The following is a 48802-nucleotide window of genomic DNA, read 5'->3' as shown; positions in this document are numbered from 1 at the left end:
CCGACTGGCTGGATTTCAGTCGATTCGAGCCGGAATGCAGGCCGTAACTCACGACATCACGGCGCTACTGGCGATGGCGACGAGGAAGCCAGAACCAAGCTCGAGTTAAGACTTTGAATCAGCCCTGCCTGAGGCCCTGCGCAGGAAGGGCCAGGTGCCCACCAACGCCAGCGTGTTCCTCACCATCTTCCAGACATTCATGAGCGGCCCGCCGGTGGACGGCAAGCCCTCCCCCTGGTTTGGCCAGTACCCCCCTGATTTCTTTGATTTCATCGTGATCGATGAATGCCACCGCGGCGGTGCCAACAACGAATCCACCTGGCGCGGCATCCTCGATTACTTCGCCCCCGCCGTGCAGCTCGGCCTCACCGCCACCCCCCGCCGCGAGGGCAACACCGACACCTACGCCTACTTCGGTGAGCCGGTGTTCACCTACTCCCTCAAGGAGGGCATCAACGACGGCTTCCTCACCCCCTTTCGGCTCAAGCAGATCACCACCACCCTCGATGAGTACGTTTACACCCCCGATGACACGGTGGTGGAAGGGGAGATCGAAGCCGGCAAGCTCTACAGGGAAGCCGACTTCAACAGGATCATCGAGATCAAGCAGCGCGAGCAGCAGCGGGTGGAGATCGTGATGGCTCAGATCGATCAGCGCGAGAAATCCCTGGTGTTCTGCGCCACCCAGGAGCATGCCCTGGCGATTCGTGACCTGATCAACCAGCTCAAGAGCAGCACCGATCCCAACTACTGCCATCGGGTCACCGCCGATGACGGCGAACTGGGCAACACCTGGCTGCGGGCCTTTCAGGACAACGAGAAGACGATCCCCACCATTCTCACCACCTCCCAGAAACTCTCCACAGGCGTGGATGCTCGCAACGTACGCAACATCGTGCTGCTGCGGCCGGTGAACTCGATGATCGAGTTCAAGCAGATCATCGGCCGCGGCAACCGTCTCTACGACGGCAAGGACTACTTCACCATCTATGACTTCGTGAAGGCGCACCACCATTTCAGTGATCCGCAGTGGGACGGTGAACCCCAGGAGCCCGAGCCCGTGGCGCCCAGGGCTTTGGTTCCTGATGGCGAACCCGAGCCGGCCAAAGTCTCAGACGAGGAGGCAGAAGGGCCCAAGCCCCGCCGCAGCAAAGTGCGGATCAAGCTGGGCGACGGCAAGGAACGCTCCATCCAGCACATGCTGGTGACCAGCTTCTGGCACCCCGATGGCACACCCATGAGTTCACAGCAGTTCCTGGAGCTGCTCTATGGAAAGCTGCCGGAATTCGTCAAGGATGAAGCCGAGCTGCGGGCGCTCTGGAGTGCACCGGACACCCGTCGCAAGTTGCTTCAGGGCCTTGAGGAGAAGGGTTTCGGTGCTGCCCAGCTCGCCGAGATGCAGCGGATCATCGATGCCGAGAACAGCGATCTATTCGATGTGCTCGCCCATGTCGCCTATGCCTTGCAGCCCGTCCCCCGCGAGGAGCGGGCCGAACAGGCACGTCTTTACATCCACTCCAGATTCACCAGCAAGCAGCAGCTCTTCCTGGATTTTGTTCTCCAGCACTACGTGACGATGGGCGTGCAGGAGCTGGCCACCGAGAAGCTCACGCCGTTGCTGCGCCTCCGCTACCAGAACAGCATCGCCGATGCTGTGGCCGATCTGGGCAGGCCAGAGGACATCGGCCAGCTCTTTTCAGGCTTCCAGAAGTCTCCGTATGAGGCCACGGCATGATGCTTATTGCTCTTCGAGGTGATGTCACTGTGGCGGCAACGATCGATGGCCCAGATACAAGATTGCCTCCTGAAGGTGGAGCGAAGGAATCATAAGTACTCCCTGCTCAGCTCCGCTGTCGTTGATGACATCGGCGAGGAGTACATTCCAGACAACCCCGGCGATGCGCTGAATTGCCATCCTGCAGCTGCGGATTCTCTGCGGATTGGCCTGGCCATGGCCAATCTCAATAGCTTCTCCCAGGAGATTGCCGGAGAGAAGGAATCGTTCGCCTATTCCCGCTACAAGGATCAGTTCGTCTGCCTGCTGCGTTGCGTGATTCCTCACGGCGAGCTGTCAGGCAGTTCTGGGGATGAGGTTGAGAAGACCATTCAGCTCTCCGAGCTGGAGCCACGTCGCAAGGGACGGCAGGTGGTGTGGCGTCCGATGCTCAACACCTGTTCCTGGTCGATCCTGAGGTTGATGGCCTTGTCTTCAGGAGCCTTTCCCTTTGCGTTCCGCGCCCGTCGCATCGTCCGCACCGGCGGATCTTCCGCCAGTCTGATGCGCAGCAGAGACAGCAGTCGCAAGGCCACCGCCGGAGATCAGCTCTACGGCGGCAACTATCTGTATACCGATGGCGGTGTCTTTGAGAACGAGCCGGTTGGCATGGCGGCCAGTCTGGCCAAAGAGATTGATGAGAAAGAGGGCTCTTCGCAGTCAATGTCCTGCGGCCGGATTCCTAGCGCATTCTCGCCAGGCCCTCTGCTCCATGTGTGGTGCAGTTGTTCGACGCCGACACGTTTCTGAGGGTTGTGCTGCCGAAGCTGCTGCGCATGACGATCGGCAGCTTCGTGGTGGGCAGCGTCGTGGGAGCGGTGGACGCCGCGATCCCCTACCGGCTCATTTCCAGCATCCGCTGGATCGGCGCGAGGGCCCTGACCCGCAGATTCTCATCCAGTTCGATCGACGGGCTCATCGTGTCCAGGCACTGCCAGAGCTTTTCCAACGTGTTCAGACGCATGTAGGGGCAGGCGTTGCAGCTGCAGCCGTCCTGACCTGGCACCTCAACAAAGGTTTTGTGGGGCAGCTGACGGCGCATCTGGTGCAGGATGCCGGGCTCGGTGAGCACGATGAAGCTGGTGGCGTCACTGCTGGCGGCGCGGGCCAGCAGTTTGCTGGTGGAGCCGATGAAGTCGGCCAGATCCAGCAGGTTGGGCAGACACTCCGGGTGGGCAATCACCTCGGCCTCTGGATGCACCAGCTTCAGCCGCAGCAGGGCCTGCTCGCTGAAGGTTTCATGAACAATGCAGCCTCCTGGCCAGAGGGTCAGTTCCCTTCCGCTCTGACGGGCCACCCAGCGGCCCAGGTTCTGATCCGGCGCGAACAGGATCGGCCGCTCAGCCGGCAGCTGCTGCACCAGACGCACGGCGTTGCTGCTGGTGCAGATCAGGTCGCTCTGGGCCTTCACGGCCGCCGAGCAATTGATGTAACTCACCACCAGATGGTCCGGATGCTCGGCGCGGAAGGCGGCGAAGGCATCGGCAGGGCAGGCATCGGCCAGGGAGCAGCCGGCGTCGAGATCAGGCAGCAGCACCGTTTTGGAGGGGCTGAGAATCTTGGCGGTTTCGGCCATGAAGTGAACGCCGCAGAAGACGATTACCTCGGCGTCGGTGGCGGCGGCCTTGCGGGAGAGCTCGAGCGAGTCGCCGATGAAATCGGCCACATCCTGGATTTCAGGACTCTGGTAGTAGTGAGCCAGGATCACGGCCTTCCGCGCCCGGCGCAGGCTGTCGATCGCGGCCGGGAGGTCGTGGGGAACGGTGGGGGCTTCAAGGGCGGCAAAAACCAACCTTGACCTCAACTGGGGCAGGATGAGCCCAGCCTAGGGAAGGGAGTAGTCGTCACGGCCCACATGCGCCTTGCCATTGCCGGGGATCTGCACGGGCAATGGGACCGGCGTGACGTGACCCTGCTCACCCAGCTCGCTCCCGATGCGCTGCTGGTGGTGGGCGATCTCAGCGATGGACAGCAGCGCATCGCCGCCAGCCTCGCTGACCTGACCCTGCCGGTGGCCTGCATCCTCGGCAACCACGACACCGGCAAGGATCACAGCGGTCGCAAGCTGCAGCGCCAGATCGATCGGCTCGGGGAGCGGCACTGTGGCTGGGCCCTGCGCCGGCTTGATCCCCCCGGCCTCTCCGTGGTGGGTGGACGGCCGGGCAGCGCCGGTGGCGGCCACCACCTCTCCAAAGCGGTACAGGCGCTCTGGGGCCCTGTCGAACTGGCCGAGTCGGCTGGGCGCATCGCTGCAGCGGCCCTCTCGGCAGACCCGCGTCTGCCTCTGGTGCTGCTCTCGCACTGCGGTCCGAGTGGTCTCGGCAGCGAGGCCAGCGATCCCTGCGGGCGCGACTGGAAATCGCCCGCCTGCGACTGGGGCGACCAGGACCTGGCCCAGGCGATCGAGCAGATCCGCAGCGAGCGCCCCGTGCCTCTGGTGGTCTTCGGGCACATGCACCATGCCCTCAAGCGCGGGCGGGGGGAGCGCCGCAGCTTCCTGATCGATCGCCGCGGCACCGCCTATCTCAATGCCGCCTTCGTGCCGCGCCATGCCGTCGACGGCGAGGGGCGGCAGCTGTGCCACCTGTCGTGGGTGGAGCTGGAGGAAGGCCGGCTGATCCATGCCAGCCATCGCTGGTACGACCCTGAAACCGGGAGGCTGCTCTATGAACAGCGCCTGCACCAGCAGCCCGTGGCTCTGCCGTGCTGATCTACGCCGCCATCAGCGGCCATGGCTACGGCCACGGCTCCCGCAGCGGCGCCATCCTGCTGGCCCTGGCCCAGCGGCAGCCAGGCTGGCGGCTAGTGCTCTCCACTTCGCTGCCCTCAGCGTTCCTGCGCACGGTCCTGGGAGCGGTGCCCTTTGAGCAGCGCCCCTGCTCCTGGGATGTGGGTGTGGTGCAGGCCGATGCCCTCGGCGCCGACCCCGCCGCCACCCTTGCAGCCCTCAACGATCTGGAGAGGCGCCTGCCTGATCAGATCGCCGAAGAGGCGCGATGGCTCAACGCCCAGGCCGGCCCGGTGCTGCTGCTCGGAGATGTGCCACCGGCACTGGCGCGACTGGCCCAGGCCGGTGGCTGGCCCCTGATCTGGGTGGGCAATTTCGGCTGGGATGCCATCTATGACCCGATGGGCGGCTCCTTTCTGGTCTGGGCGGAGCGCTGCCGTGCGCTCTACCGAATGGGCCAGGGCCTGATCCACTGCCCATTCTCGATGGCGATGGACTGGGGGCTGCCGGAGATCCGGGTGGGTCTCACTGTGGCGCCGCCTCGTGAGCGGACGGAAGCCCTCAGGCAAAAGCTGGAGCTGCCTGAGCGCAGTAGCTGCGTGCTGGTGAGCTTCGGTGGGCTGGGGTTTGAGCTGGGGGAGAAGCCCTTCCACCGCTGGCCCGAGCTCACGTTCGTCGGCACCGACCCTTCGGCCGCAGGGGCCCCCAATGTGCGGCTGTTGCCCCAGGGAGTGCGGCTGCTGGAGTTCATGCCGTTGGTGGAGCGGCTGATCACCAAGCCTGGCTACAGCAGCTTCTGTGAAGCCCTGGCCCACGACGTGGGCATCCACCTAGTGCACCGGGAAGGCTTTGCCGAGGCGCCGGTGCTGGAGGAGGCGCTGCGCCGCCATGGCCGCCACCGGTTGCTCAGCCAGGAGCAGCTGCGCTCCGGTGAGTGGCAGCTGGATCAGCCCCTGCATCCGGCTTCGGTGGGTCCCCTGGCGCTGGACGGGGCCCAGCAGGCCGCCGCCTGGCTGGAGCAACAGGCGCTCGCCTACAGCTGAGATCGCCGGGGAGCATTGCAGCGCAGGCGTCCTGGTGTCCGTCGCTACCACGCCCAGGACCACAATCAGCAGAACTGATGATCAACATGTCGAATGATTTCGCATCAGCAAACCCTGTGCTGAACAGTGATGTGAACCTCTCGGCCAATTCTGATAGCGAGTGGACGGTTGTGCGACTGTCACTAACGCAATCCCTGCCCTACGGTTCGTTCGACACATTGGCGTGCAACCCAAGCCCGCCGAGATGTATTCTTCCATCGCTTCGACGGTTTCTTCCGAGTTGTGCTCTGATCACTAACCCTGACTGCACTCATCAGCGTTCCTGATCACTATTAATCATTCATCAGTTTTCAGCAGTTCTTTTTCTGTTCAGAAGTCACGAACGGATTCAAGCTGAATTCCACCCTGTTCTTCACCACAGCAAAGTTCCTTCAGGTCGATTCCTCTTGGGTCAACCGGAAATAACGATGCATCAATCATCCTTTCTCCCCGCAACTCTTTTGTTCGCCTTCGCCTCCCGTTTCAGCCGCCTCTGCCTGCCGGCTCTGGTCGTCGCCATGGGCGCACCCGCCCATGCCACTGCCTGGCAGGAGATCCGGCTGCCCGGAGCGGCCCCGTCCAGCCAGCCCCAGTCGCTGACGATCGCAACTCCCCAGGATCTTCCTGGCATGCGCGCCATCTTCGAGATCACCCCTGAGAGGCGGGCGCTCCTCAACACGATTCGCTATGCCGAGGGCACCTGGGCAAACGGCGAGGACCTGGGCTATCGGATCATGTTCGGCGGCAGCCTGATGGCGTCCCTGGATCGGCATCCCGATCGGGTAAACCTCACCGTGGGCTATGCCAGCGCAGCTGCTGGTGCCTACCAGTTCATGCCCTTCACCTGGTCAATGGCCACTCGTGCCCTGGGCATCACCGGCTTCGGACCCCAGGTCCAGGATCAGGCCGCCATCTTCCTGATCCAGCGCCGTGGCGCCCTGGCCCTGGCTGATCGCGGCACCCTCACCCCTGAACTGGCCGCCAAGCTGGCGCCGGAGTGGGCCTCGTTCCCAACCCTGGCCGGTCGCAGTTTCTACGGTCAACCCGTGAAGCGCTACGCCCAACTGCGGGCCTTCTATGAGGCCAACCTTGCCACCCTGCGGGCCATCGAAAATGTCCGGCCGGATATTGCCCAGGCAGCTCCTCCAGTGCAGCCCGCCTGCACTGGAGACAGCCTCAGCTGCGCTCTGCAGGAAACCAGCGCCGGACGCTGACCCCCGGCTGAGCAGCGTCAGTTATCAATCGTCAGCCGCCGCTGCCTGAATCTTCCCTGACAGCGGGCGGTCCCATGGTTTTCTGGGCGATTAGATAAGCAGCCACGGCACCCCCCAGGAAGCCCAGTGCATTGCGCAGCACCGGCAGCAGGTCAGAGGTGCGGGTCACCACAGGGCCCAGACCAAACACCACGAACAACATCACCCACAGCGGTGAGAGCAACAGCACCCAGCTCCAGGCCACCAGATCACCCTGTTTACGTGGGTAGCCGGCAAAGCCGACGATCAGGCCACCCAGCAGTGAGGTGCAGAAGGTGAGCAGCCACTGTTCCTGGGGCAGCCCCGGCACCACCTGGCAGCCGCCCCGCTCCAGGCAGGTCTCCACCGCGCTGAGCGCATCCACGATTGCGCCGTCCTCACCGTGGTCGCGCACGTAGTACTGGTTGCCGAAGCGGGTCTGCAGCTCCACCCAGAAGGTGCGAGGCATCAGGGCGAAGAGCGCGTCGCCCACATTGAAATTGAGCAGGTTGCCGCCGCGGGGATCAGCCACCAGCAGCAGGCTGCGCTCATCCAGCCCCCAGAACTCCTTCACCGCCAGACCGGGCGTGCGCTCGTATTGGGTGAGAACCCGCAGTTTCCAGCCGCTGCTCTCCTCGAAGGCCTCCAGCTGCTCCTCCAGGCTGGCCCGCTGGCCATCGGTCAGCGCCCGGGCCAGATCGATCACGGGAGTTGGGTGATCCGGCAGGAGCGATGGATTGTCGGCGGCCTGAACCATCCCGCCCGGCGCTCCCCCCAGCGGCGCCAGCAACAGCACCAGGGCTGCCAGACAACCAAAGATGGAGCGGAGAAGAGATCTGGCGCCAGGGGCCATGCGGCTGCTTCAGTGGCCTTCCATTCTCTCCGAGGCGTACCCCGCCCGTGCCCCTGCCCGCCTGGCTGGACAAGCGCCTGCATCAGGCCGGAGGCAGCGTGCCCTTCCGCACCTATATGGAGTGGGTGCTCCATGACCCCGAGCACGGCGCCTACGGCGCCGGCCGCCTCAGCATCGGCCCACGCGGAGATTTCGTCACAGCCCCGTCGCTGGGCCCGGAGTTCGCGGCCCTGCTGGCCCCCCAGATCGCCCGTTGGCTGGAGGATCTCCCCAGCGGACGCCTGAGCCTGGTGGAAACCGGCCCCGGTGAAGGCAGCCTGGCGGCCCAGCTGGCCGAAGTGCTGGCAGCCGGCTGGCCCCAGCTGGCCAAGCGGCTGGAGCTGGTGCTGGTGGAGCCCAACGAGGGCATGGCGGCACGGCAGCGCCAGCGCCTGGAGGGCTGCCCGCTGCCTTTGCGCTGGAGCAGCTTTGCCGAGATGGCAGCCGCTCGGCTCACCGGTGTGGTGCTGGCCCACGAGGTGCTCGATGCCCTGGCGGTGGAGCGGATCGAGCGCAGTGGGGACCACTGGCGCCGGCAGCAGGTGACGCTCCAGGAGGGGACGTTACGGCTTGTGCCCGGCGAACCCCTGGAGCCGGAAGATCAGGCGCGGCTGGAGCCCCTCGGGCTGCTGCCCCTTGATCCACGGCGTCCGCCGGGCTGGTGCAGCGAGCTCCATCCCGGGCTGGCTCCCTGGCTGGCGGCCTGTGCCGCCGCTCTGGCCCATGGCCGCCTGCTGGTGATCGACTACGCCCTCGAGGCCTGGCGCTACTACGCCCCCCAACGCAGCAACGGCACTCTGATGGCCTATCGCGCCCAGCGAGCCAGCTCCGATCCCCTGCTGGAACCTTGCCAGTGGGACCTCACCGCCCACCTCTGCATCGAGAGCCTGCTTGAGGCAGCCGACGCTGCCGGCTGGAGTTTTCTGGGCCAGCGGCGGCAGGGCGAAGCCCTGCTGGCCTTGGGGCTGGCCCAGCGCCTGCATGGGCTGCAACAGCCGCAGGCAGCGGCGGCCCAGGCCACCAGCCCAGGGCGGAGTGAGGGGTTGGCTGAGCTGCTGGCCCGGCGCGAGGCCCTGCTGCGTCTGGTGGATCCCACCGCCCTCGGCGACTTCCGCTGGCTGGCCTTCAGCCGCGGCGAGGTCTCCCCGGCGGCTGGCTCGAGCGCCGAGCTCTTCCTGCAGGAGCCTGGCGAGGGCACGTAGCTTGCCCTGATGGACCCTGCCATCCTCGATGTCGACCTGCTGGCCTTCGAGCGCGGAGATGACAGAAGCCGGCAGGCGGTGATCGATGGGGTGAGACGCAGCCTGGCCACCGGCTTCGTGTACACCAGCAGCGATCTCTCCGCCGATCTGCTCGACACCGCTTACGGCATGCTGGCCCGCTTCTTCGCCCTCGATGGGGCCAGCAAGGGTCGCTTCACAGCAGCCGGGGCCTCCGGTCAGACGGGCTACACCGGCCTGCTGGTGGAAACCGCTGCCGGCAGCGAGCGGGCCGACTGGAAGGAGATGCTCAACTGGTCGGCGCCGATCCCGGCCGCCCACCCCCTGCGCCGCCGCTATCCGCTGCTCTACCCAGAGCCTTTGCTGCCCGAAGCGGTGGTGCCCGGCATCACTGAGGTGCTGTTGCGCTTCCACGGGGCGCTCGCCGATCTGCAGCGGCGCGTCCTGCGGGTGATCGCCCTGGGCCTGGGCGCGGCCGAGTGCTTGTTCGAGGAGATGGTCAGCGAGGCACCAACCCTCAGCCGTGCCATTCGCTACCCGCCCATGGCGGCCGCCCCCGGTCCAGGTCACCTCTGGGCCGCTGCCCACGGCGACATCAACCTGATCACCGCCCTGCCCCGGGCCAGCGGTGCAGGCCTGGAAGTGGAGGTGGCCGGCAGCTGGGTGCCGGCCCTGCCGCCCGAGGGGCAGGTGATCATCAACAGTGGCCTGATGCTGGAGCGGCTCAGCAATGGCCTCATCCCCGCCGGCCTGCACCGGGTGGTGGCGCCGCCCGATCCGAATCAGGAGCGGCTCAGCGTTGTGCAGTTCTGCCACGCCCGGCCCTCCACCCTGCTGGCGCCCCTGGCCAGTTGCTGCACCCCCGACAATCCCCAGCGCCAGGCTGGAGTGCTTGCCGCCGATGCACTCGAAGAGGTGCTGTACCGCATCAACCTCCTGTAGAGGTGGAGCGCCGCATCTGGGTGCGCCCGCGGCTGTCGCTCAGGCGTGGCGGCAACTGCCCTGGATCCAGCAGCTGCCGCGTGCGCATGTTGACGGTGCTGTCCCGGCGCAGGCCATTGCTCCAGTCGTAATCGAGCACGGTCAGGGTCTGGAACGGCGCCCCGCTCTGACCCAGCAGCCTGCGGGGACCGCTGCCGAGGGCACCGAGCTGGATCAGGTCGAGCTGGCCAAGCCTGCCGGGGTAGTAGGCGTGCTGATGACCGCTGATGTAGGCCTCCACATCGGCGCGCTCCAGCAGCTGGCGCAGCTCCAGGCTCTGGGCCAGCACGTTGCCGGCTGTGTCCCGTCCCTGGGAAACCCCCAGCAGGGGCAGGTGCCCCATCACCAGACGCCTCCTGGCCCTACGGGCCCCTGCGCTCTTCAGGCTCCGCTCCGCCCAGCGCAGTTGCTCGGCATGTATCTGGGCGGAGGAGGCGTCGAGCACCAGCAGGAACAGCCCGCCCTGGAGAACTGAATAGAAGAAAGGAAAGCCTGAGGCGTCGGCAAAGGTCAGGCCGAGGTCACCCTGCTGGCGGCGCCAGTAGCGGCTGGCCTCCTGCCGCTCCCGCTCGAAGGCATAGCGGCCGCCCACCAGGCTGCTGGAAGCATCGTGGTTGCCCATCGCCGGCACGAAGGGCAGGCCTGCCCGGCGCAGGGGCCTGAGCACCTGGCGATCGAAACCGGCCCACATCGCCTGCAGCTGGGTGGTGCCGAGACTCGCCTTCTGGCCGGCCACCATGTCGCCGGCGCACATCACCAGATCCGGGCGCAGGGAGGGGATCAGGGTGATGCCCTGGCCCACCTCGGGGATGTAGCTGGTGGAGCCATAGCTGGCATTGAGATCACTGATCAGCACCAGCCGCCTGTCGCCACGGGGGGGCAAGCCAAGGCCAGCGGCGCCCGCCGCCGCCAATGGGGCTGCCTGCGCCTGCCGCCAGGTGCTGAAGGCAGCACCCCCCAGGGCCAGCCCCCCCAGGCCGAGAACCTGACGTCGGGTAAGGGATGGGGCCATGGTTGTCATTGCCACTGTCAGACCATGCTGCCGGGGCCGGCGCTTTCTGAGCCAGACCCCATAGGCTGCCCCGGACCGCAACCCTGGCGTGAACTCCCACCTTCAGGAAGCAACCGATGAGGCCCCAACGATGAGCAGCAACGACTTCCGCTACGAGCCGGTGGAGAAATTCGGCGAAGGCCTCACCACCAGCCGGCCCTGGAACACCACAGCCCTGGCAGGGGTGGAGCTCCTCAATGGCCGGGTGGCAATGCTGGGCTTCAGTGCCGCCATCATCGGCGAATTGCTTACCGGCAAGGGCATCGTCGGCCAACTGGGTGCAGTGCTGGCCTGGTACCTCGGCTGAGTGAAGGCTGCGGCAACTTGAGGGTCTTCAGCTGGAGGGCGTGCGGGGAACTGGCGATCAGATCGATGGCCAGTGCGCGGTCCTGTTCTTTTATGGCTGGCGCTCAAGAAACCTGGCCATGGCTGGATCCCGGCCAATGAGTGCCTGGGCCTGAGCGCAGTCGGGTTGCAGAAGCTGAAAATCAGTGAATTCGAAGCCGGGAGCCACCGTGCAGCCCACAAGGACAGTCTCGCTGATCGGTTCAGCGGCCTGCCACATACCGGCCGGAATCACCTGACACCAGGAGTTGGCCTCAGCTGAGAGCGTCAGGCAGCTGGGGGAATCACTCGTGCCATCCCAGCTGTAGAGCCGGAGGCCTTGGCCCTGATAGAGATTCCATACCTCATCGGAGCCCACCCGGTGAAACAGGCTGCACTCACCTGGCCTCAACTGGAAATAGATGTGGGTGAGTGCGCAGCGGTTCTCACTGGTTGTTGTGATCACACGGCGCTTTGAACGGAACACCTCTAGGAAACGGCCGCCTTCAGGGTGATCCATCAGCTGCAGAGGTTGCATGGGCAGAACTGCCATCGGGTTACTCCAGGAGATCGATCACAGCAGAAGACTGGCAAACGTCAGCGCTCGTCGTCCGGCTCTCACTGTTCTGCGCTGGCCGTGGTCATGGCCCTAGGGTTCAGGCCCCAGATCCCTTTCTTGATGCAGAGCTCGATGCGGCCGGCCGGTGGCGATGGACCAGGAACCGGTTTTCAGCTGATCGCGGCCGCGGCGGTGGCGCTGCTGATCCTGCTCACTCAGACCATCTTCATCGTCCCAGCCGGCAACGTGGCTGTCGTGACCACCCTGGGACGCGTCACGGGGGGACAGCGCAGCCCAGGACCCAACGTCAAGGTGCCGCTGATTCAGGCCACATCCTTTTTCGATGTGCGCACTCAGGTGCGTCCGGAGCAGTTCTCCACCCTCACCAAGGATCTGCAGGTGATCGAGGCCACCGCCACGGTGAAGTACGCGATCAAACCGAAGGAAGCAGGACGGATCTACGAAACGATCGCCACCGACAACCAGCAGATTTATCCGCGCATCATTCAGCCATCATTGCTGAAGGCACTCAAGTCAGTGTTCTCCCAATATGAACTGGTGACAATCGCCACCGAGTGGAACAGTATTTCGGAGCTGGTGCAAGACAAGGTGGCTCAGGAACTGATCAAGTTCGACTATGTGCAGGTTCAGGGACTTGATCTCACCGGACTGCAGATCGCCGAAGAATACCGTGCCGCGATCGAGCAGAAGCAGATCGCCGATCAACGGCTGCTGCGTGCCCAGACGGAAGTGAAGATCGCCGAGCAGGAGGCCAAGCGCTACGAGATCCTCAACTCGAGCCTCGATGACCAAGTGCTCTACAAGCTGTTCCTCGACAAGTGGGACGGGCAGACCTCGGTTGTCCCGGCCCTGCCCGGCACAGCGGGCGGTGGCACTCCGGTGATCGTGAACGGCCGCCGTTGATGCTCAGTCGTAGCGGCAGTCTGGGGTGAGGCCGGGCAAGGTGAACTCCTGGAACCAGAGAAAGTCTCTACTTCTCCAGCCCAGATCGAAGGGGGCTGTGGAGGTCCATTCCCCCTCGTCTAACTGGAACCGTGATTTGAGGTAGTCGGGGACCAAAGCTGCCACTTCCTGCTGCCCTTCGCTCTCTTCATCGGCAAAGAGCCGATCGAGGTAGAGCACTGCGAAGATCGCCGCTTCCTCATCCACCACCACCACCTCGAACGGTCCGTCCTCTGCAGGCAGGGGGGTGACCTCGAAGAACTCATCACGCTCCAGAGGATCGGCCGGTGCCTTCTCCATCAGGGCCGCGAGGGCCTGCTTGAAGCGATCGAGAGTCATAGCGATGGCTGCGGCTGTTCCTGCATCCTCGCCCTGCCCCCCAGGCCCCAGAGCCAAAGCGTTACAGCCAGCCCATGCAGCAGCACCGGCGGCCAGAGGGAACCCGTTACCCCATAGATCAGCACGCAGGCGCCCCCCAGCAGGGCGCACTGCGCCAGGAAGCGCCCGTCGCGGAACACGCCTCGCCCCGGCGGATACCACCAGCGCGCCGCCACAGGGTGATACAGCACGAACAGACCCAGGCTCAGAGCTCCCCAGGCTGCAGCACTGGCAAGTGATTCACCTTCAAGCGGATGGGGCAGCAGGGCCACGCGGAAGATCAACTCCTCCCCCAGGGCCGGCATCAGCAGCAGAGCCGGAATGGCCCGCAGCGCCGGACCGATCGCCTCCAGCCTCCAGGGGCTCAGAAAACCTGACCGCCAGCCAAGAGGCAGGGCAAGCGCCGCATAGGCCACCAGGATCGTCAGAGCACGGCCAAGGGCGGCTGGGCCCAGGGGCGCGAACAGGGCATCGCTGAAACGCCGCAGCAGGGTGGAGAGAATCGGGATCTGACCCAGCAGCAGGGTCGGTGCCAGCGGCTCGATTGAGGTGTCGCCTCCCGCCAGCTGGTTGCTGCGCAGGAACCAGAGGCTGGCGCCATGCTGCAGGAATACCCGGGCCATGTCGTCGTGGGCGCGGCGGGGAAGCATCGAGCGCCAGCTCATCAGAGCGTCGAGCCCCGTTTCGCCTCGCGCGAACGCATCACCGGCCGCCACTGACGCGTTGTGGCGCCAGTCGGACCGTGCCGTGCCGAAGGGGGTCAGAAGCTCGTCGAGGGAGGAGGTGAGTCTCGCCAGTTGACGGAAGGCCTGGCTGGATTTTTCCTGAGGGTGGTCCCTGAGCCAACCTCGCAGCCTCGGTTCGTCCCCTGCCCGGCGGCGCAGGCGATCGATGGCGATGAAAAGCGCCTGGCTCGAATCCTGCACGCAGGATGTGGACGGGGTCACCGTGGAGACGCCGCTGCCATCGCCACTGCGGTAGCGGGCCATCAGCACCTCCGCCTGGATCTCCAGCTCCCGCAGCAGCGAGAGCCGTTGCCCATCCACTGTCAGGTCGTCGAAGGGCTGCAGTTTGATCAGCACATCAGAGATGGGCCTGGAGCCCAGCCAGCCCCGTTGCAGATCTCCGCTGAAGGCGGTCCAGTCCTGGGTTCCCGAGACGATGCCATTGGGGTTGTTGGCATAGATCTGGTGGTAGCGCAGATCGAAGCGCGGCTCGCCGGTGATGGCATCGCTCACCACACGCGCTTCCCCGAAGGCGAAATGGCCAGTCACGGTGGCGCCGCTGACCTGCTCACCCCCCGGCCCGCCGATGCCACCGAAGCTGTGGATCAGCAGGGCTCGATCTCCCTCCCGCCACCGCTCGCCCACCGGCCCCACAGGGCTGTTGCCATTAGCCCCTGAGTGCTCGAGCAGCACACGCTTGATCCGGCCCCGTTGCCGGGGGGTATCGGCCCAGTTGCCGCGCAGGATGTAGGGGATCCCCTGGTGAGCCGCGGGCAGCACGGCATCGGGTTGGAGCAGATGCAGGGCCCTCGGCTTGATCGCCTGCACGGTGAACAGCCCCTCGGCGTCGGGAGCGCCATAGAGGTACCACCCCTTGTCACCCACGGGATTGGAGCTGAGTCCCCGGGGAGTGGAGATCCAGCGGCCATAGCGGTCCCGCGGCTGCTGGGGCACACGCACCACCTCCTGGGGTCCGCTGAAGTCGTTCCGGCCTGGGTTCCAGTGGCGCACCCGCAAGCGCTCAGGATCCCCGGCGACAGGGCCGAGGATTCGCACCAGGCCCACATAGCGGCCGCTGATCTGCAGCGGTGGCCGTCCGATGGTCAGCCGGGTGGATCCTTCTGCTCCCGGCTCCAGTTCCACCTCCTCCAGCTGCACGATCAGATCGTCGTTGGGGCGTGCTCCTGCCAACGACTGCAAAGGCCCCACCCGCCGGCGCCCATCCAGGCGCCGCGGCAGCAGATTGCCCTGGGACTCGATCTCCTGCGCCGCCGGAGCGAAGCGCACATCGGTGCTCACACGCTCCACCAGCTCCCGCAAGGCCGGACGCTCCGCCCAGCCCAGGCGCAGCACCTGTCCCACCAGCCCGGCCGAGGCCGGCGGAGCATGCTCGATTTCGACCCAGACCCAGTCGCCGGGCTCCTGGCTGTTCTCTGCCGCGCCGGGCAGGATCAGGCGCCCGATCCAGTCGGCATGGGGACGGTACAGCTGCGGATCAGGGCGCTGGCTGAGCGGGTAGTGGCTGGGCCGGTTGAAGGGCGCGGCCTGGGCCAGGACATAGCTGCTGGTGGGGGCCGGCTCGCTCGCCTGCACCGGAGCCAGCAGGAGCGACACGGCCAGGGCCAGCAGGAGCAGGAGAGCCCGCAGTGGCCGGGGCCATGCACCAGACCGCCGTTGTGGCGACAGGCGGGCGGCGATTGGAATTCCTGGCGGCATCGGCACTGCTCTAGGGCCAGAGGCGCAGGGTCGCAGGCACCGCGTCCAGCCGCCAGAGCTGGGCCCGGTGGCGCAACAGCTCCTGGCCCACGATCGCCTCCACCCGCAGGCTCTCGAAGATCGGGTTGGCGGTGACGATGGCATCGACCGCCTGGCCTGGATCGCCCCCGGGCAGCGCCAGGCCGGAGACGACCTGGCGGCGGGCGCTCTGCTCGCCGCAGAACCCAGTGAGTCGCAGAGCGCTGGCCGGCGCCAGCGGCCGCAGCCGCGCCGCCAGGCCCGCCGTGATGAACAGCCCTTCCGCGCCGGTGTCGGCCAGGGCGAGGGCCAGGCCCGCCGGTGAACTGATAAGCAGCAGCGGCACCCCTTCCCTCCAGACCAGATTCAGGCTGGTGGAGGCCCCTGCCTGGTCTCCCCGGCGAAAACGATCGGCGTCAGCGAGGGCCAGCGGTCCGAGGCTCAAGCGCTGGCCGTGGGGATCAATCCAGAGCGGCTGCTGCCGCAGCTGCGGGGCCCCAAGGACACCGTCCACCCCCGGGGGCAGTCCCGCCACCGGCAGCACCAGCGCCTCCATGCCGCTGAGCTGGAGCCGTTCGCCAGCAGCAGCGAGTACCAGTTCGGGCAGCTTCACCCGCCGGGGCTTCAGGTCTGGGCAGGCCTCTCCGGCTCCGGCGAGCGCGAAGGTCTTCGGATCCACGACGCGGCTCTCAAGGCCCAGCCGGCGCACCAGCTCGGGGGTCACAAGAGTTGTGGAGGCGCCGGTATCGAGCAGCAACCGCACCGGGCCACCGCGGCTCTGCAGGCTGAGCACGGGGGTGTCCCCGCCAGTGGCCCGCTCCAAGGGGATGCTCACCTGGCCCCTGCTCTGGCCAGGGGCCAAGGGCGGACCCCCCAGCTGGATCAAAGCCGCCGTCGTGGTGGCCGGAGTTGTGGCTGGCGTGCTGGCCGCCGTGGAGCTGAGGGCGGGACCGGCGAGCTGCAGGCCCGCCACCGCCAACCCATGAGCCAGGGCAAGCACGGCCGCTTGTCTGCTCATCTGCCGTCGGCGCGGCGCAGGGTGACTGCCATGGCGCCATCTGGTCGCCGCAGCTCCAGCCGGTTCGCTTCGATCTGCCATTGGCTGGCGGATTCAAGGGCGCTCAGAAACTGGATTTCCTGCTCCATCACTCCCGCGGGCCGTACGCAGATCCTGCGGGTCGCCGCCGGCGGCCCCACCTTGATCGTTCCTTGGCCGAGCACGGCCGTTGCGGTGTAGCGGTTGCATCCAGCCGTTCCCACCAGGCGGCCCCTGGGGCGAAGTTCCAGGCTGAGCGTGGTGCCGGCAAGGGTGCTGACGACTGCCTCCTTGCCGTTGTTGAGCCCGGTGACGATCCAGAGGGCGCCGGCGATCTCCTGGGGCTGGGGCCGGAAGCGGGCCAACGCCTTGCCATTGGAGGCCATCAGCTCCAGCTGGCCGTTGCGAAGGCTGTAGCCCCTCGTCGCCGAAAGTGCCGCCCTGAATGACTGAGCCTGACGCATCTGGTCTTCGGGACAAGCCATCTGGGTGGAGGGGCCCTGGTCGGTCACGCGGAACATGGAGTCCCTGACCAGCACGGCAGCGGAATAGCGGTTGCAACCGTCGCTGCCGCTGATGCGGCCTTTCTCCAGGCGCAGGGTCGGAGCTGGGGGCACCAACGCTTTTTGCCCCGGAATCGACTCCAGCAGCCAGGCACTTCCCTCCAGGCCCTGGGTCTGCGCCAGCAGCGGACTGACGGTGATCGCCATCAGGGCGCCGATGGCCAGGCTGAGCGAAGCCCTTGCACCGGCTCTGCTTGTGATCACGTTGAGCTCCACCAACGGTGTCACCCATCCTGGTACCCAGCAGCACCAGGGCCGTGAGTCAACCCAGGAGCTCACTCTGAGGGTGAGAAACGGCCGATGACTTCCAGATAGCGGTCCTCCACGGCTCCCACCAGCAGCTGCTCAAGGCCGGCCTGACGCAGCTGGTCCTCCACCTCCTGAACCGTGAAGGCTGCCCGGAGAGAGTGGCGGTAGTCGTGCTGGAGCACGGGTGGGGCCCCGGCTGCATGGGTGGCCACCAGCCGATCAAGAGCGGCCTGATCGGCGGGCCGCCGTAGGTCCTTGATGTAGACCGCGGCCCCAGGGGCCGCCAGCTGCCGCAACGTGCTCCAGAGAACCTGGGGATCGTGCAGGTGATGCAGAAGGCTGTTGCTCACCACGGCGTCGTAGCCCCCCTTCAACTGAAGTGAGGGGAGCAGGGCCTGCTCGAAGCTCACGACTCCGGAGAGAAGGGAACCCAACTGAGGCTGTTGCTGCTTTTGCTGATCCTGGCGGGCGATGGCGATGGCCAGCATTGCGCCGGAGCCATCAACGCCCACCACCTGGCTGGAGGGGTAGCGGCTCGCCAGTCGGAAGGTGATGTTGCCGGGGCCACAGCCCAGATCGATGATTCGCTCCCCCAGCTGGGAGCCGAAACAGACGGCGATGCGTTCGACCATGGCCTCGTCGGAGGCACTGAAATCGGCCTCGGCGTAGGCCTGGGCCTGCTCGGCCCCATCCATCAATTCGGGCTCGCAGACGCGTTCGATCGGGCTGCTCCTGGAGCTATGTCAATTCTCCCATTGGTGGATCTAACCCCGCGGCTGTTTCAGGGGCTGGAGCGGCTCTTGGAGGTCTGACGTTCACCGCTACTGGTGAACTGATGCCAGCTGATCTGCTCGATCGTGCCCAGGGTCTGGGACTGTCCTGAGGCTGTGGTCACGGTGATCAGATCCGGGCGGCCCGCCAGCACCTCCAGCCCTGCCCCCAGGGAAAAGGTTCCGGTGCCGGTGAACAGGCCGCGGAACAGCTCCTTGCCTTCACCGTTGCGCACCTCAAGCCAGCTGGGTTCTCGGCTGCTGAGCAGAAGGCTCCCCTGGCTGGGCTTGGCGGGGTCGACAGGCTTGGCAGAGTCGGCGGGCTTGGCAGAACTGGCGGGCTTGACAGACTCGCTTGTTGTGCTTGCTGGCTTGGCGAGGTTGCTGGAGGAGGGTTGGATCTGCTTCGTGCCGATGGCCAGGCCCGCCACCAGGGCCAGCACGCCGGCACCGCCTGCCAGCAGCCAGGTCAGCCTGCCCCGTCGTCCGGGCTTCTGGATTGAAGGAAGCTGGGCGGCACTGCTGGGATCCCGGGGTGCCATGGCGGGGGCTGCCAGGCTCACCCTGGCCACGGTGCCCGAAGGCTGGCCCGCACTGGTTGGTGCTGGAGAGGGTGCGGAACGTCGGCTGACCCCAGGCAGGTGGATGTCCAGCAGAGACTCGGTCAGCTGATCGGCGTCGAGGCCAAGGCTGGTGGCCACCCGCCTGGCCTGGGCGATCAGGTAGATCCGCTCCGGCAGCCGTGTGTGATCACCCGACTCAAGGGCGCTGAGCCTGTCAGCCGAGAGGTAGTTCTGCTCCGCCAGCACCGCCAGGGGGATGCCCTGAGCTTCACGGGCCTCGGCAAGTGTCTTGCCCAGACTCACCAGGGCGGGTAATCGCTCGCAGTAGGCGGACTCGGTTGTGGCAACCGGTTCGCCGGGCTCCGCGGGGTGGGACGCGCGCTCCCTCACGCTGGGATTGCTTTCAAAAGATCCTTCCATCATGAAGGGAAGCTCCGATGCCATCAGACGCCACCGATGCAAGGCGCTTCTCGGCTGCCAGTGCAGACATTGCTTAAAGAACAGGGCTGCGTGATACGGCGAGGCCCAAGCCGCTGCCAGCAGACTGCAGGTCGTTGCATCGTCGTTGATGAGGAGTTCCAGGCCCCAGCTGCGCCTCTCCCGTTCTGGTCAACGCTCCCAGGCCACGCCCTGGATAGGGGGATTGGCCCGTGTACTCCTCGCCCTTGTGTTCGTTAACGCCCTGGTGGGCAAGCTGACGAATTTCACAGCGGTTGCCGAGAAAATTTCTGCCAAGGGGCTACCCCTGGCCCCGCTGCTGCTGGTGCTGGCCATGGCCCTGTTGGCTGTGGGATCAGCCCTGCTGATCCTTGGCTGGCGTCAGCGCCTGGGCGCGGTGCTGCTGCTGATTTTCCTCGTGCCTACCAGCCTGATCTTCCACAGCGACCTGGGCGACAGTTCGGAGCGCATCCAGCTGCTGAAGAACCTGGCGATCGTGGCTGGTCTGCTGCTGGTGGCTAATCAGCCCGGCGAGCGGCGACCGAGACTTCGCCGTCAGTAGAGACGGCTGAGCACAAACTCGGGCAGGCAGAGCAGGGCCGTGCGCGAATCGGAAGGGCTGAGCCACTGCAGGGCATCACCGGCTTCCCGCGCAAACCCTTCGGCCAGGGCCCTTGAGCGGGGGATCGCCTCGCAGCCCCGTACCAGGGCCAGGGCCTGGGCGAGATCATCGGGCTCACAGAGTTCCCGCTCGATCAGCCCCGCCAGGGCCGGTCGTTCTTCGAGCGCATAGAGAACCGGGGCCGTGAGATAGCCGGTGGCCAGGTCACTGGCGGCAGGCTTGCCCAGCTGCTGATCGCTGCCGGTGAAATCGAGGATGTCATCGACCACCTGGAAAGCGAGACCGAGCTGACGTCCGAAGCGGTAGAGGTCTTCGAGGCGGTCGTTGCCGAGGCCGCTCAGCACGCCGGAGGCCTTGGCACTGTTGGCGATCAGGGAGGCCGTCTTGCAGTAGCTCTTATCGAGGTATGTCTCGAAGCTCTGGCCCGTGTCGTAGCGGTAGAGGCCCTGCCGCACCTCACCATCGGCCAGGTCCATGATCACGCGGGAGAGCAGCTTGACCACCGCGAGGTCGTCGAGATTGGCCAGATGCCAGCTGGCCTGGGCAAACAGGAAATCGCCCGCCAGGACCGCCAGTCGGTTGTTGAAGCGGCTGTGCACCGTGTCCACCCCGCGCCGGGTGGACGCCTCATCCACCACATCGTCATGAACAAGCGAAGCGGTGTGGATCATCTCGGTGATCTCCGCCAGTCGCCTGTGGCGACTGGACAGTTCGCCGTCGGCAGAGAGGGCGCGCGAGAGGAGCAGCACGATGCCGGGGCGAATCCGCTTGCCTCCAGCGCTGAACAGGTGCTCGGCAGCGGCCTGAAGAATGGGGTGCCCCGCTCCGATCAGACTGCGCAGATCGCTCAGCAGGGTTTCCAGGTCGTTCTCGACCGGCTGGAGCAGCTCTGCAACGGTGGCCATGTCTCCCGCCAGGTGAGCTGATCCTAGAAGGCTCCCACCGATGACCGGAGGCAGACCCGCTCCACCTGGGGATGCCAGCCCAGCCAGGGGGCTGCAGCCAGGGCAAAGGCCTCGGCATCGCCCGTGACGCAGAACCGCCCCCGCTCCACCGGCACTTCACGGGGGTGAAGGCCGCAGGCGCGGGCTTGAAGCAGGGGTGTCTTGCCCAACAGTTGGCCCAGCTGAGCCACCGCCGCCTGGGCCGGGTCAACCAGCACCACCTCGGGAGGAAGCAGCTCACGCAGCAGTTCCTCCAGCAGGGGATAATGGGTACAGCCCAGCACGATCGCTTCCACCCTCTCCTCCAGCAGTGGCTTGAGGTAGGCGATCGCCGCAGCGCGCAGGCGTGGATCAGCGAAATTTCCGTCCTCGATCAGAGGCACGAATGCGGGACAGCCGATCTCAACCACATGGCAGGAGGGATCGGCCTGACGCAGGGCCCGTCCGTAGGCACCGCTGGATGCCGTGGCCGGGGTGGCGAGCACCCCAACCCGCCTGCAGTTCAGCTGGCTGGCCACGCAGTCGATCAGTCCGAGCACCGGCAGATCGCAGCCGGCCTCAGCCTCGGCGATGTCGAAGGCCAGGGCATTGGTGGTGTTGCAGGCCATCAGCACCGCATCCACCTGTTGCCGCCGCAGCCAGCCCACCACTTCCGCGGCGATATGGCGGATTTCATTGGCGGAGCGCTGGCCGTAAGGAACCCGGGCGGTGTCGCCGATGTACACGAAGGGAAGATCGGGATGATGCTCAAGCATCCGCCGCAAGACCGTCAACCCGCCCAGGCCGCTGTCCAGGAGGCCGATCCGCTGATCCATCAGCCCCCTGCCAGAAAAGCGAGAATACCTCGTGTGATCGCCTGGGCCAGCCGCTGCCGGTGCGAGGCGGTGGCCAGACGGGGCGAGTCGATGTCGCCGGTGACGAACCCGGTTTCCACTAGGGCGGCGGGCATCACCGTGCGGCGGATCACGAAGAACCGCCCAGTGCGTACACCCCGATCCGGGCTGCCGGGTGACACCGCGAGCACTTCCGACTGGATGGCGGCCGCCAGAGCTCTGGAGAGTGAACTCTGGAAATAGAAGGTTTCGATGCCGTTGACATCCGGCCGGGCCATGCTGAGGGCATTTGCGTGGATGCTCACGAAGGCATTGGCACCACTGCTGTTGGCCAGGGACACCCGCGGCGGCAGGTCCACGTCGATTTCCGAGGTGCGGGTGAGCACCACCTGAACCCCCTTGGCCTGGAGAAGCCGCGCCACCTGGAGACTGATGTCGAGCACCACATCGGTTTCACGCAGCCCGCCGATTCCCACTGCCCCTGGGTCGGGGCCTCCGTGGCCCGGATCGATCACCACCCGGTAGCGTCCGCGGGGCACATCGGGAAGTCCGGCGGAGGAGATGGGGACCCGGCTGTAGCCGGGTGTGAAACCCGGATTGGAGCGCCAGGGCACGGAAGCGGCGTTCACATCCCCTTCCCCAAACGTGCGCAGGCTGCCTCTGGGTAGACCCTCGAATTCGAGCTTCCAGCGGTCCCGGGAGGTGCCCACCAGCCTCAGCCGTCTGGGATCGAGCTGGGTGCCGGGCTGGAACTCGATCACCAGCCTGGTGGTCTCGGGATCGGGCTTGCCGATGCGCACCTCCCGCAGGACGCCGTTGCCGCGGATGCTGCGGGTACGGATGGGGGCTCCCGGTAGATCCACCCAGACCCTGGGCCCGATGTTGCCCCGCCCCGCTTCAAAGAAAGCCTGCAGGGAGATCGACGGGGAGGTGCGCAGCTCCAGCACCCCATTGCTGTCGATGCGCCAGGCCGCCAAGGCACTGGCTGCCCTGGCCGGCAAAGCTGCCAGCAGCAGGGCGGCCTGAAGAACTCCGCCGAGGAGAACACCTCGCATTGAGACGAAACGGAGTGGGCGTGGCTTCCTCAGGATCAGAACAGCGAAGGACGACGGTGGTTGAGGCTCGGCATCTGGGCACGGACCCGCTGGCCATGGTCAGGGTCGATGGGGGCCACGGCAAGCCCCACTCCGACGCCCGCATCGGCGAGCACCGTTCCCCAGGGATCGATGACCAGGGCATGGCCGTGGCTCTGGCGTCGCCCGTAGTGCAGACCGGTCTGGGCCGGTGCCAGCACGTAAGCCGTGTTCTCGATCGCGCGGGCCTGCAGCAGCACTTGCCAGTGATCCTTGCCGGTGAAGGCGGTGAAGGCCGCCGGAATCATGATCAGCTCAGCTCCGGCTCCGGCCAGGTGGCGGTAGAGCTCGGGGAAGCGCACGTCGTAGCAGATGGAGAGTCCGATCCTGCACAGGCCCGGGGCATCGACAACGGGCGGCAGGGCGGTGCCGGATCGGACGGTTTCCGATTCCCGATAGGTGTTGCCATCGGGCAGATCCACATCGAAAAGGTGGATTTTGTCGTAGCGGGCCAACAGCTGGCCGTCGCGACCCACCAGTTCCGCCCGGTTGTAGGTGGCTCGCTCGCCTGCAGGAACGGGAAAGCCACCACCGAGCAGGGTCACCTGGTAGCGCCGCGCCATCGTGACCAGGAAGCGGCTGCACCGGTCCGCCAGGCTGGGGGCCAGCTCCAGCCGCCGCTCGTCATCGCCCATGAAGGCGAAGTTCTCAGGCAGGCCCACGAGCTCGGCGCCACGACGGGCGGCCAGGTCAATCTGCTCTTCAGCGGCGGCAAAGTTGGCGTCCGGATCGGGCGTGCTGGTGAGTTGCACAACGGCAGCCAGAAAGCTCGTCACCAGGTGGAAGTGTCAGATCGGCCGAACTTTAGGGGGAGGTCCGTCAGAGCTCCGGTATGTGCGGCCCACCCGTGGGCTGGCCTCAACTGGCCTTGAGCACGCCTGGTTCCGCCTGCATCGGCACGATTGTGAGGGTATCGAGCGCGGCACAGCACTGGAAGTCGGCGTCGTGATTGCCCAGCCGGATCAAGCGCTGGCCGTGGCTGGCGGTGCGCAGGCAGCCCTCGGGGTTGTGTCGCCACTGCTGCCAGAGGGCCAGGGCCGCCACCATCTCATCGTTGCCGGCTGCCACGCTGATCCCCGCGGCAGGGGCCAGCTCGAGCAAAGCGGCGCCCACGGCGCCCGCCGCCAGGCTGTCCTCCAGCGAATAGGCACCCTCCCAGCCGCTGCCTACGATCCAGACGTTCTCAACACCTCGCTCGATCAGCCGTTGGGCCACAGCTGTGCGGTTTGGCAGGCAGGCGGTGAGGAGCAGGGGCAGATCCCTCACCCGGTCGAGGGAGCGGGTGCCGTTGGTGGTGCTCATGAAGATGCGCTTGCCCGCGACCAGCTCGGGGGTCACCCCAAGGGGCGAGTTGCCCATGTCGAAGCCCTCCACCCGGGCACCACCGCGCTCACCGGCTGTGAGACGGAGCTCGGCGGGCCAGGCGGCGGCACTGGTCTTGAGGTCTTCGAGATTGGCGAAGGCCTGGATCGCCTCGGCGCCGTTTTCCAGGGCCCAGGCCATCGTGGTGGTCGCCCGCAGCACATCGATCACCACTGCCGCGTCAGGGCTGCCGCCTTCGGCCGATCCAACAGCCGGTACGCACTCTGAGGTGTGGAAGGTATGGATCAGCACGGCGCGGCGAGTGGTGAGGGTGCGTCACAGTAAGCAGCAACGGAACTGAACCGATGCAGGCAGTGTTGCCGCGAAGCACCACCCGAGACCTGCGGGGTTTTCTGGCGCTGCTGGAACAGCGCGGACAGTTGCGGCGGATCACCGCGCCGGTCGATCCCGATCTGGAGCTCGCCGCCATCGCCGACCGGGTGCTGGCCCGTGGCGGACCAGGGCTGTTGTTCGAAAACGTGATCGGCAGCCCGATGCCGGTGGCGGTCAACCTGCTCGGCACGGTGGAGCGCGTGGTCTGGAGCATGGGCCTGGAGCGAGCCGAGCAACTCGAAGACCTGGGAGAACGGCTGGCCTTGCTGCAGCAGCCCCGCCCCCCCAAGGGCCTGCGCGAAGCGGCTCGTTTCGGCGGCGTGCTCTGGGATGTGGTCAAGGCCCGCCCCGACCTGGATCTGCTTCCCCCCTGCCACCAGCAGGTGTTCAAGGGGGATCAGGTGAATCTCGATGCCCTGCCGCTGCTGCGCCCCTGGCCAGGTGATGCCGGCGGTGTGGTCACCCTCGGTCTGGTGATCACAAAGGATCCGGAAACCGGCGTGCCCAACGTGGGCGTATACCGTCTCCAGCGCCAGTCGATGAACACCATGACCGTGCACTGGCTGAGCGTGCGCGGCGGCGCCCGTCACCTGCGCAAGGCCATGGCCCTGGGAAAGCCCCTGGAAGTGGCGGTTGCGATCGGCGTGCACCCACTGCTGGTGATGGCCGCCGCCACCCCGATTCCGGTGCAGCTCTCTGAGTGGCTGTTCGCCGGCATCTACGCCGGGGAAGGGGTGCGACTGGCGAAGTGCAAGACCCTCAATCTGGAGGTGCCGAGCCACAGCGAGGTGGTGCTGGAGGGCACGATCGCACCGGGTGAGGTGTTGCCGGATGGTCCGTTCGGCGATCACATGGGCTTTTACGGCGGCCTGGAGGATTCCCCCCTGGTGCGCTTCCACTGCGTCACCCAGCGGCGCGATCCGGTCTTTCTCACCACCTTCAGCGGCCGTCCTCCCAAAGAGGAAGCGATGCTGGCGATCGCACTCAACCGGATGTACACGCCGATTCTTCGCCAGCAGGTGCCGGAGATCGTCGATTTCTTCCTGCCGATGGAAGGCCTCAGTTACAAACTTGCGGTGATCGCGATCGACAAGGCCTACCCAGGCCAGGCCAAGCGGGCGGCGATGGCGTTCTGGAGCGCTCTGCCCCAGTTCACTTACACCAAGTTCGTGGTGGTGGTCGACAAGACGATCAGCATCCGTGATCCGCGCCAGGTGATCTGGGCAATCAGCGCCCAGGTGGATCCCCAGCGGGATCTGTTCGTGCTTGAGGACACCCCCTTTGACAGCCTGGATTTCGCCAGCGAGCGGCTCGGGCTCGGCGGTCGTCTGGCAATCGATGCCACCACCAAGATCGGCCCGGAGAAACGCCACGACTGGGGCGAACCGCTGCGTCGCACAGCTGAGCAGGAGGCCCGTGTGGATCAGCGCTGGGCCGAGCTGGGCCTGGCCGACATCGATGCCAGCGATCCCGATCCGGTGCTCTTCGGCTACACCCTCGAGCACGTGCTCGAGCGGCTCTCCGCTCGCGGCGGCTAGGCCAATGCCCTCTCCCAGGCGGTGATGCTCAAGCGCCGGGGCCTCCAAGCGATCCAGGCCTTGCTGGAGCTGGCACTGGAGCCCGAGCGCTGGCGCTCTGGGCCCGATCTGGCTGCCAGCCAGGCGATCCCCGAACCGATGTTGGAGCAGGTGCTGCAGCAGCTGCGCCGCGCTGAGCTGGTGGAGGCCCGACGAGGTCGCCATGGCGGTTACAGGCTTCAGCGCGCTGCCGCCGCCATTCCTCTGCTGGAGGTGCTGCGGGCGGTGGAAGCGGACCCGTCGCAGGAGCCGGCCACCGCTGCGGCCGCACAGCAGGCGGGGGAGCAGGTGGCCCTTGCCCTGGAGCGGCGGTTACAACTGGCACTGGAGCGGGAGCTGGCCCGGCTCAGCCTCGAGGAGCTGCTTTACGACCTGCGCAGTACCCAGGAGTGCCTGCGTCAGGAGGGAGGGCTGATGCTGGGCTGACCCAGCCGCCCATGAATCAGATCAGCCATCACCGGGCTGCTCAGCTCCCAGATAGGTGGTCCTGAGATCCTCGTGGGCCAGCAGCTCGGTGGCGCTGCCGCTGAGGCTGACACTGCCGGACTGGAGCACCACCCCCCGGTCGGCGATGGCCAGGGCCGCCTGGGCGTTCTGCTCGACCAGCAGGATCGTGAGCCCTTCGCGATGAAGCTGCCGAAGAATCGCCATCACCTCGGCCACCAGTTTCGGCGCCAGCCCCAGACTGGGCTCATCCAGCAGCAGCAGCCGCGGATGCCCCATCAGCGAGCGGGCGATCGCCAGCATCTGCTGCTCCCCGCCCGAGAGACTGCCGGCCAGCTGCGAGCGGCGTTCGCGCAGGCGGGGGAAGCGCTCGTAGCAGCGCTGAAGATCCCGCTCGATTCCGCGCCGATCCCGGCGCAGATAGGCCCCGAGCTCCAGATTCACAGCCACGGTCTGGCGAGCCAGCACCCGCCGCCCTTCCGGGCAGTGACCGATCCCGAGCCTCACCGTTCCCTCGGTGGGGGTCCTGGCCAGGCAGCGGCCCTGCCATTCGATCCTGCCCGCCTCCGGCTTCACAAGCCGCGAAATCGCTCGCAGGGTGGTGCTCTTGCCGGCGCCATTGGAGCCCAGCAAGGCCACCAGTTCCCCCTCGTGGATGTGCAGGTCGACCTCGCTCAGTGCGTTGATCGCCCCGTAGCGCACCGAGAGACCCCGGATGGCCAGCAAAGGCGGGCCTGCGGCAGTGACGCTCATGCACTCACCCCCAGGTAGGCCTCGATCACTGCTGGGTCATGGCGCACGCTCTCAGGCGTGCCCAGAGCGATCCGCCGGCCGAAATTCAGCACCGCCAGGCGGTCGCAGAGGCTCATCATCAGCGGCACATGGTGCTCAATCACGAGCACGGTGAGATCGAAGCGTGAGCGCAGGCGCCGGATCAGGGCCGAGAGCTCCTCCTTTTCGATCGGGTTCATGCCGGCGGCCGGTTCATCCAGCAGCAACAGGCGCGGGGCGGTGGCCAGGGCGCGGGCGATCTCCAGCCGCCGTTGTGAGCCGTAGGGCAGGCTGCCCGCCGGCTGCCGGGCTGTGTCGGCCAGGTCCACCAGCTCCAGCAGCTCCAATGCCCGTTGTCGCAACTCCCCCTGGCTCTGGCGAAACGATCGTCGACCCAGCAGGGCAGGGAGCAGGGGAGCGCGCGCACTGTGGTGCAGGCCGATCAGAACGTTCTCCAGGCAGCTCAACCGCTGGAACAGGTGCAGGTTCTGAAAAGTGCGGCCGATACCCAGGCGGTTGATCCGATCCGGGGGCAGGCCGTTGATCGCTCCATCACTCCAGCGGATCGACCCCGCCGTGGGGCGGCCCACGCCGGAAATCAGGTTGAACAGAGTGGTCTTGCCGGCTCCATTAGGGCCGATCAACCCGAAGATTTCCCCCGGCTGCACCTGCAGGGAAACGCGATCGAGAGCGAGCAGGCCACCGAAGCGGCAGCTCACCTCCTCCAGGGCCAACAGGGAGGATGCAGCTGTTGCCTGGGCTGAGGGAACCTGCATCAGGGGCGTCACAGGGTTTGCTGAAGCCTGGCCAGGCGCTCCGGGGTGATCAGGCCCTGGGGAAAGAGGATCGGCCCCAACAGGATCACCAGGCCGAAGAGAATCAGGCGCAGATCCCCCACCGGCCGCAGCAGTTCGGGCAGGGCCGTGATCACCAGCCCACCCAGCACAGGCCCCAGCCAGATCCGGGAGCCGCCGAAGACCACGAAGGCCAGGGTGGTGATGCTGGCGTCGAAGCCGCCCTGACGGGCATTCCAGGTGTTGAGGAAGTGAGCAGCCAGCACTCCGGTGAGCGCGGCAATCACGGCGCTGATCACGAAAGCGGTCAGCTTCACGTCGGCGCTGGGAATGCCCATGCAACGGGCGGCCAGCTCGTCATCGCGGATGGCGGCCATCGCACGCCCCAGCCTCATGTCCTCCAGACGGGCACACAACCAGCAGACCAGGGCCAGCAGCACCCAAGTGGCCAGGGCATAGCCCCCAGGGCCGGCAAAAGGCTGGGGAATGCCGAATATCCCCACTGCGCCACCGCTCCAGGCCAGGTTCAGGTTCAGCACTCTCAGGATCTCCACCAGGGCGATGGTGGCGATGGCCAGATAGATGCCGCGCAACTGCAGCACGGGTCTGCCGAGTACCAGCGCCACTGCTGCTGCCACCAGGGCCGCAACCACCAGCTCCAGGGCCAGGGAGGTAAGGGGGTAGCCGGCCCCATCGCCCGAAAGGGCAGACCAGCTGGTGGAGAGCAAGGCGGCCACATAGCCGCCGATCACATAAAAGCCCGGAGTGGCAAGCGAGAGCTGACCGCAGCGCAGGGGCAGGTAGACCGAGAGGGCCAGCAGGGCTCCGAAGCCCATCTGCACCAGCAGCGAAAGATCGCTCACACCTTGCTCGCCACGGGTTTGCCCAGCAATCCCTGGGGACGCAACAGGAGGACCAGAAACAGGATCGCGAAGGCCACCCCGTCCTTGTAGCCGGAGAGCTCCGAAGGCACCAGCGCTTCGGCCAGTCCCACGATCAGGCCGCCGAGCACCGCTCCCGGCACGCTGCCCAGACCGCCCAGCACCAGCACCCCCAGCCCCTTGAGCCCGTAGCCGATGCCGAAGTAGGGCCCGGCAATGCTCACGCTCAGGCCCACCAGCCCGCCAGCCACCCCAGCAAGGAACCCGCTCAGCGCGAAGGCCAGGCGGATCATGGCGCCGGAGTCGATTCCGAGCAGACGGGCGGTGACCGGATCCTCTGCCACAGCCTGCAGGGCTTTGCCGCCCCGACTGCCCTCCAGCCAGAGCGTGAGCAGCGCCACCAGCAGGGTTGCCACCAGCAGCAGGAGCACCTGCACGGTGCGGATCTGGGCGCCGCCCAGGGCCAGTGCCGACGGCAGTGCCGCCAGGGTGGAGGTGGGGATCGAGTAGCTCTCGGCTCCCATCAGCAGCTGCACCAGGTTCACCAGCACCACCCCTGCTCCCAGGCTGGAGATCAGGTAAAGCAAAGGCTCGGCGTTGCGTTGGCGCAGGGGGCGGAACGCCATAGCCTCCACCCCCAGGCCCACCAGGGCGGAGCCAGCTCCAGCCAGGGCCAGGGCCAGCCAGAACGGCAGGGAAACAGGCAGTTGCCAACCAGCAAGCAAGCCATTGGCACCCACCGCACCACCGATCAGCAGGTAAGTGAGGTAACCCCCAATCGTGAACATCGCTCCTTGGGCGAAGTTGATGACCCCCAGTACCGAAAACACCAGGGTGTAGCCGAGTGCGAAGAGGGCATAGACCGCACCGGAGGCCAGTCCGTTGATCAGAATCTGCAGGAGATGAACCACGCCAGGCTCAGGGAAGCAGCAGGAAACGGCCGCTGCGACCGTCTGGCTGCATCCGCACCTGGGCAACGTGGAAGCGTTGCTGCAACACCTCACCATCGGGGCTGAAGCTGATCTCGCCAAGGGGAGTGTCGTATTGGCCGCCGAGGAGTTCGGCCATCAGCGCCTTGCGTGCCTCCCCCAGGGACAACTGGGCCAGCGGCTGGCGTTGGTTCAGCCGCTGCAACGCTTCAGCCACCACCTGGTAGGACGTGAAGGCCTGGGCCGTGAGCTGGGGGGGAATCGCTCCACCTTTGGCCTTTTGATACAGAGCCACGAACTCGCGGTTCACGGGCGTTTCTAGCTCGGGGCTGTAAGCCTGGGCAATCAGGATGCCGTCGCAATAGCGCTGGCAGATCGGATAGATGTTCGGCGTGTTCATCCCATTTCCCACCACGATCGCGCCCCTGTAGCCCAGCTCCCGCAACTGACGGATCAGGTTGCCCCCGTCAACCGCCTGAGCCGAGATCACAATCAGATCGGGTGACTCCCGCAGGGCGGAAGTGATCTGATTCTGAAAATCCTGGTCATTGAGCTGGGTGCGCTGCACCGTCACGGGTTTGAGCCCTTTGTCGGTTAGGGCCTTCTGGAAGATGACGGTCTCGGAGGTGCTGTAGGCGTCGTCCTGGGCGTAAAACACCGCCGCCCGACGGATCGAGGGTGTCAGCTGCAGGGCCTTGGCGATCGAAAGGGGTGCAATCTCGGTGCTGGGGGCCGACACCCGACTGATGAAGCTGCCGATCTGGGGAATGCCGGTGGCGGTGTTGGAGGGCGCCACCACCGGCACACCACGGCGCTGGGCAATCGGGTCGGCCGCGAAGGCCTGCTGGGAGAGGGTGGGACCGATCAGGGCCACCACCCCGGCATCGATCAGCAGGTTGAAGGCCTGGCTGGCGGTGGCCTCATCGCCGCCGCCGTCCTCCAGCCGCAGGTTCAGTTCCAGCGCATCCTGAGAGTTGGCATTCCGGCGTTGCTGGAACCAGTCCTGAGCCAGCTTGAGGCCGATCTGCTGGTCCTGTCCGTAGGCATTGGCATTACTGGTGAGTGAGAGCACCGCCCCGACGGGAACGCCGCCCTTGAGCTGCAGCGGCTGGTCATCGGCGCGGGGGCCGCACGCCGCGAGTCCGGCCGCCATGGCAAGTGCAGCCCCCAGGGCGACCGCGATCCGTGAGCGCTGGCCCACCTGCATCAGGCGATGGCGGCGAAGCAGTCGCGGAACGCCTCCAGGGTGGCATCGATGTCTTCGTCCGTGTGGGCCAGCGAGGTGAAGCCGGCCTCGAAAGCGCTCGGCGCCAGGTAGACGCCGCGCTCGAGCATGGCCCGGTGCAGCTTGCCGAACCGCTTGGTGTCGGCTGCTTTGGCTTGCTCGAAGTTGCGCACCGGCCCGTCGCAGAGGAAGAAGCCGAACATGGCACTGATGCTGCCGCCGCAGATAGGCAGGCCGGCATCCCTGCCGGCGGCCAGGATGCCGGCGAGCAGCCGCGAAGTGGTGGCCTCGAGTTTCTCATAGGTGCCGCTCTGGCGCAGCAGCTCCAGGGTGTGGATGCCGGCGGTCATCGCCAGGGGATTGCCGCTGAGGGTTCCCGCCTGGTACATCGGACCGGCCGGCGCCACCATCGCCATGATCTCGGCGCGGCCGCCGTAGGCACCCACGGGCAGGCCGCCGCCGATCACCTTGCCAAGGGTGGTGAGATCAGGGGTGATGCCGAACTTGGCCTGGGCGCCGCCGTAGCTGATCCGGAAGCCGGTCATCACTTCATCGAAGGTGAGCAGGGCGCCGTTTTCGGTTGTGATCTCACGCAGGCCCTCCAGGAAGCCCGGTTCAGGGGGCAGGAAGCCGGCATTGCCCACCACCGGCTCCAGGATCACACCGGCGATTTCACCGGGGTTTTCGGCGAACAGCCGCTTGACCGCTTCCAGATCGTTGTAAGGAGCAGTGAGCGTGCTGGCAGTGGTGCTGCGGGGCACGCCGGGGGAATCGGGCAGGCCGAGCGTTGCCACGCCCGAGCCGGCCTTCACCAGAAACATGTCGGCGTGGCCGTGATAACAGCCCTCGAACTTGATCAGCTTTTCGCGCCCGGTGAACGCCCGCATCAGCCGCAGTACCGACATGCAGGCTTCGGTGCCGGAGTTCACGAAGCGCACCATCTCCACGGAAGGGACGGCGTCGATCACCATCTGGGCCAGCTGGTTCTCCAGGGCGCAGGGGGCGCCGAAGCTGGTGCCTTTGCCGAGCGCGTTACGCAGGGCGCCGATCACCTTCGGGTGGGCATGGCCGCAGATCGCCGGACCCCAGCTGCCGATGTAATCGATGTAGCGGTTGCCGTCCACGTCCCAGGCGTATGCCCCCTTGACCCGGTCGAAGACGATCGGGTCACCGTCAACCGAGCGGAACGCCCGCACTGGCGAACTGACCCCACCGGGCATCAGGGTCTGGGCGGCACTGAAGAGTTCCTGGGAACGGGAAGTGTTCAGGGCAGGAACCGAAACAGGGGCCGAAGTCAAGGCTTGATCCGCGAACGTTGAAAGGGGTGAAGAGCTTGAGCCGACGCTGAGGACTGCTTCCGCACTTCCAGACCATGTTGCATTCTCGCCCAACGCCCTGCCGATCGTTTCAACGGGGCACCAGCGGGCGGATCACCCCTCCAGACTCCAGCCGATCCCGCTTGCTCATGACTTCGCGACGAGTCTTGCCAGCCCGGGGCTCTGGGGGATTGACCACTCGCCATGCTCGCTATGGTCACGGAGCTGCACCCTGTTGTTGGCTGACCCCTTGGCCGAGCCGCATGCCCTGACCCTGCCCTGGAGGCGGATCGAGCGGCGCCTGCGCCAGCTGCTGCCCACCAGGGCGGTGGTGGCCCGTCGCGCGGAGCTGCTCACTTACGACAGTGATGGTCTGACCCTGCATCGACATGAACCACCCCTGGTGGTGTTGCCCGAAACCACCGAGCAGGTGGCCGCGGTGCTGCGCCTCTGCCAGGAGGAGGGCGTGCCATTTGTGGCCCGGGGCAGCGGCACCGGTCTCTCCGGTGGAGCCGTGGCCGAGCAGGAGTCGTTGCTGGTGGTGACCAGCCGCATGCGCTCGGTGCTTGCCCAGGATCTGGAGAACCAGCGCATAACAGTTCAGCCGGGGGTGATCAACAGCTGGGTGACCCGCGCCGTGGCCGGCGATGGCTTCTACTACGCCCCCGACCCCTCCAGCCAGGTGGTCTGCAGCATCGGCGGCAACGTGGCCGAGAACGCCGGGGGGGTGCACTGCCTCAAGTACGGCGTCACCAGCAACCACGTCCTGGAATTGGAGGTCGTGCTCCCCGATGGCAGCATCACCCGTCTGGGGGGAAGCCTGGCGGAAATGCCGGGTCTGGATCTGCGTGGGGTCTTCATCGGCAGCGAGGGCACCCTCGGCATTGCCACCGCCATAACCCTGCGGCTGCTGCCTCAGCCCCAGACGGTGCAGGTGCTGCTGGCGGATTTCCCATCGATGGAAGCGGCTGGTGAGGCCGTGCGCCTCGTCACCGAAGCGGGGGTGCTGCCGGCGGGGATGGAGATCATGGACAACTTCACGATCAACGCCGTCGACGACCTCTTCGGCTGCGATGAATACCCCCGTGACGCCGCGGCGGTGCTGCTGATCGAGCTCGATGGCCGACTCGAGGAGGTGAGCGCCGCGGCTGAGCGGGCGATGGAGCTCTGCCGCCAGGCCGGAGCCCGCTCCCTGCGCCGGGCTGAATCAGAGACCGATCGGGCCCTGCTCTGGAAGGGCCGCAAATCAGCCTTCGCGGCCGTCGGACGAATCACCCCCACCTATTACGTGCAGGACGGGGTCGTTCCCCGCAGCGCCCTGCCTCGAGTGCTGGCGGCGATCGAGGAACTCAGCCGCCGCTACTCCCTGCCAGTGGCCAACGTTTTTCATGCCGGAGACGGCAATCTGCACCCGCTGATCCTCTACGACGCCAACCAGCACGACGTGCAGGAACGGGTTCAGTCTCTCGGCGCCGACATCCTGCGACTCTGCATAGACGCCGGCGGCAGCATCACCGGCGAACACGGGGTGGGAGCCGACAAGCGCTGCTACATGGATTGGATGTTCTCACCCGAGGACCTGGGCACGATGCAACTGGTGCGCAACGCCTTCGATCCCGAGGGTCGAGCCAACCCCGGCAAGCTCTTCCCCACCCCCCGCAGTTGCGGCGAATCGGCTCGTCGTGCCCGCAGCGTGCGCGTTCAGGTGGACGCTGCCCAGCAGGCCGATCAGCCCCTGGCTGCCCCGATCGAGGTGTTCTGACGGCGCACCTTTGGCGGCCCAATCTGGTTGCTGCCCAATCTGCTTCAGGCGGCCACAGGCACCTGGTAACAAGCAATGCGCGCAAAGCCGGTGGGATCCAGCGAGGCTCCGCCCACCAGCACACCATCGATGTCAGGTTGGGCCATCAGCAGGTCGATGTTCTCCGCCTTGACCGAGCCGCCGTACTGGATCACCACATCGTCGTAGCCCACCCAGCCACGGATGAGAGCGCAGAGGCGGTTGGCTTCTTCGGCACCGCAGGTCTTGCCGGTGCCGATCGCCCAGATCGGCTCGTAAGCCACCACCAGGCGAGTTGGGTCAAGGCCTTCGAGGCCTTGGTCCACTTGTCGGCGGATCACACGCTCGGCTTCGCCCGCCTCCCGCTGGGAATCGCTCTCGCCCACGCACAGAATCGGGATCATTCCGGACTTCTGGGCCGTGCGGGCCCGCAGATTGATCTGCTCGTCAGTTTCGCTGTAGTACTTGCGAGGCTCGCTATGGCCGACGATCGCGTGGCTGACTCCATGCTCCAGCAGCATCGGGGCCGAGATCATGCCTGTGTAGGCACCAACGTCGTCCCAGTGCACATTCTGGGAGGCGATCTTCACAGGGCTGCCCTCGAGAGCTTCACTCAGGGCGGCGATGGCAGTGAAGGGAGGGGCAAGCACCACCTCCCGATCACTGGGCAGGTCTCCCAGCAAAGGCAGGAAAGCGGCGGCATAGGCCCGCGCCTCGGCGCAGGTCATGTGCATCTTCCAGTTCCCTGCAATCACAGCCTTGCGCACAGGATTGTCCTCGCCCAGAAGTGCCCCACAACCTAGGTCTCGGCGGGGACCACCAGTTTCGTGCGCGCGAATTCCACCGTGTCCCCTGGCCGCAGCTGAAGGCCGCGTCGACGCTCCACCGCTCCGTTGACCCTGACCTCTCCGCCCTGCACCCGCAGCTTGGCTTCGCCACCGGTTGCCACCAGGGCCTGAAACTTGAGGAATTGATCAAGCCGCAAAAGAATGGGGGCCGGATCGGCGCTGATAAGGTTCGCCGATGCTCGCACCCCCACCGGCCGGCTTTCGAGGGCTGCTGCCGCTGCTGAAGCCCCACCGCCGCAGGCTGGTGACCGGTGGCCTTTGCATGCTCGTGTTCGTGGCCTGCTGGCCCTTGCTCGCCGCCCTGGCAGGCCAGCTGATTCCGGCTATCGGCGCGGGCGATTTCCCTCGGGTTCTGCGGGCGATCGCCCTGGCCCTGGCGGTGTTCCTTGTGCAGAAGCTGGCCCAGTTCGGCCAGGACACCCTGCTGGCCTCCCCGGCGCTGCAGGTGAGTCAGGCACTGCGCAGCCAGTTGTTCGCCCGACTGCAACGGCTGGAGTTCTCGGCGTTAGAGAAACTCTCGGCCGGTGATCTCACCTACCGCCTCACCGAAGACGCCGACCGGGTCGGAGAGGTGATCTACAAAACGATCCAGGACACCACCCCAAGCCTGCTCCAGTTGGTGGTGGTCTTCGGCTACATGGTGTTTCTCGACTGGAAGCTGTCCCTGGCAACGCTGGTGCTGGCACCGCTTGTGGCGCTCATGGTCAGCGGGTTTGGCGCTCGGGTGATGGGAGCAGCTGAGCGCAGTCAGAAACAGGTGAGCGAGCTGGCGGGCCTGCTGGCCGAGGCCATCGGTGGCCTGCCGCTGGTGCGTGCATTCGCGGCCGAGGCCTGGCTGCAGAACCGCTTCGAGCAGGAAATCGATCTGCATCGGCGCGCTCGCTATCGCACCCTGCGCCTGCTGGCCCTGCAACATCCGGTGGTGGGCTTCATCGAAGCGGCAGGCATTCTCTCGGTGCTGCTTATCGGTGCGGCCCGTATCCAGGCCGGCGGGCTCGACAGCCAGGGGTTCAGCTCCTACGTGGCTGCGCTGCTGATGCTGATCGATCCGATCTCACACCTCACCACCAACTACAACGAGTTTCAGCAGGGGAAGGCATCCCTCAGCCGTCTGCGCGAGATCGAGCGCGAGCCGATGGAGATCCCTGACCGCCCCGGCGCCAAGCCCCTGGGCCCGGTGCGCGGTGGCCTCAGGCTGGAGAACGTCTGGTTTGGCTACGACCCCGAGCAGCCGGTGCTGCGGGATCTTGATCTGTGCGCCGAGCCCGGCCAGCTGGTGGCCCTCGTGGGTCCCTCAGGTGCTGGCAAGAGCACCCTGTTTTCGCTGCTGCTGCGTTTCAACACCGCCCAGCGCGGCCGGGTGCTGCTCGACGGCCAGGACCTGGCGGGCCTGCGGGCCGCCGACCTACGACGGGCCGTTGCCCTGGTGCCCCAGCAGAGCCGGGTGTTCTCCGGCAGCGTGGCAGAGGCGATCCGCTTCGGGCGAGCTGCCAGCGACGAGCAGGTACAGCAGGCGGCCCAGCTGGCCAACGCAGCGGGCTTCATCGAGGCCCTTCCCGAGGGGTACAACTCCCGCATCGAAGAGCGGGGCAGCAATTTCTCCGGCGGCCAGCTCCAGCGCATCGCCATCGCCAGGGCAGTGCTCGGTGATCCCGCTGTGCTGTTGCTGGATGAGGCCACCAGCGCACTCGACGCCGAGGCGGAGGAGGCGGTGCAGCAGGGTCTGAAGCAGGCGATGGCCGGTCGCACCGTTCTGGTGATCGCTCACCGCCTCTCCACAGTTCAGGGGGCCGACCAGATCCTGGTGCTCGAAGGAGGCGGCATCATCGAGCGCGGCAGCCATGATCAGCTCATGGCACGTCCCGGCCGCTACCGCGAGCTGTGCGACCGTCAGTTGATCCGGGTGGCGGCCTGAACCGCCACCATCGGTGATGCAGTCCAGTTCCACGCTCGAGCGACCATGGCTGAGATGCCCCAGTGGGAGTACCGGGTGATCCACATCAACGTGGAGAACAGCTCCCCACCCGCACCCCCCGACCCCCAGGCCGCCAGCCAGAAGTTGCAGGGAATCCTCAGCCCCGAATTCATCGCCCGGGAGTTTCCCGAGTTCTATGGCGCCGCCCAGACGCCCCGCCACCCGGCCGAGCAACTGCAGTTCTTCATGAACCTGCTCGGCAAGGAGGGTTGGGAGATGGTGGAGGCGGCCCAGGTGGGCCCCCTGCTGATGTTCTTCTTCAAACGGATTCGCCGGCCCACCCCGGCCAAGCTGCCGCCGGCTGGCACCTCGCTTGCTGCCCCAGCCTTGGAAGGCCCGCCGGGAGCGGCTTAACCTGCCTCCGCGACGACACAGTGGTGACCTTGACGGCCTCTTCCAACCAGCCCCCAGTGCTCACCTTCGAGGGCAAGCGCTACGAACTCAATGTCCTTCCCGACGACGTCAAGGAACTGGTGCGGGGCATGCAGGTGGCCGATGCCCAGCTTCGTCTCTACGAGGACACCCTGAAGGTGCTGGCAGTGGGCCGCCAGTCGATGGCCTTCCAGCTGAACGAACGGCTCAAGAGCATCCCCGCCCTTCCGGACGGGGTCTGAGCGAGACGACGATCAGGCTGGGGCATTCTCCGCGCCGGCCTGTGGCAGCGGCTCAAGGGCCTCGAAGCGGAAGGTCTGCCGGGCAGCGGGCTGACCCTCGGAGGCATCGGTATCGATCACCCGCTCGGCCAGCACCCAGGATCCGCTGCCGCCCAGGGGAACGAAGGTGTCGGTGAAGCGGCTCTTGCCACTCTTGGCGGCACCGGTGGCGGGGTCGGCGTACTGGCTGGTGTAGCTGCGGCTGAGGTAGCCGGCGCCGGTGTCAGTGGTGGATTCGGTGAAGATCGTCACCACCGTGCCGTGGATGTGGCGGTGCACCATCGTCACCACATCGCCCTTGATGCGGTAGCGATCGCCTGTGTTCTTGCCGCCCACGATCACCTCGGTGCCCACCGCATCGGTGTCTCCGGCAGTGAAGGTGTTCCCAGCGTGGGTCTGCTCGAAGCTGCGGCGCACCCGGTGGATCGCCACCTCCCACAGCTGCGAGGCCACGGCCTTGTGGATCTCGGCATCGTCGATGCCTTCCACGGTGGCCTTGAGATCAGCCCCCACCTGGAAGCTGCCCTCCACCCGGCGGTCGGGTTCGTCGCCAGCGCCCACCTGCTCCCACACGGCCCGGCCCTGGTAGCCGCCGAAGCCCGGATCCCAGGTGTAGCGGTTCTCGTAGGCGGCGCGGAAGGCGGGGGTGCAGTCGCTGCCAGGAGCGACGGGGGCTGAAAGGAGGGTGGCGCTCACGGAATCGCGGAGACAGGAATTCTTCGCTGACCCTAGGAACACCCGGGCCAGGCCAGGGGTCTGCCCGAGGTCAGGTTTCTACCGCCGCCTTCGTGGATGCCTGTTCGGGGATCCTTGATCGGGGGCCGGAGGCGCCGTGTTCATCGGGGCGCCGGTGACGGGCTGGTGATGAGGCCGATGAGCGCGACGATGGGCGACACCGCACGGGTGCCCATGGATCCCCCAGCGAGCGCAGAAGACCGCATGCCGCAGCTGATCAGTGGTTTTTTCATCCTGATTGGCTGCCTGTTCCTTGCCTGGGGCGTGGCCTGGTTCCTGCAGACCGCCCTCTTCCTCGGGCAGGCCCGCCCCGGTACGGGTGTCGTGGTGGGCGAGCGACGGTCCACCAGCGTCCGGATCAAGGGGCATTCTTCCTACCGTGAGGTCAGAACCACGCGGGCACCGGTCGTGGAGTTTCGCGATGGGGCCGGTGTCCGGCATCGCTTCGTGCCGTTGGCGTCCTCCCAGCAGGTCTATGAAACCGGAGAACAGGTGCCTGTTCTCTACGACCCGCTCCAGCCGGGGCGTGCCAACATCCGGTCCTTCGATGCGCTGTGGATGCGTCCGATTCTGTTGGTGAGCTTCGGAGGATCCATTGCAGGGTTCAGTGCCTGGATGCTGGTCATGTTTCAGCGCCAGCTGCACCCCGAGACCTCCAGAGCCAGCCGCCGGCGCTGAGAGGGCTCCGCTCAGCTCCAGGGTTGGTGCAGATCCTGCAGGGCATTCACCGGCAAGGCCTCACCCTGCAGCGACGCGATCGCCTCCACCGCCGCGCGGGCACCGGCCAGGGTGGTCACCGTGGGCACGGCGTAGTCGAGGGCTGCGCGGCGCAGGTACTGGTCGTCGTGGGTGGCCTGGCGGCCGATCGGGGTGTTCACAATCAACTGGATGCGGCCGGAGCGGATCGCGTCCTCAATGTTGGGGCGGCCTTCATGCACCTTCAGGATCGACTCCACCTCCAGGCCCGCATCCCGCAGCACCGCTGCGGTGCCGGTGGTGGCGATCAGAGCGAGCCCTAACTCCGAGAGGCGCTGGGCGACGGGCACCAGCGAGGGTTTGTCCCGGTCGTGGGTTGAGAGGAAGACAGTGCCGCCGAGGGGCAGGGCTTCACCGGCGGCAATCTCGGCCTTGGCGTAGGCCATGCCGAAGCTGGCGCCGCTGCCCATCACTTCACCGGTGGAGCGCATTTCCGGTCCGAGCAGGGTGTCGGAGCCGGGGAAGCGCTTGAAGGGCAACACCGCTTCCTTCACGTTCTGCAGGGGTGGTCTGGGCTCGCTGCTGAGGCCCAGCTCGCTGAGGCTGTGGCCGGCCATCAGCAGGCTGGCGATCTTTGCCAGGGGCACACCGGTGGACTTGGCCACGAACGGCACCGTGCGCGAGGCGCGGGGATTGGCCTCGATGATGAACACCCGCTCGGCCTGCACGGCGAACTGGAGATTGATCAGGCCACTCACATCGAGGGCCAGGGCCAGAGCCTCAGTCCACTGGTGGATCGTGGCCAGGGCCTGCTCCGAAAGCGACACCGCCGGCAGGGCGCAGGCCGAATCGCCCGAGTGGATGCCGGCCGGCTCAATGTGCTCCATCAAGCCGCCGATCACCACGGACCCCTGCCGGTCGGCGAGGGCATCCACGTCCACCTCTATGGCGTTCTCGAGGTACTTGTCGATCAGGATCGGGTGATCGGGTTCCACCTGCACCGCCTCCACCATGTAGCGGTTGAGTTCGGCTTCATCGAAGACCACCTCCATGGCGCGTCCCCCGAGCACATAGCTGGGGCGCACCACCACCGGATAGCCCACCCGATCGGCCACGGCGCGGGCCTCGGCCGCGCTGCGGGCCAATCCGTTACTGGGTTGGCGGATGTTCAGGCGGCGCAGAATCGCTTCGAACTGCTCCCGGTCTTCGGCCTGATCGATCGACTCCGGTGAGGTGCCCCAGAGGCGGGTGCCGGTGGCCTGGCCCTCCGGCCCGGCCAGCCAGCGCAACAGTGGGAGCGCGAGTTTGAGCGGGGTCTGGCCACCGAACTGAACGATCACTCCCTCGGGTTTCTCCGCCTCGATCACGTTGAGCACATCTTCGAGGGTGAGTGGCTCGAAGTAGAGACGGTCGCTGGTGTCGTAGTCGGTCGAGACCGTCTCCGGGTTGCTGTTCACCATCACGGTGGCGAAGCCATCGGCCCGCAGTGCGAAGGAGGCGTGGCAGCAGCAGTAGTCGAATTCGATGCCCTGGCCAATGCGGTTGGGACCGCCGCCGAGGATCATCACCTTGCGGCGTGACTCCGGTTGCACCTCATCCTGGGGTGCAAGGCGGATTGGAATGCCGGCGTCGTCGAGGTGCTCGATGGGGCGCTCGTAGGTGGAGTAGTGATACGGGGTGGTGGAGGCGAATTCCGCCGCGCAGGTGTCCACCGTCTTGAACAGGGCGTTCACACCGAGCCCCTGGCGGGTGCGGCGCACACTCAGCTCATCGCTGCCGCTGGCCCAGGCGATCTGGCGGTCGGAGAAGCCCAGCTGCTTCAGCTCCAGCAGATCCGCCGCCGAGAGCTGCTCGAGAGACCGTCCCCGCAGCAGGCGGTCTTCGGCCTCGATCAGGCGCCGCAGCTTGGCGATGAACCAGGGATCGATGGCGCTGAGCTGATGGATCTCGGCGTCGCTGCGGCCCGCCACCATCGCGGCGCGCACCGCGAAGATGCGATCCGGCGAAGGGGTGCGCAGCATCCGCTCCAGGTCGCTGGATTCCAGCGGCTGATCGGGGCGATCGCAGCCCCAGCCGGCATGGCCGGTTTCGAGCGAGCGCAGGGCCTTCTGGAACGATTCCTCGAAGCAGCGGCCGATCGCCATCGCCTCCCCCACCGATTTCATCGAGGTGGTGAGCACGGCCGGGCTGCCGCGAAACTTCTCGAAGGCGAAGCGGGGGATCTTGGTGACCACGTAGTCGATCGTGGGCTCAAAGCAGGCCGGTGTGGCGCCGGTGATGTCGTTGAGGATCTCGTCGAGGGTGTAGCCCACCGCCAGGCGGGCGGCGATCTTGGCGATCGGGAAGCCCGTGGCCTTGCTGGCCAGGGCCGAGGAGCGGCTCACCCGCGGATTCATCTCGATCACCACCACATCGCCGTTGGCGGGGTTGATGGCGAACTGGATGTTGCTGCCGCCGGTCTCCACGCCGATTTCACGGATGATCGCGATCGACTGGTCGCGCAGTCGCTGGTATTCGCGGTCAGTGAGGGTCTGGGCCGGCGCCACGGTGATCGAATCGCCCGTGTGCACCCCCATCGGGTCGAGGTTCTCGATGCTGCAGATGATCACCACGTTGTCGGCCAGATCGCGCATCACCTCCAGCTCGAATTCCTTCCAGCCGATCAGCGAGCGCTCGATCAGGATCTGGGACACCGGGCTGGCCACCAGTCCGCTCTTGCAGAAGGCCTGGAACTCCTCAGGGTTGTAGGCGATGCCGCCGCCGGAGCCGCCCAGGGTGAAAGCCGGCCGGATGATGAGTGGATAGGTGCCGATCTCTTCACCCACGCGCTCGGCTTCCTCCAGGGAGGAGGCGATGCCGGAGGGGCACACCGCCACCCCGATCCGCTCCATGGCTTCCTTGAACAGGCGCCTGTCCTCGGCCTTCTGGATCGCTTCGAGGTTGGCCCCGATCAGCTCCACTCCGAACTGCTCGAGGGTGCCGTCCTCCGCCAGGGAGACGGCCAGGTTGAGAGCTGTCTGGCCGCCCATGGTGGGCAGCAGGGCATCGGGACGCTCCAGCTCGATCACCTGCCGCACCACGGCGGGGGTGAGCGGCTCGATGTACGTCCGATCCGCCATCTCCGGGTCGGTCATGATCGAGGCGGGGTTGGAGTTCACCAACACCACTTCGTAACCCTCATCACGCAGTGCCTTGCAGGCCTGGGTGCCCGAGTAGTCGAATTCGCAGGCCTGGCCGATCACGATCGGTCCCGAGCCCAGCAGAAGGATGCGACGCAGATCCGACCGGCGGGGCATGGGCGGCGCTTGAACTGCCAAACGACGCCAGCCTCTCACGGCCCCACCACCAAGCCTGGCGGTGTGGCGCTGTGTCCTCGCTAACGTGAGCATCTTGTGATCAGCGAACGTGGCTCCATGAGCGAACTCCAGCGCCTGAAGGGGCTCCTCCCTCCGGAGATGCAGAGCTGGGTGTTCGTGGAAGCGGCCGCTTCCGCCGATCCCCCTCTGATCACGATTGAGGAGATCGGTCGCGACGAGGTGGAGGTTCAGGTGGATCTGCTCAAGTGGGAGCCTTTCGCCCTCGATCACCGCAACCTGCTCTTCTGGCATGAGGTGGGGCGCATCCAGAACGACGCCGTCCCTCGCGACGGCTGGGAGATGGCGGCCCTGGCAATCGGCCTGGGCGGCGCCATCGGCGAACTCTGGGTGCAGGACGGACTGCTGCTGATGATGGCTCTGGGGCTCTCCGGCTTCGCCGGCTACCGCCTCTACCTAAAAAACAACAACGAGAAGCGTCTGCAGGACGCCATCGCCGCCGACGAGCGAGCCATTTCCCTGGCCTGCCGTTTCGGCTACACCCTCCCCAACGCCTACAAGAGCCTGGGGGGAGCTCTAAAGGAACTGCTTGAGCAGACCCGCAAGAAACGTCGTCGCTCCTTTTACGAAGACCGCCTCGAGGCCCTGCGCAAGAGTGCTGGACGAGCCCGCGCTGAAATGGCTCAACAGCAGGGAAGCCGCCAGTCCGTGACAAGTGAGAACGTTTATGGCTGAATCAGCTCCCAGCCCCACTGTGCTGGCGTCCAGAGACAGCCGGGCGCTTGCCCTGCTTGCAGCCGAGGCCTGTGACGACCGCAAGGCCGTTGACATCTGTCTGATCCGGGTGGAGGAGGTCTCCTCCCTGGCCGACTGGTTCGTGATCTGCTCCGGCCTTTCCGAAGTGCAGGTGAGGGCCATTGCCCGCTCGGTGGAGGACCGGCTTGAGCTTGAGGCAGGTCGCCTGCCCCTGCGCAAGGAAGGTCAGAGCGAAGGCCGCTGGGTGCTGCTCGACTACGGCGAGCTGATCGTGCATGTGCTCACCCCAGCGGAGCGCCGCTACTACGACCTGGAATCCTTCTGGGGGCACGGAGAGCACGAGCCATTCCTAAGCTCGACTCAGCCCCTGTCCCAATGAATGGTCCCACTGGGCAGTTCGACAGCAGCCCATAGACCTTCCGGTGACTTCCCTGTGACTGCAATGGATCAGGCCTGCTCGGAGAGTCCCTGCCCGGTACCGCCCGAGCAGCGTCCCCTCGAGGAATACCGCCAGCTTTGCGCCTCCTGGTTTTTCGCCTGGCCGTCTCTCACCAACGCAGGTCTGAGGCGGCCCATGCTGATCAGCTGGCTTCTGGCTCTGCCGCTAACCGCCTTGATCAGCTCAGGCAGCTGGCCCCTGCGCCATGCCCCCCTGCGGCTGGCGGCCACGGCCGCCGTAGCGGCAGTGCTGCCGGCCCTGCTGTTGCTGACGCGTCAGTGGCTTGGCTGGTCCTATGTGAACCGTCGCTTGCTCTCCGAGCGGGTGGAGTACGAGGAATCAGGGTGGTACGACGGCCAGGTGTGGGAGAAGCCCCTGGCCTGGCGCCAGCAGGATCTGCTGGTAGCCCGCCACCAGGTGCGCCCTGTACTGGTGCGGCTGCGCCAGGCCCTCAGCCTCGCCATTCTGTTGCTCCTGGGGGGTTCAGGCCTCTGCCAGGCTCTCTGAGCGCTCCAACCGCGGTCCCTATCTCTCCCCGATGACCCTGTCTTCCAGCTTCGGCAGCCCTCAGCGCCCCGGGGTTCCACCCCTTGAGGTGCGCCTGCTGCGCAACGGCATCGCGGAGTCGCTCCATCGCGTCCACGCGGTGGTCTGCGACAAGCGCGGCCGGGTCCTGATGCGCGCCGGTGACCCCCAGCAGCTCAGCTTCGTGCGCTCGGCGCTGAAGCCGTTCCAGGCCATGGTCTTCGTGAGCAGCGGCGCCGCCGATCAGACCGGCAGTGGCGACCGCGGACTGGCCATTGCCTGTGCCTCCCATGCCGGCACCGCCGCCCACGCCCGCGAGGCCTTCAAGATCCTCTGGAGCGCGGACATCGAAGCCGAACAGCTGCAGTGTCCGACCCCGGTGGGGGCCGACAGCCCGCTCCAGCACAACTGCTCCGGCAAGCACGCGGCTTTCCTCACCACCTGCCGGCGTATGCACTGGCCGCTGGAAAGCTACCTGCACGTGGACCATCCCCTGCAGCAACAGATGCTGCGCCGGGTCGGGGAGCTGCTGGGGTTGCCAGGGGCCGAGCTGGTCACCGCTCGCGACGACTGCGGTGCACCGACACTGCAGCTGCCCCTGGCCCAGATGGCCCTGCTGTTCGCCCATCTCGGCTCTTCCGAGCATGCGGATCTGGAACGGCTCAGCCGGGCGATGCTCGCCTACCCGGAACTGGTGGCCGGTGAGGGCCGCTTCGACACCGAGTTGATGGCCCGGGGTCACGGCATGGTGATCAGCAAGGGTGGGGCCGAGGGCATCCAATGCCTCAGCCGGGTGGGCGAGGGTCTTGGTCTGGCGATCAAGGTGGAGGACGGCGCCAGCCGGGCCAAACACGCCGTGGCTCTGCACCTGCTTGAGCAGCTCGACTGGCTCACCCCGATCACCCTCGAAGACCTCAAGCGCCAGTTCCTGGTGCCCGGGGAGGGACTCGAACTGGCAGTGAGCGGAGAGTTGCGCTTCGACGCCGCCAACCCCTGAGGGCATCGGATTGCTGGCGGGCACCTCGGGCTGGTACTCTCATTTCGGCACCGCGGGGTAGAGCAGTCTGGTAGCTCGTCGGGCTCATAACCCGAAGGTCAGGAGTTCAAATCTCCTCCCCGCCACCAAATCACGAAGCCCGGTCATCTCAAGATGGCCGGGCTTTTTGATGGCGGCCCGACAAAGCTCTGCCCTAACGTCCCCCCCTGCTGCCGGCTGAGAAGCCATCGGATGTCGTCTGGCCTTGCCACTTCCCCAAGCTTCGATCCATCCATCACCTATGACGCCGTGGTGGTGGGCTCAGGAGCTACGGGCGGTGTGGCAGCGATGGTGCTGGCGGAGGCGGGTCTGAGGGTGCTGGTGCTGGAGGCGGGCCCCGAGCTGAGCCCGTCAAGGGCCTTCGGTCGTGAGCCAGGCAACAGCCTGCGCCGGCTGGCCAACCTCAGCAGCGGACGCCAGAACCTGCAGAGTCAGCATCCGGGGTACTGGAAGGCCAACCCCGATCTGTATGTCGATGAGATCGAGAACCCTTACACAACTCCCGAGCAGCGTCCCTTCCTGTGGAGCCGCGGACGGCAGGTGGGCGGCAGGAGCCTCACCTGGGGGGGCATCACGCTGCGCCTCTCCGACCACGAGTTCAAGGCGGCCGAGCGTGATGGCCATGGCCTGTCCTGGCCGATTGCCGGGGAGGATCTCAGCCCCTACTACGACCGGCTTGAGCGCATGCTCGGGGTGCACGGTCAGTGCGACGGGCTGCCCCAGCTTCCAGACGGCCAGTACCTGCCTCCCCTGCCCTTCACTCCCGCCGAGGAGCACCTGGGTGGCGCGATCTCCCGCGAGCTGGGCCTGCCCCTGATCCACTCGCGCGGCTTCCGGCTGCAGCCGCGTACGGCCAGCAGTCCATGGCCCCGTTCCTGCTCCCAGGGTGGTGCCCTGGCCCGTGCCCTGGAAATCGGCCGGGTCTGCCTGCGCAGCAATGCGGTGGTGAGCCATGTGGAGATCGGCAGCGGCGGGCTCGCAGATGGGGTCGTTTTTCTCGATCGACTCAGCGGCGCTCGCCACCGTGCCCGGGCCCGACTGGTGGTGCTCTGTGCCTCCACTCTCGAGAGCGTGCGGATCCTGCTGCACTCCGGCGAACCGCACCAGAGCCGGGGCCTGCCTGATGGCTCGGGCTGCCTGGGGCGGTACCTGATGGATCACATCTCCAGCAGCCGCTTCTTTGCCCTGTCCAATCAGCCCCCACCAGCTGAGGTGGCGGAACTGTCAGGGGCTGGCAGCGCCTTCATTCCCAACACACTTAATCTCGATGGCCGCGGTGATCTGCCCTTCCTGCGCGGCTATGGCATCTGGGTGGGGGTGCAGCGCTTTGATCCACCAGCGCCGTTCAAGCGCCACCCCCGCGAAGGGGTGGGTTTCCTGATCGGTCACGGCGAGGTGCTGCCCCAGGCCGGAAACCGGCTCACGCTCAGCACCTCAGTCAGCGACGCCTGGGGGCTGCCGGCCGCTCACATCGACTGCCACTGGGGGGAGAACGAGTTGCGCATGGTGGCGCACATGCAGGAGCGGATGCAGCAGGTGGTGGCGGCCGGCGGCGGAGAGATCCACCCCCTCCAGGACCTGTTCCTGTTCCCCTTGGCTGAACCCCTGCTTTGCCGCAGCGTGGCCCTCGCCCCCACGGCCGCACCGCCCGGTTACTACGTCCACGAGCTGGGCGGCGCGCGCATGACTTCAAGTCGGGAGGACGGAGTGCTTGATCCCTGGAACCGCCACTGGCAAGCGCCGAACCTGCTGGTGACCGACGGGTCCTGTTGGCCCAGCGCCGGCTGGCAGAGCCCGACCCTGACGGAAATGGCGATCACCTGGCGAGCCTGCGAGCGAGCGGCGGCGGATCTGCGCCGCTCCGGGATGTGAGCGGCTGCACACCAGCGGGTGCAACTGGTGTCGATGACCACAACCCGGCTGGATCTCAGGCCGCACAATCTGCAGGCGACCTTTCAACGGGTCGGGCAAGGGAGAAACGGCGGGAGCGGCAGCTTCCGCTTTTTTTTGAGTTTTTTCACCGCTGCCTGCCCTGACTTCAGCTTGAGCCGGCCTTCATGAACAGTCCATCCAGGTAGTGCTGGGTGACGCAGCGATCACTGCAGCCGTTCTGGAACAGGAAGCCGGCCAGGGCGGAGGTGATCAGGCGGTACTGATCCCAATGGGGGTGGCTGCGCATGAACTCGTGCATGCCATTGAAGAGGTCTTCGGGGATCTCCGCTTCCAGGCTGATGTCTGCGCGGCACCGGGGCTCTAGGCCATCGTGATGCATGGGCATGGATCCTCTGAAGTGACCCCAGAAAGCCACGGAGAGGGGGGTGTCGTCAAAGCGGCCTGGCGGCGTCGAATCCACCTGGCCCAAGCCTGAGACAGCCAGCCCATGAGCGGCCTGGCATGCCTTGGCGAGATCCCGGCAGGGGGCGCAAAGGGCTGGGAGCGGACTGTCAAGTTCTGGGCCTGGGGAAGAGCGGAATCCCCAGGCCCAACGCCGTGGCGGCCTGTTCGACCCCTAAACCTGTGGAAAAGCCCCTCTCGACCTGGGGAAAACCCCCTTGGCCTGGGGAAATCGTTGATGCATCAGCAGGGCTGATGCCTAATGTGTCTCCTGCGACTCGGCTGGGACCGAGACAGATGAGCCAGCCACTCCCAGGCTGCGGGGCCCAAGCGGATGGTCCGCCTGCGGATAGGGCGCGTGGGTGTGGGCATGGCTGTGGGCGTGGTCTTCGTGCCCGTGGCTGTGACTCAGGGGAATCGGCACTCCGTCGGGCTGGCAGGCGCCGGTGCACTCCCGCTCGCAGAGAGTGCAGCTCTCCACCAGACCCTCCACGTGGTGGTGGTGGCTGCGCTGGGGAGCCCCCACCTCACTCTCGAAGCCCAGCACCTGGGCCCGGTACTTGCACAGGGAACAGTTCATCTGCGTGTCCCCCCGGATCACCTCTTCCACCCGCTCACGGAAAGTGTCAAGCACCAGCGGGTGATCCCCCAGGTAGCTGGCTGAGAGGAACTCGATCTCGGGGTGATCGGCCGCCACCCGTTGGCTGTGCTGCTGGATCCGGCTCACCAGCACCCCCGAGAAGAGGAAGTACGGAAAGACGACGATGCGTCGGAAGCCCAGCTTGACCGCATGGCGCAGGCCCGGCTCGACCAGCGGGAAGGTGACTCCGGAGTACAGGGTCTCCCCCCAGCCGAAGCCCATGCCCTCCACCAGCATCCGCGTCACCTTGCTGACGTTGGAGTTGGCATCGGGATCGGATGAACCGCGTCCAACCACCACCAGCAGTGTGTCGTGCAGGGCTACGGAGGGGCCCGCCTGCTCCAGGCAGGCGGAGATCCGGGCGGCCGCAGCCTGGATCATCTTGCGGTCGATCCCCAGCTCCCGTCCGTAATCGATGCGCAGGCCGGTTTCGGCTGCATAGGTGTTGAGCACCGAGGGGATGTCGTTCTTGGCATGACCGGCTGCGAACAGCATTCCCGGCACCGCCAGCACGTGCTCCACGCCTTGGCTGCGCAGATTGTCAAGGCCATCCCGCAGGATCGGGCGGGCGAATTCCAGGTAGCCGTAGTCGACTGGAACGCCCGGCAGAAGGGTGCGCAACCCCTCGGCCAGCTGAGCGAACTC

The 48802-nt window shown here is 66.4% G+C and carries 48 protein-coding genes, 1 tRNA gene and 1 pseudogene (1 of these 50 cut by a window edge); 23 read left to right on the top strand and 27 right to left on the bottom strand.

What is annotated here, in order from left to right; all coding sequences use genetic code 11:
* Positions 1-127: 127 nt before the first annotated feature.
* Positions 128-1735: pseudogene (locus KBY93_RS06835) on the top strand (type I restriction-modification enzyme R subunit C-terminal domain-containing protein); the annotation flags it as partial.
* A gap of 21 nt (positions 1736-1756) precedes the next feature.
* Positions 1757-2524: a hypothetical protein gene (locus tag KBY93_RS06830; protein ID WP_255093521.1), complete on the top strand. Its 768-nt coding sequence runs from the start codon at positions 1757-1759 to the stop codon at positions 2522-2524.
* Between the two features lie 85 nt (positions 2525-2609).
* Here the strand turns inward: KBY93_RS06830 and nadA are convergent, their stop codons facing one another.
* Positions 2610-3566: a quinolinate synthase NadA gene (gene nadA / locus KBY93_RS06825; protein WP_255093519.1), complete on the bottom strand. Its 957-nt coding sequence runs from the start codon at positions 3564-3566 to the stop codon at positions 2610-2612.
* 63 nt (positions 3567-3629) lie between these two features.
* On the opposite strand from nadA, the gene KBY93_RS06820 reads away from it, so the two are divergent.
* The 3 genes from KBY93_RS06820 (at position 3630) to KBY93_RS06810 (ending at position 6798) form a co-directional block, all read left to right on the top strand.
* Entirely contained in the window at positions 3630-4484 is an 855-nt protein-coding gene (locus tag KBY93_RS06820; protein ID WP_255093517.1) for a TIGR04168 family protein, read from the top strand.
* Entirely contained in the window at positions 4478-5545 is a 1068-nt protein-coding gene (locus tag KBY93_RS06815; protein ID WP_255093515.1) for a hypothetical protein, read from the top strand. The genes KBY93_RS06820 and KBY93_RS06815 overlap by 7 nt, the downstream gene beginning before the upstream one ends.
* A 467-nt stretch (positions 5546-6012) precedes the next feature.
* A complete protein-coding gene (locus tag KBY93_RS06810) occupies positions 6013-6798 on the top strand; it encodes a glycoside hydrolase family 104 protein (RefSeq protein WP_255093514.1) in 786 nt (261 codons plus the stop codon).
* A 31-nt stretch (positions 6799-6829) separates the two neighbouring features.
* Here KBY93_RS06810 and KBY93_RS06805 read toward each other — a convergent pair whose 3' ends face one another.
* Positions 6830-7669 (bottom strand): TPM domain-containing protein, encoded by an 840-nt coding sequence (locus KBY93_RS06805; protein WP_255093513.1) that lies wholly within the window; start codon positions 7667-7669, stop codon positions 6830-6832.
* A gap of 47 nt (positions 7670-7716) precedes the next feature.
* Between KBY93_RS06805 and KBY93_RS06800 the strand changes: the two genes are divergently transcribed.
* Positions 7717-8910 carry an SAM-dependent methyltransferase gene (locus tag KBY93_RS06800; protein WP_255093512.1) on the top strand — a complete coding sequence of 398 codons (1194 nt, stop codon included), beginning with the start codon at positions 7717-7719 and terminating at the stop codon, positions 8908-8910.
* Positions 8911-8919: 9 nt separating this feature from the next.
* Complete coding sequence (locus KBY93_RS06795) at positions 8920-9870, top strand: isopenicillin N synthase family oxygenase (RefSeq protein WP_255093511.1); 951 nt, start codon at positions 8920-8922, stop codon at positions 9868-9870.
* Here KBY93_RS06795 and KBY93_RS06790 read toward each other — a convergent pair.
* Positions 9857-10921: a metallophosphoesterase gene (locus KBY93_RS06790; RefSeq protein ID WP_255093510.1), complete on the bottom strand. Its 1065-nt coding sequence runs from the start codon at positions 10919-10921 to the stop codon at positions 9857-9859. The genes KBY93_RS06795 and KBY93_RS06790 overlap by 14 nt on opposite strands.
* A gap of 130 nt (positions 10922-11051) precedes the next feature.
* Here KBY93_RS06790 and KBY93_RS06785 point away from each other — a divergent pair, with 130 nt between their 5' ends.
* Positions 11052-11267 carry a chlorophyll a/b-binding protein gene (locus KBY93_RS06785; protein WP_255093537.1) on the top strand — a complete coding sequence of 72 codons (216 nt, stop codon included), beginning with the start codon at positions 11052-11054 and terminating at the stop codon, positions 11265-11267.
* A gap of 90 nt (positions 11268-11357) precedes the next feature.
* Here the strand turns inward: KBY93_RS06785 and KBY93_RS06780 are convergent, their stop codons facing one another.
* Positions 11358-11822, bottom strand: a complete 465-nt coding sequence (locus KBY93_RS06780; RefSeq protein WP_255093509.1) for a cupin domain-containing protein — start codon at positions 11820-11822, stop codon at positions 11358-11360.
* Positions 11823-11963: 141 nt separating this feature from the next.
* On the opposite strand from KBY93_RS06780, the gene KBY93_RS06775 reads away from it, so the two are divergent.
* Entirely contained in the window at positions 11964-12767 is an 804-nt protein-coding gene (locus KBY93_RS06775; protein WP_094553815.1) for a prohibitin family protein, read from the top strand.
* Between the two features lie 3 nt (positions 12768-12770).
* Here KBY93_RS06775 and KBY93_RS06770 read toward each other — a convergent pair whose 3' ends face one another.
* The 6 genes from KBY93_RS06770 to KBY93_RS06745 all read right to left on the bottom strand — a co-directional run bounded on the left by KBY93_RS06770 (position 12771) and on the right by KBY93_RS06745 (position 19214).
* On the bottom strand, positions 12771-13145 hold the full coding sequence (locus KBY93_RS06770; protein WP_094553814.1) for a hypothetical protein: 375 nt from the start codon (positions 13143-13145) through the stop codon (positions 12771-12773).
* Positions 13142-15523 carry a type II CAAX prenyl endopeptidase Rce1 family protein gene (locus KBY93_RS06765; protein WP_255093508.1) on the bottom strand — a complete coding sequence of 794 codons (2382 nt, stop codon included), beginning with the start codon at positions 15521-15523 and terminating at the stop codon, positions 13142-13144. The genes KBY93_RS06770 and KBY93_RS06765 overlap by 4 nt, the downstream gene beginning before the upstream one ends.
* A gap of 112 nt (positions 15524-15635) precedes the next feature.
* Positions 15636-16661, bottom strand: a complete 1026-nt coding sequence (locus KBY93_RS06760; RefSeq protein WP_255093506.1) for a retropepsin-like aspartic protease — start codon at positions 16659-16661, stop codon at positions 15636-15638.
* Positions 16658-17458, bottom strand: a complete 801-nt coding sequence (locus KBY93_RS06755) for an META domain-containing protein (protein WP_255093536.1) — start codon at positions 17456-17458, stop codon at positions 16658-16660. The genes KBY93_RS06760 and KBY93_RS06755 overlap by 4 nt, the downstream gene beginning before the upstream one ends.
* A 59-nt stretch (positions 17459-17517) precedes the next feature.
* Positions 17518-18186, bottom strand: coding sequence for a trans-aconitate 2-methyltransferase (locus KBY93_RS06750; protein WP_255093505.1), 669 nt, complete (start codon positions 18184-18186; stop codon positions 17518-17520).
* An 86-nt stretch (positions 18187-18272) separates the two neighbouring features.
* Positions 18273-19214, bottom strand: coding sequence for a helix-turn-helix domain-containing protein (locus tag KBY93_RS06745; RefSeq protein ID WP_255093504.1), 942 nt, complete (start codon positions 19212-19214; stop codon positions 18273-18275).
* A gap of 178 nt (positions 19215-19392) precedes the next feature.
* Here KBY93_RS06745 and KBY93_RS06740 point away from each other — a divergent pair, with 178 nt between their 5' ends.
* Positions 19393-19824: a DoxX family protein gene (locus tag KBY93_RS06740; RefSeq protein WP_255093502.1), complete on the top strand. Its 432-nt coding sequence runs from the start codon at positions 19393-19395 to the stop codon at positions 19822-19824.
* On the opposite strand, the gene sds is transcribed toward KBY93_RS06740, so the two are convergent.
* The 5 genes from sds to KBY93_RS06715 all read right to left on the bottom strand — a co-directional run bounded on the left by sds (position 19818) and on the right by KBY93_RS06715 (position 24408).
* Positions 19818-20789 carry a solanesyl diphosphate synthase gene (gene sds / locus KBY93_RS06735; protein ID WP_255093501.1) on the bottom strand — a complete coding sequence of 324 codons (972 nt, stop codon included), beginning with the start codon at positions 20787-20789 and terminating at the stop codon, positions 19818-19820. The genes KBY93_RS06740 and sds overlap by 7 nt on opposite strands.
* 23 nt (positions 20790-20812) lie before the next feature.
* Positions 20813-21643, bottom strand: a complete 831-nt coding sequence (gene murI, locus KBY93_RS06730; protein WP_255093500.1) for a glutamate racemase — start codon at positions 21641-21643, stop codon at positions 20813-20815.
* On the bottom strand, positions 21643-22716 hold the full coding sequence (locus tag KBY93_RS06725) for an N-acetylmuramoyl-L-alanine amidase (RefSeq protein WP_255093499.1): 1074 nt from the start codon (positions 22714-22716) through the stop codon (positions 21643-21645). Before KBY93_RS06725 ends, murI begins: the two co-directional genes overlap by 1 nt.
* 35 nt (positions 22717-22751) lie before the next feature.
* Entirely contained in the window at positions 22752-23570 is an 819-nt protein-coding gene (locus KBY93_RS06720; protein WP_255093498.1) for a carbon-nitrogen hydrolase family protein, read from the bottom strand.
* An 82-nt stretch (positions 23571-23652) separates the two neighbouring features.
* A complete protein-coding gene (locus KBY93_RS06715) occupies positions 23653-24408 on the bottom strand; it encodes a 2-phosphosulfolactate phosphatase family protein (RefSeq protein ID WP_255093497.1) in 756 nt (251 codons plus the stop codon).
* Positions 24409-24461: 53 nt separating this feature from the next.
* Here KBY93_RS06715 and KBY93_RS06710 point away from each other — a divergent pair, with 53 nt between their 5' ends.
* Positions 24462-26027, top strand: a complete 1566-nt coding sequence (locus KBY93_RS06710; protein WP_255093496.1) for a UbiD family decarboxylase — start codon at positions 24462-24464, stop codon at positions 26025-26027.
* A 24-nt stretch (positions 26028-26051) separates the two neighbouring features.
* Positions 26052-26492, top strand: a complete 441-nt coding sequence (locus tag KBY93_RS06705; protein WP_094553802.1) for an Rrf2 family transcriptional regulator — start codon at positions 26052-26054, stop codon at positions 26490-26492.
* A 21-nt stretch (positions 26493-26513) separates the two neighbouring features.
* Here KBY93_RS06705 and KBY93_RS06700 read toward each other — a convergent pair whose 3' ends face one another.
* The 6 genes from KBY93_RS06700 to hemL are packed head-to-tail and all read right to left on the bottom strand — an operon-like array spanning position 26514 to position 32378.
* Entirely contained in the window at positions 26514-27263 is a 750-nt protein-coding gene (locus KBY93_RS06700) for an ABC transporter ATP-binding protein (RefSeq protein ID WP_255093495.1), read from the bottom strand.
* Positions 27260-28057, bottom strand: a complete 798-nt coding sequence (locus KBY93_RS06695) for an ABC transporter ATP-binding protein (RefSeq protein ID WP_255093494.1) — start codon at positions 28055-28057, stop codon at positions 27260-27262. Before KBY93_RS06695 ends, KBY93_RS06700 begins: the two co-directional genes overlap by 4 nt.
* A gap of 8 nt (positions 28058-28065) precedes the next feature.
* The gene (locus KBY93_RS06690) at positions 28066-28938 is read right to left on the bottom strand and encodes a branched-chain amino acid ABC transporter permease (protein ID WP_255093493.1); all 873 of its coding nucleotides are present in this window, start codon (positions 28936-28938) and stop codon (positions 28066-28068) included.
* Complete coding sequence (locus KBY93_RS06685) at positions 28935-29867, bottom strand: branched-chain amino acid ABC transporter permease (RefSeq protein ID WP_255093492.1); 933 nt, start codon at positions 29865-29867, stop codon at positions 28935-28937. Before KBY93_RS06685 ends, KBY93_RS06690 begins: the two co-directional genes overlap by 4 nt.
* Before the next feature lie 7 nt (positions 29868-29874).
* Positions 29875-31038: an ABC transporter substrate-binding protein gene (locus tag KBY93_RS06680; RefSeq protein WP_255093490.1), complete on the bottom strand. Its 1164-nt coding sequence runs from the start codon at positions 31036-31038 to the stop codon at positions 29875-29877.
* A gap of 53 nt (positions 31039-31091) precedes the next feature.
* Positions 31092-32378 (bottom strand): glutamate-1-semialdehyde 2,1-aminomutase, encoded by a 1287-nt coding sequence (gene hemL / locus KBY93_RS06675; protein WP_255093535.1) that lies wholly within the window; start codon positions 32376-32378, stop codon positions 31092-31094.
* Positions 32379-32676: 298 nt separating this feature from the next.
* Between hemL and KBY93_RS06670 the strand changes: the two genes are divergently transcribed.
* Entirely contained in the window at positions 32677-34188 is a 1512-nt protein-coding gene (locus tag KBY93_RS06670; protein WP_255093488.1) for an FAD-linked oxidase C-terminal domain-containing protein, read from the top strand.
* 44 nt (positions 34189-34232) lie between these two features.
* Here the strand turns inward: KBY93_RS06670 and tpiA are convergent, their stop codons facing one another.
* Both tpiA and KBY93_RS06660 read right to left on the bottom strand, forming a co-directional pair.
* The gene (gene tpiA, locus KBY93_RS06665) at positions 34233-34973 is read right to left on the bottom strand and encodes a triose-phosphate isomerase (protein WP_255093487.1); all 741 of its coding nucleotides are present in this window, start codon (positions 34971-34973) and stop codon (positions 34233-34235) included.
* 32 nt (positions 34974-35005) lie between these two features.
* On the bottom strand, positions 35006-35191 hold the full coding sequence (locus KBY93_RS06660) for an RNA-binding S4 domain-containing protein (protein WP_255093534.1): 186 nt from the start codon (positions 35189-35191) through the stop codon (positions 35006-35008).
* 38 nt (positions 35192-35229) lie between these two features.
* Here KBY93_RS06660 and KBY93_RS06655 point away from each other — a divergent pair, with 38 nt between their 5' ends.
* From KBY93_RS06655 to KBY93_RS06645, 3 genes are read left to right on the top strand one after another with little or no spacing between them, the layout of a single operon-like run.
* Positions 35230-36969: an ABC transporter ATP-binding protein gene (locus tag KBY93_RS06655; protein ID WP_255093486.1), complete on the top strand. Its 1740-nt coding sequence runs from the start codon at positions 35230-35232 to the stop codon at positions 36967-36969.
* A gap of 45 nt (positions 36970-37014) precedes the next feature.
* A complete protein-coding gene (locus KBY93_RS06650) occupies positions 37015-37383 on the top strand; it encodes a hypothetical protein (RefSeq protein ID WP_255093485.1) in 369 nt (122 codons plus the stop codon).
* Positions 37384-37412: 29 nt separating this feature from the next.
* Positions 37413-37643, top strand: coding sequence for a DUF6447 family protein (locus tag KBY93_RS06645; RefSeq protein WP_094554089.1), 231 nt, complete (start codon positions 37413-37415; stop codon positions 37641-37643).
* Positions 37644-37655: 12 nt separating this feature from the next.
* Here KBY93_RS06645 and KBY93_RS06640 read toward each other — a convergent pair whose 3' ends face one another.
* Positions 37656-38378 carry a DUF3386 domain-containing protein gene (locus tag KBY93_RS06640; protein WP_255093484.1) on the bottom strand — a complete coding sequence of 241 codons (723 nt, stop codon included), beginning with the start codon at positions 38376-38378 and terminating at the stop codon, positions 37656-37658.
* A gap of 177 nt (positions 38379-38555) precedes the next feature.
* Between KBY93_RS06640 and KBY93_RS06635 the strand changes: the two genes are divergently transcribed.
* On the top strand, positions 38556-39095 hold the full coding sequence (locus KBY93_RS06635; RefSeq protein ID WP_255093483.1) for a DUF3592 domain-containing protein: 540 nt from the start codon (positions 38556-38558) through the stop codon (positions 39093-39095).
* Between the two features lie 11 nt (positions 39096-39106).
* Here the strand turns inward: KBY93_RS06635 and carB are convergent, their stop codons facing one another.
* Complete coding sequence (gene carB, locus KBY93_RS06630) at positions 39107-42409, bottom strand: carbamoyl-phosphate synthase large subunit (RefSeq protein WP_255093482.1); 3303 nt, start codon at positions 42407-42409, stop codon at positions 39107-39109.
* A gap of 117 nt (positions 42410-42526) precedes the next feature.
* Between carB and KBY93_RS06625 the strand changes: the two genes are divergently transcribed.
* From KBY93_RS06625 to KBY93_RS06600, 6 genes are all read left to right on the top strand, one after another.
* Entirely contained in the window at positions 42527-43162 is a 636-nt protein-coding gene (locus KBY93_RS06625; protein WP_094553793.1) for a DUF3318 domain-containing protein, read from the top strand.
* Positions 43155-43562: a ribosome silencing factor gene (rsfS, locus tag KBY93_RS06620; RefSeq protein WP_255093480.1), complete on the top strand. Its 408-nt coding sequence runs from the start codon at positions 43155-43157 to the stop codon at positions 43560-43562. The genes KBY93_RS06625 and rsfS overlap by 8 nt, the downstream gene beginning before the upstream one ends.
* Positions 43563-43625: 63 nt before the next feature.
* A complete protein-coding gene (locus tag KBY93_RS06615; RefSeq protein WP_255093533.1) occupies positions 43626-44129 on the top strand; it encodes a CGLD27 family protein in 504 nt (167 codons plus the stop codon).
* Positions 44130-44160: 31 nt separating this feature from the next.
* On the top strand, positions 44161-45144 hold the full coding sequence (locus KBY93_RS06610) for an asparaginase (RefSeq protein ID WP_255093478.1): 984 nt from the start codon (positions 44161-44163) through the stop codon (positions 45142-45144).
* 51 nt (positions 45145-45195) lie between these two features.
* A tRNA-Met gene (locus KBY93_RS06605) sits at positions 45196-45272 on the top strand.
* A 103-nt stretch (positions 45273-45375) separates the two neighbouring features.
* Positions 45376-47055, top strand: coding sequence for a GMC oxidoreductase (locus tag KBY93_RS06600; protein WP_255093477.1), 1680 nt, complete (start codon positions 45376-45378; stop codon positions 47053-47055).
* 166 nt (positions 47056-47221) lie between these two features.
* Here the strand turns inward: KBY93_RS06600 and KBY93_RS06595 are convergent, their stop codons facing one another.
* Positions 47222-47455 (bottom strand): DUF2811 domain-containing protein, encoded by a 234-nt coding sequence (locus KBY93_RS06595; protein ID WP_255093532.1) that lies wholly within the window; start codon positions 47453-47455, stop codon positions 47222-47224.
* 321 nt (positions 47456-47776) lie between these two features.
* Positions 47777-48802: the 3' portion of a sirohydrochlorin chelatase gene (locus KBY93_RS06590; RefSeq protein WP_255093476.1), read on the bottom strand. The gene runs 102 nt beyond the window's last position; 1026 of the gene's 1128 nt are visible here — the last part of the coding sequence; its start codon lies beyond the right edge, outside the window; its stop codon occupies positions 47777-47779.

The sequence above is a fragment of the Synechococcus sp. J7-Johnson genome, from assembly GCF_024345795.1.
Classification (GTDB): domain Bacteria; phylum Cyanobacteriota; class Cyanobacteriia; order PCC-6307; family Cyanobiaceae; genus Regnicoccus_A.
Note: the sequence above shows the minus strand (reverse complement) of the source record. Positions and strands in the feature narration are given on the sequence as shown.

Coding starts and splice junctions, on each gene's coding strand:
- KBY93_RS06830 (WP_255093521.1), top strand. CDS start 1,757: ATGTCACTGTGGCGGCAACGATCGATGGCCCAGATACAAGATTGCCTC.
- KBY93_RS06820 (WP_255093517.1), top strand. CDS start 3,630: ATGCGCCTTGCCATTGCCGGGGATCTGCACGGGCAATGGGACCGGCGT.
- KBY93_RS06810 (WP_255093514.1), top strand. CDS start 6,013: ATGCATCAATCATCCTTTCTCCCCGCAACTCTTTTGTTCGCCTTCGCC.
- KBY93_RS06805 (WP_255093513.1), bottom strand. CDS start 7,669: ATGGCCCCTGGCGCCAGATCTCTTCTCCGCTCCATCTTTGGTTGTCTG.
- KBY93_RS06795 (WP_255093511.1), top strand. CDS start 8,920: ATGGACCCTGCCATCCTCGATGTCGACCTGCTGGCCTTCGAGCGCGGA.
- KBY93_RS06790 (WP_255093510.1), bottom strand. CDS start 10,921: ATGGCCCCATCCCTTACCCGACGTCAGGTTCTCGGCCTGGGGGGGCTG.
- KBY93_RS06785 (WP_255093537.1), top strand. CDS start 11,052: ATGAGCAGCAACGACTTCCGCTACGAGCCGGTGGAGAAATTCGGCGAA.
- KBY93_RS06780 (WP_255093509.1), bottom strand. CDS start 11,822: ATGCAACCTCTGCAGCTGATGGATCACCCTGAAGGCGGCCGTTTCCTA.
- KBY93_RS06775 (WP_094553815.1), top strand. CDS start 11,964: ATGCAGAGCTCGATGCGGCCGGCCGGTGGCGATGGACCAGGAACCGGT.
- KBY93_RS06770 (WP_094553814.1), bottom strand. CDS start 13,145: ATGACTCTCGATCGCTTCAAGCAGGCCCTCGCGGCCCTGATGGAGAAG.
- KBY93_RS06760 (WP_255093506.1), bottom strand. CDS start 16,661: ATGAGCAGACAAGCGGCCGTGCTTGCCCTGGCTCATGGGTTGGCGGTG.
- KBY93_RS06750 (WP_255093505.1), bottom strand. CDS start 18,186: ATGGATGGGGCCGAGCAGGCCCAGGCCTACGCCGAGGCCGATTTCAGT.
- KBY93_RS06740 (WP_255093502.1), top strand. CDS start 19,393: ATGAGGAGTTCCAGGCCCCAGCTGCGCCTCTCCCGTTCTGGTCAACGC.
- sds (WP_255093501.1), bottom strand. CDS start 20,789: ATGGCCACCGTTGCAGAGCTGCTCCAGCCGGTCGAGAACGACCTGGAA.
- murI (WP_255093500.1), bottom strand. CDS start 21,643: ATGGATCAGCGGATCGGCCTCCTGGACAGCGGCCTGGGCGGGTTGACG.
- KBY93_RS06725 (WP_255093499.1), bottom strand. CDS start 22,716: ATGCGAGGTGTTCTCCTCGGCGGAGTTCTTCAGGCCGCCCTGCTGCTG.
- KBY93_RS06710 (WP_255093496.1), top strand. CDS start 24,462: ATGCAGGCAGTGTTGCCGCGAAGCACCACCCGAGACCTGCGGGGTTTT.
- KBY93_RS06705 (WP_094553802.1), top strand. CDS start 26,052: ATGCTCAAGCGCCGGGGCCTCCAAGCGATCCAGGCCTTGCTGGAGCTG.
- KBY93_RS06700 (WP_255093495.1), bottom strand. CDS start 27,263: ATGAGCGTCACTGCCGCAGGCCCGCCTTTGCTGGCCATCCGGGGTCTC.
- KBY93_RS06695 (WP_255093494.1), bottom strand. CDS start 28,057: ATGCAGGTTCCCTCAGCCCAGGCAACAGCTGCATCCTCCCTGTTGGCC.
- KBY93_RS06680 (WP_255093490.1), bottom strand. CDS start 31,038: ATGGCGGCCGGACTCGCGGCGTGCGGCCCCCGCGCCGATGACCAGCCG.
- KBY93_RS06655 (WP_255093486.1), top strand. CDS start 35,230: ATGCTCGCACCCCCACCGGCCGGCTTTCGAGGGCTGCTGCCGCTGCTG.
- KBY93_RS06650 (WP_255093485.1), top strand. CDS start 37,015: ATGGCTGAGATGCCCCAGTGGGAGTACCGGGTGATCCACATCAACGTG.
- KBY93_RS06635 (WP_255093483.1), top strand. CDS start 38,556: ATGAGCGCGACGATGGGCGACACCGCACGGGTGCCCATGGATCCCCCA.
- carB (WP_255093482.1), bottom strand. CDS start 42,409: ATGCCCCGCCGGTCGGATCTGCGTCGCATCCTTCTGCTGGGCTCGGGA.
- KBY93_RS06625 (WP_094553793.1), top strand. CDS start 42,527: ATGAGCGAACTCCAGCGCCTGAAGGGGCTCCTCCCTCCGGAGATGCAG.
- rsfS (WP_255093480.1), top strand. CDS start 43,155: ATGGCTGAATCAGCTCCCAGCCCCACTGTGCTGGCGTCCAGAGACAGC.
- KBY93_RS06615 (WP_255093533.1), top strand. CDS start 43,626: ATGGATCAGGCCTGCTCGGAGAGTCCCTGCCCGGTACCGCCCGAGCAG.
- KBY93_RS06610 (WP_255093478.1), top strand. CDS start 44,161: ATGACCCTGTCTTCCAGCTTCGGCAGCCCTCAGCGCCCCGGGGTTCCA.
- KBY93_RS06600 (WP_255093477.1), top strand. CDS start 45,376: ATGTCGTCTGGCCTTGCCACTTCCCCAAGCTTCGATCCATCCATCACC.
- KBY93_RS06595 (WP_255093532.1), bottom strand. CDS start 47,455: ATGCATCACGATGGCCTAGAGCCCCGGTGCCGCGCAGACATCAGCCTG.